At 71.7% G+C, this 54,436-nt stretch carries 59 protein-coding genes (1 of these 59 running past the window's edge); 38 read left to right on the top strand and 21 right to left on the bottom strand.

Annotation, left to right across the window (positions count from 1 at the left end; genetic code table 11):
* The 14 genes from sufB to ACFQQL_RS17510 form a co-directional block, all read left to right on the top strand.
* On the top strand, window positions 1-1,247 hold the 3' portion of the coding sequence (gene sufB, locus ACFQQL_RS17575) for a Fe-S cluster assembly protein SufB (RefSeq protein WP_382396460.1). Its footprint begins 205 nt before the window's first position; the window shows 1,247 of its 1,452 coding nt (coding positions 206-1,452); the start codon falls outside the window, past its left edge; its stop codon occupies window positions 1,245-1,247.
* 26 nt (window positions 1,248-1,273) lie between these two features.
* Entirely contained in the window at window positions 1,274-2,512 is a 1,239-nt protein-coding gene (gene sufD / locus ACFQQL_RS17570) for a Fe-S cluster assembly protein SufD (RefSeq protein WP_382396459.1), read from the top strand.
* On the top strand, window positions 2,509-2,847 hold the full coding sequence (locus ACFQQL_RS17565) for a non-heme iron oxygenase ferredoxin subunit (protein ID WP_382396458.1): 339 nt from the start codon (window positions 2,509-2,511) through the stop codon (window positions 2,845-2,847). The genes sufD and ACFQQL_RS17565 overlap by 4 nt, the downstream gene beginning before the upstream one ends.
* A 47-nt stretch (window positions 2,848-2,894) precedes the next feature.
* Window positions 2,895-3,653, top strand: coding sequence for a Fe-S cluster assembly ATPase SufC (gene sufC, locus ACFQQL_RS17560; protein WP_382396457.1), 759 nt, complete (start codon window positions 2,895-2,897; stop codon window positions 3,651-3,653).
* A gap of 14 nt (window positions 3,654-3,667) precedes the next feature.
* Window positions 3,668-4,990: a SufS family cysteine desulfurase gene (locus tag ACFQQL_RS17555; protein ID WP_382396456.1), complete on the top strand. Its 1,323-nt coding sequence runs from the start codon at window positions 3,668-3,670 to the stop codon at window positions 4,988-4,990.
* A gap of 3 nt (window positions 4,991-4,993) precedes the next feature.
* Entirely contained in the window at window positions 4,994-5,476 is a 483-nt protein-coding gene (gene sufU, locus ACFQQL_RS17550) for a Fe-S cluster assembly sulfur transfer protein SufU (RefSeq protein ID WP_382396455.1), read from the top strand.
* Entirely contained in the window at window positions 5,473-5,805 is a 333-nt protein-coding gene (locus ACFQQL_RS17545) for a metal-sulfur cluster assembly factor (RefSeq protein WP_382396454.1), read from the top strand. Before sufU ends, ACFQQL_RS17545 begins: the two co-directional genes overlap by 4 nt.
* A gap of 70 nt (window positions 5,806-5,875) precedes the next feature.
* Complete coding sequence (locus ACFQQL_RS17540) at window positions 5,876-6,454, top strand: DUF6928 family protein (RefSeq protein WP_382396453.1); 579 nt, start codon at window positions 5,876-5,878, stop codon at window positions 6,452-6,454.
* Between the two features lie 7 nt (window positions 6,455-6,461).
* Window positions 6,462-7,577: an alpha/beta hydrolase gene (locus ACFQQL_RS17535; RefSeq protein ID WP_382396452.1), complete on the top strand. Its 1,116-nt coding sequence runs from the start codon at window positions 6,462-6,464 to the stop codon at window positions 7,575-7,577.
* Window positions 7,578-7,694: 117 nt separating this feature from the next.
* A complete protein-coding gene (locus tag ACFQQL_RS17530) occupies window positions 7,695-8,783 on the top strand; it encodes a LacI family DNA-binding transcriptional regulator (protein ID WP_382396451.1) in 1,089 nt (362 codons plus the stop codon).
* A 50-nt stretch (window positions 8,784-8,833) separates the two neighbouring features.
* A complete protein-coding gene (locus tag ACFQQL_RS17525) occupies window positions 8,834-10,159 on the top strand; it encodes an ABC transporter substrate-binding protein (protein WP_382396450.1) in 1,326 nt (441 codons plus the stop codon).
* On the top strand, window positions 10,156-11,106 hold the full coding sequence (locus ACFQQL_RS17520; protein ID WP_382396449.1) for a carbohydrate ABC transporter permease: 951 nt from the start codon (window positions 10,156-10,158) through the stop codon (window positions 11,104-11,106). The genes ACFQQL_RS17525 and ACFQQL_RS17520 overlap by 4 nt, the downstream gene beginning before the upstream one ends.
* A complete protein-coding gene (locus ACFQQL_RS17515) occupies window positions 11,093-12,025 on the top strand; it encodes a carbohydrate ABC transporter permease (protein ID WP_382396448.1) in 933 nt (310 codons plus the stop codon). The genes ACFQQL_RS17520 and ACFQQL_RS17515 overlap by 14 nt, the downstream gene beginning before the upstream one ends.
* A 102-nt stretch (window positions 12,026-12,127) precedes the next feature.
* Window positions 12,128-13,735, top strand: a complete 1,608-nt coding sequence (locus tag ACFQQL_RS17510) for an FAD-dependent oxidoreductase (RefSeq protein ID WP_465254074.1) — start codon at window positions 12,128-12,130, stop codon at window positions 13,733-13,735.
* Between the two features lie 37 nt (window positions 13,736-13,772).
* On the opposite strand, the gene ACFQQL_RS17505 is transcribed toward ACFQQL_RS17510, so the two are convergent.
* On the bottom strand, window positions 13,773-14,759 hold the full coding sequence (locus ACFQQL_RS17505) for an ABC transporter substrate-binding protein (RefSeq protein ID WP_382396446.1): 987 nt from the start codon (window positions 14,757-14,759) through the stop codon (window positions 13,773-13,775).
* A gap of 25 nt (window positions 14,760-14,784) precedes the next feature.
* Window positions 14,785-15,801 (bottom strand): amidohydrolase family protein, encoded by a 1,017-nt coding sequence (locus ACFQQL_RS17500; protein ID WP_382396445.1) that lies wholly within the window; start codon window positions 15,799-15,801, stop codon window positions 14,785-14,787.
* A gap of 209 nt (window positions 15,802-16,010) precedes the next feature.
* On the opposite strand from ACFQQL_RS17500, the gene ACFQQL_RS17495 reads away from it, so the two are divergent.
* On the top strand, window positions 16,011-17,624 hold the full coding sequence (locus ACFQQL_RS17495; protein WP_382396444.1) for an ABC-F family ATP-binding cassette domain-containing protein: 1,614 nt from the start codon (window positions 16,011-16,013) through the stop codon (window positions 17,622-17,624).
* On the opposite strand, the gene ACFQQL_RS17490 is transcribed toward ACFQQL_RS17495, so the two are convergent.
* The 3 genes from ACFQQL_RS17490 to ACFQQL_RS17480 are packed head-to-tail and all read right to left on the bottom strand — an operon-like array spanning window position 17,611 to window position 19,027.
* A complete protein-coding gene (locus ACFQQL_RS17490) occupies window positions 17,611-18,462 on the bottom strand; it encodes an SURF1 family cytochrome oxidase biogenesis protein (RefSeq protein WP_382396443.1) in 852 nt (283 codons plus the stop codon). The two genes, ACFQQL_RS17495 and ACFQQL_RS17490, sit on opposite strands and share 14 nt — an antisense overlap.
* Window positions 18,459-18,689: a hypothetical protein gene (locus tag ACFQQL_RS17485; protein ID WP_382396442.1), complete on the bottom strand. Its 231-nt coding sequence runs from the start codon at window positions 18,687-18,689 to the stop codon at window positions 18,459-18,461. The genes ACFQQL_RS17490 and ACFQQL_RS17485 overlap by 4 nt, the downstream gene beginning before the upstream one ends.
* Entirely contained in the window at window positions 18,686-19,027 is a 342-nt protein-coding gene (locus ACFQQL_RS17480) for a DUF3099 domain-containing protein (RefSeq protein ID WP_382396441.1), read from the bottom strand. Before ACFQQL_RS17480 ends, ACFQQL_RS17485 begins: the two co-directional genes overlap by 4 nt.
* Before the next feature lie 143 nt (window positions 19,028-19,170).
* Between ACFQQL_RS17480 and fabG the strand changes: the two genes are divergently transcribed.
* From fabG to ACFQQL_RS17460, 4 genes are all read left to right on the top strand, one after another.
* A complete protein-coding gene (fabG, locus tag ACFQQL_RS17475; RefSeq protein ID WP_382396440.1) occupies window positions 19,171-19,899 on the top strand; it encodes a 3-oxoacyl-ACP reductase FabG in 729 nt (242 codons plus the stop codon).
* Between the two features lie 49 nt (window positions 19,900-19,948).
* Window positions 19,949-20,716 carry an enoyl-ACP reductase FabI gene (gene fabI / locus ACFQQL_RS17470; protein ID WP_382396439.1) on the top strand — a complete coding sequence of 256 codons (768 nt, stop codon included), beginning with the start codon at window positions 19,949-19,951 and terminating at the stop codon, window positions 20,714-20,716.
* Window positions 20,716-21,225, top strand: coding sequence for a SixA phosphatase family protein (locus ACFQQL_RS17465; protein WP_382396438.1), 510 nt, complete (start codon window positions 20,716-20,718; stop codon window positions 21,223-21,225). Before fabI ends, ACFQQL_RS17465 begins: the two co-directional genes overlap by 1 nt.
* A 68-nt stretch (window positions 21,226-21,293) precedes the next feature.
* Window positions 21,294-21,464, top strand: coding sequence for a hypothetical protein (locus ACFQQL_RS17460; protein WP_382396437.1), 171 nt, complete (start codon window positions 21,294-21,296; stop codon window positions 21,462-21,464).
* A 12-nt stretch (window positions 21,465-21,476) separates the two neighbouring features.
* On the opposite strand, the gene serB is transcribed toward ACFQQL_RS17460, so the two are convergent.
* Together serB and ACFQQL_RS17450 are read right to left on the bottom strand one after the other, a co-directional pair.
* On the bottom strand, window positions 21,477-22,184 hold the full coding sequence (gene serB / locus ACFQQL_RS17455; RefSeq protein WP_465254073.1) for a phosphoserine phosphatase SerB: 708 nt from the start codon (window positions 22,182-22,184) through the stop codon (window positions 21,477-21,479).
* A 173-nt stretch (window positions 22,185-22,357) separates the two neighbouring features.
* The gene (locus ACFQQL_RS17450) at window positions 22,358-23,602 is read right to left on the bottom strand and encodes a glucose-1-phosphate adenylyltransferase (protein WP_382396435.1); all 1,245 of its coding nucleotides are present in this window, start codon (window positions 23,600-23,602) and stop codon (window positions 22,358-22,360) included.
* A gap of 87 nt (window positions 23,603-23,689) precedes the next feature.
* On the opposite strand from ACFQQL_RS17450, the gene glgA reads away from it, so the two are divergent.
* Together glgA and ACFQQL_RS17440 are read left to right on the top strand one after the other, a co-directional pair.
* Entirely contained in the window at window positions 23,690-24,904 is a 1,215-nt protein-coding gene (gene glgA, locus ACFQQL_RS17445) for a glycogen synthase (protein ID WP_382396434.1), read from the top strand.
* Between the two features lie 143 nt (window positions 24,905-25,047).
* Window positions 25,048-26,181, top strand: coding sequence for a DUF4185 domain-containing protein (locus tag ACFQQL_RS17440; RefSeq protein WP_382396433.1), 1,134 nt, complete (start codon window positions 25,048-25,050; stop codon window positions 26,179-26,181).
* Here the strand turns inward: ACFQQL_RS17440 and ACFQQL_RS17435 are convergent.
* A complete protein-coding gene (locus tag ACFQQL_RS17435) occupies window positions 26,178-26,981 on the bottom strand; it encodes a hypothetical protein (protein WP_382396432.1) in 804 nt (267 codons plus the stop codon). The two genes, ACFQQL_RS17440 and ACFQQL_RS17435, sit on opposite strands and share 4 nt — an antisense overlap.
* 69 nt (window positions 26,982-27,050) lie before the next feature.
* Between ACFQQL_RS17435 and ACFQQL_RS17430 the strand changes: the two genes are divergently transcribed.
* The 7 genes from ACFQQL_RS17430 (at window position 27,051) to ACFQQL_RS17400 (ending at window position 34,946) form a co-directional block, all read left to right on the top strand.
* Complete coding sequence (locus ACFQQL_RS17430) at window positions 27,051-27,845, top strand: ABC transporter ATP-binding protein (RefSeq protein WP_382396431.1); 795 nt, start codon at window positions 27,051-27,053, stop codon at window positions 27,843-27,845.
* Between the two features lie 119 nt (window positions 27,846-27,964).
* Window positions 27,965-28,441: an NfeD family protein gene (locus ACFQQL_RS17425; RefSeq protein ID WP_382396430.1), complete on the top strand. Its 477-nt coding sequence runs from the start codon at window positions 27,965-27,967 to the stop codon at window positions 28,439-28,441.
* A gap of 19 nt (window positions 28,442-28,460) precedes the next feature.
* Window positions 28,461-28,988: an SPFH domain-containing protein gene (locus ACFQQL_RS17420; RefSeq protein WP_382396429.1), complete on the top strand. Its 528-nt coding sequence runs from the start codon at window positions 28,461-28,463 to the stop codon at window positions 28,986-28,988.
* A gap of 56 nt (window positions 28,989-29,044) precedes the next feature.
* A complete protein-coding gene (locus tag ACFQQL_RS17415; protein WP_382396428.1) occupies window positions 29,045-30,319 on the top strand; it encodes an SPFH domain-containing protein in 1,275 nt (424 codons plus the stop codon).
* Between the two features lie 79 nt (window positions 30,320-30,398).
* Complete coding sequence (locus ACFQQL_RS17410; protein WP_382396427.1) at window positions 30,399-32,144, top strand: ABC transporter ATP-binding protein; 1,746 nt, start codon at window positions 30,399-30,401, stop codon at window positions 32,142-32,144.
* Window positions 32,141-34,051 carry an ABC transporter ATP-binding protein gene (locus tag ACFQQL_RS17405; protein ID WP_382396426.1) on the top strand — a complete coding sequence of 637 codons (1,911 nt, stop codon included), beginning with the start codon at window positions 32,141-32,143 and terminating at the stop codon, window positions 34,049-34,051. The genes ACFQQL_RS17410 and ACFQQL_RS17405 overlap by 4 nt, the downstream gene beginning before the upstream one ends.
* Window positions 34,052-34,079: 28 nt before the next feature.
* Window positions 34,080-34,946: a TrmH family RNA methyltransferase gene (locus ACFQQL_RS17400; protein ID WP_382396425.1), complete on the top strand. Its 867-nt coding sequence runs from the start codon at window positions 34,080-34,082 to the stop codon at window positions 34,944-34,946.
* Window positions 34,947-35,082: 136 nt separating this feature from the next.
* Here ACFQQL_RS17400 and ACFQQL_RS17395 read toward each other — a convergent pair whose 3' ends face one another.
* Window positions 35,083-35,490, bottom strand: coding sequence for a DUF1761 domain-containing protein (locus tag ACFQQL_RS17395; protein ID WP_382396424.1), 408 nt, complete (start codon window positions 35,488-35,490; stop codon window positions 35,083-35,085).
* 81 nt (window positions 35,491-35,571) lie between these two features.
* Here ACFQQL_RS17395 and ACFQQL_RS17390 point away from each other — a divergent pair, with 81 nt between their 5' ends.
* The gene (locus ACFQQL_RS17390) at window positions 35,572-36,210 is read left to right on the top strand and encodes a winged helix-turn-helix transcriptional regulator (RefSeq protein WP_382396423.1); all 639 of its coding nucleotides are present in this window, start codon (window positions 35,572-35,574) and stop codon (window positions 36,208-36,210) included.
* A 214-nt stretch (window positions 36,211-36,424) separates the two neighbouring features.
* On the opposite strand, the gene ACFQQL_RS17385 is transcribed toward ACFQQL_RS17390, so the two are convergent.
* The 3 genes from ACFQQL_RS17385 to ACFQQL_RS17375 all read right to left on the bottom strand — a co-directional run bounded on the left by ACFQQL_RS17385 (window position 36,425) and on the right by ACFQQL_RS17375 (window position 38,615).
* Window positions 36,425-36,616: a hypothetical protein gene (locus ACFQQL_RS17385; protein ID WP_382396422.1), complete on the bottom strand. Its 192-nt coding sequence runs from the start codon at window positions 36,614-36,616 to the stop codon at window positions 36,425-36,427.
* Between the two features lie 74 nt (window positions 36,617-36,690).
* Window positions 36,691-37,338, bottom strand: a complete 648-nt coding sequence (locus ACFQQL_RS17380) for a response regulator (protein ID WP_382396421.1) — start codon at window positions 37,336-37,338, stop codon at window positions 36,691-36,693.
* Window positions 37,335-38,615 (bottom strand): sensor histidine kinase, encoded by a 1,281-nt coding sequence (locus ACFQQL_RS17375; RefSeq protein ID WP_382396420.1) that lies wholly within the window; start codon window positions 38,613-38,615, stop codon window positions 37,335-37,337. The genes ACFQQL_RS17380 and ACFQQL_RS17375 overlap by 4 nt, the downstream gene beginning before the upstream one ends.
* A 117-nt stretch (window positions 38,616-38,732) precedes the next feature.
* Between ACFQQL_RS17375 and ACFQQL_RS17370 the strand changes: the two genes are divergently transcribed.
* Complete coding sequence (locus tag ACFQQL_RS17370; protein WP_382396419.1) at window positions 38,733-39,476, top strand: GAP family protein; 744 nt, start codon at window positions 38,733-38,735, stop codon at window positions 39,474-39,476.
* An 11-nt stretch (window positions 39,477-39,487) separates the two neighbouring features.
* On the opposite strand, the gene ACFQQL_RS17365 is transcribed toward ACFQQL_RS17370, so the two are convergent.
* The gene (locus ACFQQL_RS17365; RefSeq protein WP_382396418.1) at window positions 39,488-40,528 is read right to left on the bottom strand and encodes a hypothetical protein; all 1,041 of its coding nucleotides are present in this window, start codon (window positions 40,526-40,528) and stop codon (window positions 39,488-39,490) included.
* A gap of 47 nt (window positions 40,529-40,575) precedes the next feature.
* Here ACFQQL_RS17365 and ACFQQL_RS17360 point away from each other — a divergent pair, with 47 nt between their 5' ends.
* Both ACFQQL_RS17360 and ACFQQL_RS17355 read left to right on the top strand, forming a co-directional pair.
* Window positions 40,576-41,022 carry an MmcQ/YjbR family DNA-binding protein gene (locus ACFQQL_RS17360; RefSeq protein ID WP_382396417.1) on the top strand — a complete coding sequence of 149 codons (447 nt, stop codon included), beginning with the start codon at window positions 40,576-40,578 and terminating at the stop codon, window positions 41,020-41,022.
* Between the two features lie 91 nt (window positions 41,023-41,113).
* A complete protein-coding gene (locus tag ACFQQL_RS17355) occupies window positions 41,114-41,401 on the top strand; it encodes a DUF2277 domain-containing protein (RefSeq protein WP_382396416.1) in 288 nt (95 codons plus the stop codon).
* Between the two features lie 91 nt (window positions 41,402-41,492).
* Here ACFQQL_RS17355 and ACFQQL_RS17350 read toward each other — a convergent pair whose 3' ends face one another.
* From ACFQQL_RS17350 to ACFQQL_RS17340, 3 genes are read right to left on the bottom strand one after another with little or no spacing between them, the layout of a single operon-like run.
* Window positions 41,493-41,954: a tRNA (cytidine(34)-2'-O)-methyltransferase gene (locus ACFQQL_RS17350; protein WP_382396415.1), complete on the bottom strand. Its 462-nt coding sequence runs from the start codon at window positions 41,952-41,954 to the stop codon at window positions 41,493-41,495.
* Between the two features lie 52 nt (window positions 41,955-42,006).
* Window positions 42,007-42,549: a ferritin gene (locus ACFQQL_RS17345; protein WP_382396414.1), complete on the bottom strand. Its 543-nt coding sequence runs from the start codon at window positions 42,547-42,549 to the stop codon at window positions 42,007-42,009.
* Window positions 42,550-42,587: 38 nt separating this feature from the next.
* Window positions 42,588-43,760 carry an AAA family ATPase gene (locus ACFQQL_RS17340; protein WP_382396413.1) on the bottom strand — a complete coding sequence of 391 codons (1,173 nt, stop codon included), beginning with the start codon at window positions 43,758-43,760 and terminating at the stop codon, window positions 42,588-42,590.
* Window positions 43,761-43,882: 122 nt separating this feature from the next.
* On the opposite strand from ACFQQL_RS17340, the gene ACFQQL_RS17335 reads away from it, so the two are divergent.
* Entirely contained in the window at window positions 43,883-44,479 is a 597-nt protein-coding gene (locus ACFQQL_RS17335; protein ID WP_382396412.1) for a dihydrofolate reductase family protein, read from the top strand.
* A gap of 10 nt (window positions 44,480-44,489) precedes the next feature.
* Here ACFQQL_RS17335 and ACFQQL_RS17330 read toward each other — a convergent pair whose 3' ends face one another.
* Together ACFQQL_RS17330 and ACFQQL_RS17325 are read right to left on the bottom strand one after the other, a co-directional pair.
* Window positions 44,490-45,050: a YbaK/EbsC family protein gene (locus ACFQQL_RS17330; RefSeq protein WP_382396497.1), complete on the bottom strand. Its 561-nt coding sequence runs from the start codon at window positions 45,048-45,050 to the stop codon at window positions 44,490-44,492.
* 65 nt (window positions 45,051-45,115) lie between these two features.
* Window positions 45,116-45,643 carry a YbhB/YbcL family Raf kinase inhibitor-like protein gene (locus ACFQQL_RS17325; RefSeq protein WP_382396411.1) on the bottom strand — a complete coding sequence of 176 codons (528 nt, stop codon included), beginning with the start codon at window positions 45,641-45,643 and terminating at the stop codon, window positions 45,116-45,118.
* A gap of 229 nt (window positions 45,644-45,872) precedes the next feature.
* Between ACFQQL_RS17325 and ACFQQL_RS17320 the strand changes: the two genes are divergently transcribed.
* Genes ACFQQL_RS17320 through ACFQQL_RS17300 form a run of 5 tightly spaced genes read left to right on the top strand, consistent with a single transcriptional unit; the run spans window position 45,873 to window position 51,260 of the window.
* Window positions 45,873-46,748, top strand: coding sequence for a hypothetical protein (locus tag ACFQQL_RS17320; protein WP_382396410.1), 876 nt, complete (start codon window positions 45,873-45,875; stop codon window positions 46,746-46,748).
* Between the two features lies 1 nt (window position 46,749).
* On the top strand, window positions 46,750-48,378 hold the full coding sequence (locus tag ACFQQL_RS17315; protein ID WP_382396409.1) for a Y-family DNA polymerase: 1,629 nt from the start codon (window positions 46,750-46,752) through the stop codon (window positions 48,376-48,378).
* Window positions 48,379-48,425: 47 nt separating this feature from the next.
* Window positions 48,426-49,235, top strand: a complete 810-nt coding sequence (locus ACFQQL_RS17310; RefSeq protein WP_382396408.1) for an MBL fold metallo-hydrolase — start codon at window positions 48,426-48,428, stop codon at window positions 49,233-49,235.
* 47 nt (window positions 49,236-49,282) lie between these two features.
* Window positions 49,283-50,353, top strand: coding sequence for a hypothetical protein (locus ACFQQL_RS17305; RefSeq protein WP_382396407.1), 1,071 nt, complete (start codon window positions 49,283-49,285; stop codon window positions 50,351-50,353).
* A 22-nt stretch (window positions 50,354-50,375) separates the two neighbouring features.
* Window positions 50,376-51,260: a phosphotransferase enzyme family protein gene (locus ACFQQL_RS17300; protein ID WP_382396406.1), complete on the top strand. Its 885-nt coding sequence runs from the start codon at window positions 50,376-50,378 to the stop codon at window positions 51,258-51,260.
* Between the two features lie 134 nt (window positions 51,261-51,394).
* Here ACFQQL_RS17300 and ACFQQL_RS17295 read toward each other — a convergent pair whose 3' ends face one another.
* The 3 genes from ACFQQL_RS17295 to ACFQQL_RS17285 form a co-directional block, all read right to left on the bottom strand.
* Window positions 51,395-52,228 (bottom strand): alpha/beta fold hydrolase, encoded by an 834-nt coding sequence (locus tag ACFQQL_RS17295; protein ID WP_382396405.1) that lies wholly within the window; start codon window positions 52,226-52,228, stop codon window positions 51,395-51,397.
* A gap of 87 nt (window positions 52,229-52,315) precedes the next feature.
* Entirely contained in the window at window positions 52,316-53,401 is a 1,086-nt protein-coding gene (locus tag ACFQQL_RS17290; RefSeq protein WP_382396496.1) for a nucleotide disphospho-sugar-binding domain-containing protein, read from the bottom strand.
* A gap of 142 nt (window positions 53,402-53,543) precedes the next feature.
* Window positions 53,544-54,137 (bottom strand): PadR family transcriptional regulator, encoded by a 594-nt coding sequence (locus ACFQQL_RS17285; RefSeq protein WP_382396404.1) that lies wholly within the window; start codon window positions 54,135-54,137, stop codon window positions 53,544-53,546.
* Window positions 54,138-54,436 lie beyond the last annotated feature (299 nt).

Here is a 54,436-nt window from a genome sequence, read left to right as displayed (position 1 = left end):
TCAAGGCGCTGAAGCTCTTCGAGAAGAAGCCCATGCCCACCTGGGGCGCGGACCTGTCGGACATCGACTTCGACACGATCAAGTACTTCGTCCGGTCCACCGAGAAGCAGGCCGCCTCGTGGGACGACCTGCCCGAGGACATCAAGAACACCTACGACCGGCTCGGCATCCCCGAGGCGGAGAAGCAGCGCCTGGTGGCCGGCGTGGCCGCGCAGTACGAGTCGGAGGTCGTCTACCACCAGATCCGCGAGGACCTGGAGAAGCAGGGCGTCGTCTTCCTCGACACGGACACCGGGCTGCGCGAGCACCCGGAGATCTTCGAGGAGTACTTCGGCACGGTCATCCCCTCCGGTGACAACAAGTTCGCCTCGCTGAACACCGCGGTCTGGTCCGGCGGCTCGTTCGTGTACGTCCCCAAGGGCGTGCACGTCGAGATCCCGCTGCAGGCCTACTTCCGCATCAACACCGAGAACATGGGCCAGTTCGAGCGGACCCTGATCATCGCGGACGAGGGCTCCTACGTGCACTACGTCGAGGGCTGCACCGCGCCGATCTACAAGACCGACTCGCTGCACTCCGCCGTCGTGGAGATCGTCGTGAAGAAGGACGCGCGCGTCCGCTACACGACCATCCAGAACTGGTCGAACAACGTCTACAACCTCGTCACCAAGCGCGCCACGGTCGAGTCCGGCGGCACCATGGAGTGGATCGACGGCAACATCGGCTCCAAGGTGACGATGAAGTACCCGGCGGTCTACCTCATGGGGGAGCACGCCCGCGGCGAGACCCTGTCGATCGCGTTCGCCGGCGAGGGCCAGCACCAGGACACCGGCTCCAAGATGGTGCACCTGGCGCCGCACACCTCGTCCTCGATCGTCTCCAAGTCCGTCGCCCGCGGCGGCGGACGGGCCTCCTACCGGGGACTCGTGCAGGTCCTCGAGGGCGCCGGCCACAGCAAGTCGAACGTCCTGTGCGACGCGCTGCTCGTGGACCAGGTCTCGCGCTCCGACACCTACCCGTACGTCGACGTCCGCGTCGACGACGTCGAGATGGGCCACGAGGCCACGGTCTCGAAGGTGAGCGAGGACCAGCTGTTCTACCTCATGTCCCGAGGGATGGAGGAGACCGAGGCCATGGCGATGATCGTCCGCGGCTTCGTCGAGCCCATCGCCCGTGAGCTCCCGATGGAGTATGCCCTGGAGCTCAACCGCCTGATCGAGCTGCAGATGGAAGGGGCCGTGGGTTAGTGACGAACACAGCCACCACGACCGATATGACCGACACCGCGGAGCACACCGCGCAGAACCTCACCACCGACCACTCCCGAGCCGCCGCCGACGGCGCGGACAGCCACGGCGTGGGCACTCCCGCGGGCTCGCGGGCCGACCGGGGCACCTCCTTCGCCCTGGCCGACTTCCCGCTGCCCACGGGGCGCGAGGAGGACTGGCGCTTCACGCCGGTGCACCGTCTGCAGAAGATCTTCGCGGGCGACCTGACCGGCAGCGGCCCGGTGGTGAGCGTCGAGCACGACGACGCGGTGCGGGTCGAGACGGTCGGTCGCGACGACAGCCGGCTCGGCACCGTCGGCGCCCCGGGCGACCGGTCCTCCGCCGCGGCCTGGGAGTCCTTCCGCGAGGCGCTCGTGGTCACCGTCCCGAAGGGGCACACCGAGGGCCGGCACACCACGGTCACCGTCTCCGGCGAGGACGGTGCGGCCGCGGAGCCGGCCGGCCAGCACGTCCTGGTGATCGCCGAGGAGCTCAGCGAGTCCCTCGTGGTCCTCGACCACCGCGGCGCGGCGCACCTGTCGCAGACGGTGGAGGTCGACGTCCGGGACGGCGCCCACCTCACCGTGGTCTCGGTCCAGGACTGGGACGACGGCGCGGTCCACCTGGCCGCCCACCGTGCGAAGCTCGGTCGGGACGCACGCCTGAAGCACATCGTCGTCACGCTCGGCGGCGACGTCGTCCGCGTCACGCCGGACGCGGCCTTCACCGCGCCCGGCGGTGACGTGGAGATGCTCGGCCTGTACTTCACCGACTCCGGCCAGCACCAGGAGCACCGGCTCTTCGTGGACCACGCGGTGGAGAGCTGCAAGTCCCGCGTGACGTACAAGGGTGCGCTCCAGGGCGCCAGCGCGCACTCCGTGTGGGTCGGCGACGTGCTGATCCGCAAGGAGGCCGAGGGCACCGACACGTACGAGCTCAACCGGAACCTCGTCCTCACCGAGGGCGCCCGGGCGGACTCCGTGCCGAACCTGGAGATCGAGACCGGCGAGATCGAGGGGGCCGGCCACGCCTCTGCGACCGGCCGGTTCGACGACGAGCAGCTGTTCTACCTGCGCTCGCGCGGCATCCCGGAGGCCGACGCCCGCCGGCTGGTGGTGCGGGGCTTCTTCGCCGAGCTCATCAACCAGATCGGCGTCCCGCTCGTCCAGGAGCGGCTGATGGCGGCGATCGAGGAGGAGCTGGACAAGACGATGCACCAGGAGCGGGAGGCAGTCACCCGATGAAGGAGCACGTCGCCGACGTCGGCGACCTCGAGCCCGGTGAGGCGCTGGCCCTCGAGCTCGACGGCCCCGACGGCTCGCCGGTCCCCGTCGCGCTGGTGCGGGACGAGGACGGCGAGTTCCACGCCATCTCGGACATCTGCTCGCACGGGCAGGTGAACCTCTCCGACGGCGAGGTCGACGGCTCGACCCTCGAGTGCTGGCTGCACGGGTCGACCTTCGACCTGCGCACCGGCCGCCCCACGGGCCTGCCGGCCACCCAGCCGGTGCCGGTCTACCCGGTGACCGTCGAGGGGGACCGGGTGCTCGTCGACCTCGACGTGACCGTGAACGCCTGATCGCCACCACCACAGACTTCGACAGCAGAGAAGAGAAGAAACCACAGATGTCCACTCTCGAGATCAAGAACCTCCACGTCTCGGTCGAGACGAACGAGGGTCCCAAGCCCATCCTGCGCGGTGTCGACCTGCGGGTCGCCTCCGGCGAGATCCACGCCATCATGGGCCCGAACGGGTCCGGCAAGTCGACCATGGCGTACGCCATCGCCGGCCACCCGAAGTACACGATCACCGACGGCGAGGTGCTGCTCGACGGCGAGAACATCGCCGACATGACGGCGGACGAGCGCGCCCGCGCGGGCATGTTCCTCGCCATGCAGTACCCGGTCGAGGTCCCCGGCGTGACCGTCTCGAACTTCCTCCGCACCGCCAAGACCGCGCTGACCGGCGAGGCGCCCGCGCTGCGCCAGTGGGTCGGCGACGTCAAGGACGCCATGACGAAGCTCCGCATGGACCCCGACTTCGCGCAGCGCGACGTCAACCATGGGTTCTCCGGTGGCGAGAAGAAGCGGCACGAGATCCTGCAGATGGAGCTTCTCAAGCCGAAGTTCGCGGTCCTCGACGAGACCGACTCCGGCCTGGACGTCGACGCTCTGCGGGTCGTCTCCGAGGGCGTGAACCGGGTCCACGAGGAGACCGGCCTCGGCGTGCTGCTCATCACGCACTACACGCGGATCCTCAACTACATCAAGCCCGACCACGTGCACGTGTTCGTCGAGGGCCGGGTCGCCGAGCAGGGCGGCCCCGAGCTCGCGGACCAGCTCGAGGCCGAGGGCTACGACAAGTACCTCACCGCCCGGGTCTGAGAGGCCAGCACGCCATGAGCGCCGCACCCGAGGCGACCGCCGTCGCCGGCTCCGCCCGCTCCTTGAGCGCGGCGGAGCTGGCGGCCGTGCGCGCGGACTTCCCGATCCTCGGGCGCACGGTCCGCGGCGACCGGCCGCTCGTCTACCTCGACACGGCGGCCACCTCCCAGAAGCCACGGTGCGTCCTGGAGGCGGAGCAGGAGTTCTACGAGCGCACCAACGCCGCCGTGCACCGGGGCGCCCACCAGCTCGCCGAGGAGGCCACCGAGGCGTACGAGGCGGCCCGGGCGGCCGTCGCCGCGTTCGTCGGTGCGGGCACGGACGAGGTCGTGTGGACCAAGAACGCGACCGAGGCGCTGAACCTCGTCACCTACGCGATCTCGAACGCCTCGCTCGGGCGCGGTGGGCCGGATGCCCGGGAGCGCCTCGCGCTGGGCCCGGGCGACGAGATCGTCGTCACCGAGGCCGAGCACCACGCGAACCTCGTGCCGTGGCAGGAGCTCGCGGCCCGCACCGGTGCCACCCTGCGGTGGATCGGCGTGGGCGACGACGGCCGGCTGGACCCGGGCACCTACGGTGTGGTCACCGAGCGCACCCGGGTGTTGGCCCTGACGCACGCCTCGAACGTCACCGGCGCGGTCAGCCCCGTCGAGGAGCTGGTAGCGACGGCCCACGACGCCGGGGCACTGGTGGTGCTGGACGCCTGCCAGTCCGCCGCCCACCTGCCCCTGGACCTCGGGGCCCTCGGCGTCGACTTCGCGGCGTTCTCCGGGCACAAGATGCTCGGTCCCACCGGCGTCGGCGTGCTGTACGGCCGCCGTGATCTGCTCGCCGCGATGCCGCCGGTCCTCACCGGCGGGTCCATGGTGGAGGTCGTCACCATGGAGTCCACGACCTACATGCCGCCGCCGCAGCGGTTCGAGGCGGGCACGCAGATGGTCGCCCAGACCGTGGGCCTGCACGCGGCGGTCGACTACCTCGCCGAGCTCGGCATGGACGCGCTGGCGGCGCACGAGGCCGAGCTGACCCGGCTCCTGCTCGAGGGCATCGCCTCGGTGCCGGGGGTGCGGGTGCTCGGCCCCACCGAGCCGGCGAGCCGGCTCGCCGTCGTCGCCTTCGACGTCGAGGGGGTCCACCCGCACGACGTCGGGCAGGTCCTCGACGACGCCGGCATCGCCGTGCGCGTCGGGCACCACTGCGCCCAGCCGGTCCACCGTCGTCTCGGGGTGCACGCCTCGGCCCGCGCCTCGGCGGGGGTGTACACGACGGCGGAGGAGATCGAGGCTTTCGTGGAGGCACTGGGCTCCGTGCGTCCCTTCTTCGGGCTGGCGAGGTGAGCCGTGGCTGAGGCGATCGAGCAGCTCTACCAGCAGGTCATCCTCGACCACTCGCGGGAGCGGCACGGCGTGGGAGAGATCGACCCGTTCGACGGTGAGTCCTTCCAGGTCAACCCCACCTGCGGCGACGAGGTCCGGCTGCGGGTGCGCCTCGACCACGCCGCGGACCGCTCTCCGGTGCTCAGCGAGGTCGGCTGGGTCGGCCAGGGGTGCTCGATCTCCCAGGCGTCGCTGTCGATCCTGCACGACCTGGTCACCGGCCGGTCCGTGACCGAGGTCGAGGAGCTGGGGGAGCGGTTCCGAGAGCTCATGCGCGCCCGCGGCGCGCTCGAGGAGGACCAGCAGGACACCCTCGAGGACGCCGCGGCGTTCGTGGGTGTCGCCAGATACCCTGCCCGCATCAAGTGCGCGCTGCTCGGGTGGATGGCGCTGCGCGACGCACTCGCGCACGCGCTGACCGCCGAGCCGAAGGAGACAGACTCATGAGCGAGACCACCAACCCCTCGCCGACCACGGCCGCGGACGTCGAGGAGGCGATGCGCGACGTCATCGACCCGGAGCTCGGCATCAACGTCGTCGACCTCGGGCTCGTCTACGGCATCACGGTCGACCAGAACAACGAGGCCGTCATCGACATGACGCTGACCTCCGCCGCCTGCCCGCTGACCGACGTCATCGAGGACCAGGCCGCGCAGGCCCTCGAGGGGCTCGTCGCCGGGCAGCGCATCAACTGGGTCTGGATGCCGCCGTGGGGTCCGGAGAAGATCACCCCGGTCGGCCGCGAGCAGCTGCGCGCCATCGGCTTCAACATTTGAGCTCGCGGACCGGAGCCGGTCCGCCGCAGGCTCGGTGACGGGCCGGCCTCCATCGCCTACGGTGGACGGCATGAGCCTGTCGATCGTGTGTGCACTCTCGCCCGGTGCCCCCGGCGAGGACATGGTTCGTCACCCGGCAGGCGGCCCGGAGGCCGCCCAGGAGGCGATGTCGCGCCTGTACCCCGGCCGACGGTACGTGCTCTCGGGTCCGGCCGACCCGGAGGCAGAGTTCGTCGCGGTGCAGACGTACGGCCCGACCGTGCTCCTGGTGGGCGACGACGGCTACAAGGCCACGCTCCCGGACGGCTGGGGTCGTTTCGTCTACTCGTACGAGTCCACGGCGATGGCGGCCGAGTTCGAGATCGACACCCCCACGCTGCAGCGCACGGTGGCGATGTCTCCAGGGGTGGTGGAGATGACCACGGGAGAGCCGCTGCCCTTCGAGGCACCGTTCGTGCAGGACGGCGCCGCCGCGGGGGACGCCGACACCGAGGGCCTGGGGATCGCGGCCGCGCGGTGGATGTTCGGCTACGAGGTGACCAGCGCGGACCCCGTGGACTGGATCGCGTTCGAGGGCACGCCCACGCAGGTGCTGCGGGTCACCTCACCCAACGGAGACCTGCACATCCTGCAACCCGCCGCCGTCTGATGTCCTCGTGACGTCCTGGGCCCGGCTCGCGCTGCTGCGTGCCGCCGGCCTGCCCCTCCGGCTCCTCGGGCGCCTTCCCGCGCCAGTGCTGCGGCTGGTGGCCGGACCGCCGCGCGTCGTCGCCGGGCGGACGCTCGCCGTGGACGTCCAGGCCGCGCAGCGCCTGCTCGGCACCGCCCCGGAGCGGCCCCCGGGAGCCCCTGTCGACGCGGCCGGCATGCGGCGACGGACCGCGGTCCAGGCGGCACTGGTGGGTGCGCGTCCGCGGGTGCACCGGGTGGTCGAGCTGGTCCTCCCGCGCCCCGACGGCACGCTCGCCGCGCGCGCGTACCGGCCCGCGCCGGGACGCGCCCCCGGGGTGGTGGTCTACCTGCACGGCGGCGGGTGGGTCACGGGCGACCTGGAGACGCACGACGGCGTCTGCCGGGTCCTGGCGCTGGAGACCGGGTTCGACGTGGTGGCGGTCGACTACCGCCGTGCCCCCGAGCACCGGTATCCGGCGGCCGTGACCGACGCCGTCGCCGCGTTCCGCGCCGTGCGGGACCACCCGGCCGCCCAGGGCCGGCCGGTCGCGGTCGCGGGCGACAGCGCGGGCGGCTGCCTGTCCGCCGTCGTGGCACGCCGCACCCGCGACGACACCCGCGCGGGCGGCGCACCCGGCTCGGGCGCACCCGCCGCCCAGCTCCTGCTGTACCCGGGCACGGACATGACCCGGCACCGACCCTCGTACGCCTTGTTCGGCACCGGCTACCAGCTCGGTGCCGCGGACGTCGACGTCTACCGCGACCTGTACCTGGGTGCGGAGCCACCCGGCGCGGCCGGCCCGCCCCCGGAGGCCGCCGAGCCGGACGCCTCGCCGCTGCTGGCGGAAGACGCCGACCTGGCGGGAGTCGCACCCGCGCACGTCGTGGTCGCCGGCTTCGACGTCATGCACGACGAGGGCGTCGCCTACGCCGAGCGTCTGCGCACGCTCGGCGTGCCGACGCGGCTCGTCGTCGAAGAAGGCCTGGTGCACGCCTTCGGCAACGCCGCCGGCGCCCTCCCCACGGCGGCCCGGGCCCTGCGGAGCGCCGCGCGGGGGCTCCGGGAGGCGGTTGCCGACACCGCTCCCGAGCTTCGCTGAGATTCAGTGGCCGAACCGCCTGTGCGGATCGCCCAGGGGTGTCAGGATGGCCATGAAATTGCGGTGAACTAGCGCGATACAGGATGTGCGTTCATGAAACGAGTGACGATTCGCGACGTGGCGGCCCACGCCGGTGTGTCCGTCGGCACCGCCTCGCGAGTGCTCAACGACGAGGCCTCCGTCGCGGCCGACATGCGCGAGCGCGTCCTGCTCGCCGTCGAGGAGACCGGGTACCGGCGCCTGCGCGCCCGCACCGTCGGTGCGGAGACCGAGATCGCATTCCTTGCGGTTCTGCGGGACGTCGATGAGGCGCGGCCCGAGCTCGACTACTTCTGGGCCGGGATCCTCAAGGGTGCGGAGGTGCACGCCCGCCGCTCGGGCGCGCGGATCTCCTACCGGGCGCTGCACGGTCTGGACCACGACCGAAGCGTCGCCGAGCAGCTGGGAGGGTCGGCCCCTGAGCATGCGCTGCTGGTCGGCCCGGCACCCGACGCGAGCATCCGCGAGCTCCGTGACATGGGCGTGTCCTTGGTCCTGGTCGACAACGCCATCGAGGGCGAGCCGATCGTCTCCGTGAACTCCGACAACTTCGGCGGCAGCCTCTTGGTCATGGAGCACCTGCTCGGCCTCGGCCATCGGCGTATCGCCTACGTCGGTGGACCGCCTCGCTCCGGTGCACCGGACGCGGATGCCATCCACTCGATCAGCCTGCGCACGCTCGGGTACAGGCACGCGCTGGAACGCCGCGGCATCTCCGTCGATCCGGCGCTGGTCGCCCGGTGCGACCTGAGCGTGGACGGCGCCGCCACGGCGGTCGAGCGACTCCTGGACGACGGAGCGCAGTTCTCGGCGGTCTTCTGCGCGAACGATCCTGCGGCGGCCGGCGCCATACGCGCCCTGCGACGGCGTGGGCTCAGCGTGCCGGGTCACGTCTCCGTCGCCGGCTACGACGACCAGTTCGGTGATCACGTCGAGCCACGGCTCACCACGGTCCGCGTCGACCGGACCGCCCTCGGGGCGACGGCCGTCGACGCGCTGCTGGCGGTCGCCCGCGCCGCCCATCCGCTTCCGCCCGCCACCCGTGTCGTACCCGTCGAGTTCGTCCGGGGCGCCTCGACGAGCGCACCTGTCGCGCTCGCTCCGGTAGCCGGGGCGCCAGAGGTGGACGGGACCACCGACGCCGGAACCGTCGGCGACAGTTCCTGACCCATGGCGGCCGCACCTGGCGGCCTTCCATCACTCACAAGGGAGTCGTGATGTCTGGATCAATGACGAGGCGGGCCGTTCGGCTCGCAGCGGCCGTGGTGGGCACGGTCGGCCTCACCGCGGTGGCGGCGTGCTCGGGAGAAGGTGAAGCCACCGAGCCCTCGGCCGGGACGCCGTCCGAGCCCGTCGACCTACGGATGACGACGTGGAGCAGCAACGAAGAGCATCAGGCGATCTTCACCGAGATCGCCGACGCCTACATCGCCGAGAACCCCGACCTCGTGAGCTCCATCGAGTTCGACGGGATCGTCGAACCCGGCCAGTACGTCCCGACGGTCACCACCCAGATCGCCGGCGGCGAGTCGCCCGACCTCATGTGGGCGTCCGAGGCCTACGCCGCCGAGTTCGTGCAGAGCGGGGTCTTCGCGGACCTCGGTCCCGTCCTGTCCGAGACCGAGGGCTACGACGTCGAGGACCTCGTGCCCGGCGCGATGGAGCTGTGGAGCGAGGGGGAGTCGATCTACGCCTACCCCTTCTCGACAAGCCCGTTCGGCATCTACGTGAATCTCGATCTGATCGAGGCCGCGGGCCAGCCCGATCCTCGCGAGCTCATGTCCACCGGGGACTGGACGTACGACAAGCTGGTCGAGGTCGCCGCGGCGACCAGTGCGAGTGAAGACGTCGCCGGGCTCCATTTCTCCGCCGAGGACCCGTACGCCACGCCCATCGACTCGATGGGGCCGATCGCCCTCGCCTGGGGAGCACGACCGTGGAGCGAGGACGGCACCCGCTGCGAGTTCACCAGTCCCGAGAGCGCGGCGTTCTACGACTGGTTCCACACCCAGGTGTTCGACACGAACGCGATACCTGGTCCCGGTGAGACCGCGGACTTCACGTCGGGTCAGTCGGCCTTCATGATGGGCCAGCTCAGTCTCTCTGCCGGGTTCGCGGACGCGTTCGCCTGGGACTTCCTGCCGCTTCCCGCCGGCCCCGCCGGAACCGTTCCGGTGATCGGCCAGGGCGCCGTCGGCGTCGTCGCGAACAGTGCGCACCCGGAGATCGCTGCGCACTTCCTCGCCTATTTCACCAACCCGGAGAATGCGGCGAAGCTCGCTCAGTTCTTCCCGCCGCCGCGTGCTTCCCTGCTCGAGGTCGGGACGCTCTCGGAGGCCGCCCCTGCGCTCAACGAGGAGCAGATCCAAGGGACCGTGATCGACCAGACGCTCGAAGCCACGACCAAGCCCGGCCACGCGAACCTGAGCCGGATGGTGGACACGATCCGCGCCGCCATGGATCCGATGTGGACGCCGGACGCGGACGTCGAGGCGGTGCTCACGGATGTGTGCTCGCAGATCGAGCCGAGCCTCGGCCAATGACCGCGACTGACAGCGTCGTGGCGGGGGACACCTCGTCCGCCACGACGCCACCGCGCGGCGCCGGCTCACACCGGCGCGCTCGGTGGGAAGCCGCCGTGGGGATCGCGTTCGCGTCCCCCGCGGTCCTCGGGGTGCTCGCCTTCGGACTCGTGCCGTTCGGGTTCGTCATCTGGTTCGCGCTGCACGACTGGAACCCGCTCGTCGGCATCTTCACCTGGTCGGGGCTGGACAACTTCGCGAGGTTGCTCGGCGACGAGGTCGTGTGGGGATCGCTCGGAACGACCTTCGCGTTCACCGGTCTGCTCATGGTCATGAACATCTCCCTGGCGATGGTCCTCGCCGTGCTCATCAACCAGAGGTTGCGCGGAATCACGGCGTTCCGCGCCTTCTTCTTCTCGCCAGTGGTGGTGGCCGCCGTCGCGTGGGTCCTGATCTGGGAGTACCTCGTCGCCGCCAACGGGGGGATCAACGGCTTCCTCCTCGGCCTGGGCGTCGAGGGGCCGAACTGGCTGCGCGATCCTCGAACGGCGTTGCTGACCGTCGTCGTCATCCAGGTGTTCAAGGGGGTCGGCATGAACATGATCCTGTTCCTCGCCGCCTTGCAGGGAGTGCCGTCGGAGCTCAAGGAGGCTGCCCGGATCGACGGGGCCGGCGCGTGGCGCTCGTTCTGGCGCGTCACCATCCCGCTCATCACGCCAACGATCCTGCTCGTATCGATCATCACGATGATCGCGGCGCTGGACGTGTTCGTCCCCATCCAGGTGCTCACCGAAGGAGGCCCGGGCCGGTCGACGACCGTGATCTCCTACCTGCTGTACCAGACGGCGTTCCGGCAGAACGACTTCGGCTACGCCTCCGCGATCGGTGTGCTCCTCTTCCTCGTCACGCTGGGGCTCACCGCTCTGCAGTGGTGGTCGCGGCGGAGGTGGGCCCATGACGAAGTCTGACGGCCTGGTGCTGGCCGAGCGGCGTTCGGTGGCGGCCACCGGCCGGACGGAGCGGGCGCCGCGTCCGGCACCCCGGCGCAGGGCTGTGCGGCCGGTGCTCGTGAAGGCCGCGCTGTACGTGCTGCTCGCGATCATGTCGACCCCGTTCGTCTACCCGACGATCTGGATGGTGTTCGCCGCCTTCAAGCCGGTGAACGAGATCTTCGCGGTCCCGCCGACCCTGTTCCCGCAACAATGGACGCTCGACGGCGTCTCCCAGATCTTCACGGTCGTGCCGTTCGCGCGTCAGTACCTCAACTCGCTCTACATCGCGGTGATCGTCACCGCCGTGTCGATCGTCGTCTGCGCGTTGGCCGGCTATGCCTTTGCGCGCATCCGGTTCCCGTTCCGCTCCGGGCTCTTCCTCCTCCTCATCTCGGCACTGATGATCCCCGGGGAGGTCACGATCATCCCGATCTTCCGATGGGTCGCCGAGCTCGGGTTGATGGACACCCACTGGCCGCTCATCGTCGTGCCGATCTTCGGACCGCAGTGCGTGGTCGGGGTCTTCATCTTCCGCCAGTTCTTCCTGTCCTTGCCGGACGAGCTGGAGGAGGCCGGTCGGCTCGACGGCCTGGGCCGTCTGGGGATCTTCTGCCGGATCGCGCTCCCGCTCGCCGGTCCTGCGATCGCCGCGGTCGGGATCATGAAGTTCCTCAGCTCGTTCAACATGTACTTCGAGCCGCTCATCTTCTTGCGCAGCCAGGAGATGTTCACGGTCGGGCTGGGCCTCACCCAGTACCGGGACAGCTATGGCGAGCCCATGTACAGCACCCAGATCGGCGCGACCGCGCTGACGATCATCCCGGTGCTCGTCGTGTTCCTCTTCGCCCAGCGTCAGTTCGTCGAGGGGCTGAGCCGTAGCGGGATCAAGGGATGACGGCGGCATCCAGCGGCTCGGACCGCCGCCGAGGTGCCGCCTCCGGGCCTCGTCAGCCGGCAGGGCCGTGGTCGTTCAAGGGACAGGGAGACCAGCGTGGAGATACAGACTGACATCGCCGTCATCGGTGGTGGCCTCGGGGGCGTGTCCGCCGCGCTCGCGGCACTCGAGTCGGGGCAGCGCGTCGTGATGACGGAGCCGACTCGCTGGCTGGGCGGGCAGCTGACGAGCCAGCTCGTCCCCACCGACGAGCACCTGTTCATCGAGAAGGACGGGGCGAACCGCTCCTACCGGGCGTTCCGTGACGGGCTGCGCGGCCTCTACCGCACGCGGTTCCCGCTGACCGACGCCGCGCGCGACGATCCGCATCTCAACCCCGGCGCCGCCTGGGTCAGCCCCATCAGCGTCGACCCGCGGGTGGCCGTGACGCTCATCGAGGAGCTGCTGCTGCCGTACGTCAGCGCGGGTCGTCTCACGGTGCTCCGGGAGACGGCTCCCCAGGTGGTCGAGACGGACGGCGACCGGGTCACCGGTGTCCGCGTGGTGTCCGCCGACGGGGCCTCCACGGACATCTCTGCGGCCTACGTCCTCGACGCCACCGAGCTCGGCGACGTGCTCGAGCTCGGCGGGATCGAGTTCGTCGCCGGTCGTGAGTCGCAGCAGATGACCGGTGAGCCCAGCGCGGCCGAGACGGCCGATCCCACGGACATGCAGTGCGTGACGTGGTGCTTCGCGATGGAGCACCTCGCGGGTGAGGATCACACGATCGACCGGCCGGCCGACTACGAGCACTACCGGGACTGGCACCCGCACCAGCTCGACGGGAGACGCCTGATGGGCTGGGAGGACGGTCTCGACCCCTCGGGACGTCCCCGGCGCGTGTGGCAGATGACCCCCAACCCGGACGACGACCCGTCCGCCGTGGACCCCGACCATCGCAACATGGGCCCGACTCCCGAGCTGTGGACGTATCGGCGGGTCGCGGCACGGCGACAGTTCCGGGACGGGTTCTACCCCAGCGACATCACGATCGTGAACTGGCCGATGAACGACTACGCCGGCGGTGCCCTGTTCGGCGTCCCGGACGCGGCCGAGCACTGGGTGCGGGCGAAGGAGCTCAGCCGATCGCTGCTGTACTGGCTCCAGACCGACGCGCCGCGGCCGGACGGCGGGACGGGCTGGCCCGGGCTCCGGCTGCGCGCGGACGTCGCCGGTACCGATGACGGGTTCGCCATGCACCCGTACATCCGGGAGTCGCGGCGCATCGTCGCACGGAAGACGGTCGTCGAGCAGGAGGTCTCCCTCACTCTGCGGGGTGAGCGCGGAGCAGCCAGATACCCGGACACGGTCGGCGTCGGCCACTACTTCTGGATCGACCGGCACGCCTCGACCGTGAGCGGTCGTCATCCGGGCGACCGACCTCAGCCGTTCGAGATCCCTCTCGGGGCGCTCGTGCCGCAGCGTGTCCGCAACCTGCTGCCCGCCTGCAAGAACATCGGCACCACGCAGATCACGAACGGGTGCTATCGGCTGCATCCCGTCGAGTGGTCGGTCGGCGAGGCGGCCGGCACACTCGCGGCCTTCTGCCTCGAGCGCGGGACCGAGCCGCACGCGGTCCACGCCGAGCCGGCGTTGCTCGAGGAGTTCCAGTCCTTGCTCGCTCGTCGCGGCGTCCAGCTTCGGTGGCCTGCGGATCTCCGGTGGGGCTAGCCGAGACGGGCTTCGCCCGAGCGGGCCCGCGCCCGCCTCACTCCTCGTACAGCAGCGTGCTCAGGTCGACCTCGCTGTCCAGGATCCCGTAGGTCACCAGGCTCTCGTTGATGAGGGCCAGCGACTCCTCGTCGTTCGTGCCGTGCCACACCGGCAGCGAGAGGTCCGCGGCGATCTGCGGGTCGAAGTCGCCCAGCTCGGGCAACGCGTCCCGGAACGCCTGCGGGTCCTCGGCGATCGCGTCCGCCGTGGCCTGCACACCGGCCTGGAAGTCCGAGACGAGCTCGGGGTCGGTCTCGGTTGTCTCCTGCGTCATCACGTACGCGCCGATCTGCAGCCCGGGCCGCAGCGCGGTGTAGGGACGGGCGACGGCCGTCATGCCGTCCGAGACGGCGGTGGTGAGGAACGGCTCGATGAGCACCGCGGCGTCGACGTCGCCGCGCTCCAGGGCGGGCTGCATGTCGGGGAACGGCAGCTCGACGAGCTCGACGTCCTCCAGGCTGAGGCCCTCGGCCTCCAGCACGTTGCCGATGACGACCTCGTTGATGTTCTCGAGCGTGTTGACCCCGATCCGGGCGCCGGAGAGGTCCTGCGGCCCGGCGATGTCGCTGTCCGCGGGAACCACCAGGCCGGAGAAGTCCTCCTCGCTGTCCTGCGCCGCGGACGTGCCCGCGGCGACGATCGACAGCGGCAGTCCTTGGCTACCGGCGAGGAGCAGCGAGACCACGTTGGAGCCGGCCGCCTCGATCTCTCCGCTCATCAGCGCCGGGACAGCCGCGGACCCACCCATCTGGGTGCTGACCTCGACGTCGAGGCCCTGCTCCTCGAAGTAGCCCTCCTGGACGCCGTAGGTCAGGAACAGCGACGGCATGCCGTTCGTCTCGGCGACGGTGATCGCACGCGGGCCGCCGCCCTCGCCCTCACCGCCACCGCCGGTGCCCTCGCCGCCGGACCCGCCGCCGCAGGCGGCCAGGGCGAGCGCCGCGCAGGCCGTCAGGGCGATCGTGCTCGTGCGTCGTCGCATGTCTGTGCTCCTCACAGTCCGATCCTCACAGTCCGAAGAGGGCCGTGGCGTTGCCGCGGTAGACGGCCTCTCGCTCGGCGTCGCTGAGGTCGACGTCGTGCTCGAGGTTGGCGATGGTGGCGCGGATGTAGCCCGGGCCCTTCTCGGGGTCGTACGGGCTGTCGGAGGCGAACAGCACCCGGTCGGTGCCGAAGAACCGGATCGAGGTGCCGAGCGCGTCACCGGCGCCGAACATCGCGGTGTCGACGTAGAACTGCTGGAAGTAGTCGATCGGCCGCCTCGTCAGCGGGTAGCCGGTGATGTCCTCCCGCTGCTCCGGCGGGGTACGCGCGCCGAGCTGGTCCCAGCCCGGCCCGACCCGCCCGGCGAAGTGGGGGATCATCGCCCCGGCGTGGTGCATGAGGATCTTGATGCCGGGCCACTTCTCGAACGCGCCGGAGAAGACCATCCGGGCCATGAAGGTCGCCAGGTCGTACTCCCAGCCGAGCGTCCACCAGATCTCGAACTTCGAGCGCTCCTCGGTGGGGTAGTCCGCCCAGGAGGAGTTCCGGTTGGGGTGGACCTGGATGACCTTCTCGCGGGAGGCCACGTACTCCCAGAAGACGTCGAGGCGCGGGTCGTCCATCGGCCGGCCGTGCACGTGGCAGTAGACCTGCACCCCGACGGCACCGAGCTCGTCGAAGGCGTACCGCGCCTCCTCAGTCGCGCGCTCCGGGTCGTCCAGCGAGACCGCGGCGCAGAACCCGGCGAACCGGTCCGGGTGGTCCGCCACCAGCTGGGCCAGACCGTCGTTCGCGATCCTCGCCATCTCCGCGGTGCGCTCGGGCGGGCCCACATCCTCGACCGCGGGGGCGGTGAGGTTGATGATCTGACGGTAGTCGCCGAACTCGTCCATCTGCCGGAAGCGGACGTCCAGGTCCGTCAGCGCGGGGATGTTCCGCGTCCGCTCCTGCAGGTTCTTCAACGCCGGGCTGTCGTCGATGGCGAAGAACCGCTCCGCGTACGCGGGCGGGATGAGATGGCAGAACGCGTCGATCTTCACTGACCACTCCCTGTCGGCATCGACTCACGGTCGCGGGCACGCTAGCAGCGGCGGTCTCAGCCCACGGATGACGTCCCGCATGGCGGAAGCGGCGGGGGTGCGTGAGGAAAATCGCCGCGGTCCGGCCGGTCAGCGGGCCTAGAATCGTCCGGGCGCCCGCCCCCGACGGCGGCCGAGACGCGCCCCGAGTCGTCACGTTCTGAGGTTCCATGATCACCGCCCACGACATCTCCGTGCGCATCGGCGCCCGCGAGCTGCTGCACGAGGCGAGCCTGCGGATCGACTCCGGGATGCGGATCGGGCTGGTCGGTCGCAACGGCGCCGGCAAGACCACGCTGACGAAGCTGCTGTCCGGGCAGGAGGAGACGGCGTCGGTCATCCAGCACAGCGGCCGGATCGTCCGCACGGGCGAGATCGGATACCTCCCGCAGGACCCGCGCACCGGTGACCTGCAGGTCACCGCCCGCGACCGGGTGCTCTCCGCCCGTGACATCGATCAGATCCTGCGCCGCATCCGCAAGGCCGAGGAGGCCATGTCGACCGCGGAGGGCGAGAAGCAGCAGAAGGCGATGGAGCGGTACGTCAGGCTCGACGCCGAGTTCACCGCGCAGGGTGGGTGGGCCGCCGAGGCGGAGGCGGCGACCATCACCTCCCACCTGGGCCTGCCGCAGCGCGTCCTCGACCAGCCGCTGGAGACGCTCTCCGGAGGGCAGCGGCGCCGCGTCGAGCTCGCCCGGATCCTGTTCTCCGGCAGCGAGACCCTCCTGCTGGACGAGCCGACCAACCACCTGGACCACGACTCGATCGTGTGGCTCCGGGAGTACCTGCGCAGCTACTTGGGCGGGCTGGTGATCATCTCCCACGACGTCGAGCTGCTCCGCGAGGTCGTCAACCACGTCTGGTACCTGGACGCGAACCGGTCGGTGCTCGACGTGTACACCATGGGCTGGGACGCCTACGTCAAGCAGCGGGAGACCGACGAGCGGCGCCGACGTCGGGAACGCGCCAACGCCGAGAAGAAGGCCGGCGCGCTCATGGCGCAGGCCGACAAGATGCGCGCCAAGGCCACCAAGGCGGTCGCCGCGCAGAACATGGCCCGCCGCGCCGAGCGTCTGCTCGCCGGCCTCGAGGAGGAGCGCCGCTCCGACAAGGTCGCCGCCCTCCGCTTCCCGGACCCGGCCCCGTGCGGGCGCACCCCGCTGACGGCGCACGGCCTGAGCAAGTCCTACGGGTCGCTCGAGGTGTTCACCGACGTCGACCTCGCCGTCGACCGCGGCTCGCGCGTCGTCGTCCTCGGCCTGAACGGTGCCGGCAAGACCACGCTGCTGCGGCTGCTGGGCGGGATCGAGGAGCCCGACACCGGCGAGGTGGTGCCCGGGCACGGCCTGAAGATCGGCTATTACGCCCAGGAGCACGAGACGCTCGACCTCGACCGCACGGTCGTGGAGAACCTGCGCAGCGCGGCTCCGGACCTGGACGACACCGGCGTGCGGTCCGTGCTCGGGTCATTCCTGTTCTCCGGCGAGGATGCCGACAAGCCCGCGAAGGTCCTCTCCGGCGGGGAGAAGACGCGCCTGGCGCTCGCGGTGCTCGTGGTCTCCGCGGCGAACGTGCTGCTGCTGGACGAGCCGACCAACAACCTCGACCCGGCCAGCCGCGAGGAGATCCTCGCCGCCCTGCGCTCCTTCCAGGGCGCGGTCGTGCTCGTCACGCACGACGAGGGCGCCGTCCAGGCACTCGACCCGGAGCGGGTGCTGCTGCTGCCCGACGCGGACGAGGACCTGTGGAACGAGCACTACATGGAGCTCGTCACCCTCGCCTGAGCTGGGCGTCGATGAGGGCGTCCTCTTCCTCCTCGGCGCTCGGACGCCGTCGACCGGACGGCGCCGGCTCGCCCTCGGCCGCCTCGCGCCGGGCCAGCACCACCAGGGCCACCGGGGCGCCCACGGCGAAGAGCCACCACTGGATCGCGTAGGACAGGTTGACGCCCCAGCGCGACTCGGGCCGGTCGTAGCCGCCCAACGGCTCGGCCGCCTCGAACTGCCCGCCCGGGGCAGGCAGCTCCCGGGTTGCGGCCACGTACCCCTCCAGCACGACGGCGTCCGCGCCCAGGTCCGGGACGCCGGCCGCGGCGAGCACACCGTCCGGGTCGAGCGTGTACACCTGCCCCGGGGGCGGGTCCCGGTCGATCGGCTCCTCGGCCTGGCGCAGCCGCGCGGTCAGGGCGATCCCGGCGCGCGGGGCCTGCGGGACCGCGCCGGCGTCGACGGTCTCGGTCGGCAGCCACCCGCGGTCCACGACCACCACGAGCGGTCCCTGCGGGGTGTCGGCGACGAACGGCGTCACCAGGTGCGCGGCGGGGGTGCCGTCCTCCGGGCGGTTCCGCAGCAGGAGGGTGGCGTCCGGGACGTACCGGCCGGTGACCTGGACGCGGCGCCACTCATCCTGGGGCCGCACCATCGGGTCCGTGCCCAGCACGTCCGGCAGCGGCGCCGCGGGCGCGTCGAACGCCGCCTCGACCTGCCGCGCCTGGGCCAGCTCGTCCTCGAACCGGCTCCACTGCCACAGCCCGAGGAGCACGCACAGGGCCGCGAAGGCCAGCGCCGCGGCCCCCAGCCCCAGCCAGCGCGGCGTCCTGAGGAACCCCAGACGGCCGCTCACCCGTGCGTCTCGTCCAGCTCGTCGACGGCGATGACGTCACGCAGGAGGGACCGGTCCCCGAGGAAGCGGGAGAGGTGCTCGCGATGGTCCTCGCAGGCGAGCCAGACCTTGCGCCGTGCGGCGGTGTGCAGGCGAGGGTTGTTCCACAGCAGAGCGTGCACCGCGTCGGCAGAACAACCCTTCGCGCTGCACCGCAGGTCCTCGTCCTGCGCGGGGAACAGGCTCACCGTAGGTACTCCGAGGTCGGGTCGTACCCGAGCTGCCGCTCCGGCGGCAGGCCCGGCTCCGGGGGCACCATGCTCTGCGGGACCTCCGTCTTCTCCCGCCCGGCGTTGGCGAGGATCACCGCCACGGCCGGGAGGATCACGGCCGCGGCCACACAGGCCACCTTCCACCAGCCCGGGACGACGAGCATCAGCAGGAAGCACGCCGTGCGCAGGCCCATGGAGAACAGGTAGCGCACGGTGCGGTCGTGCACGTCCTGGGACAGCGGGCGCGGGGCGGAGGTGATCGAGACGACCTCGTTCCGCCCCCTTCGTCCGCCTGGGTGGCGGGTGATCCTCACCTTCCCCAGGCTACGCCGCCACCAGGTCTCCTCGCGTCCGCACATCGCAGCTCCCTCCGGCGGGCGGGCGCCCCGGCCGTTTTCGACCGCGCACACACCGCTCGGCTACGGTTTCCCCTCAGTAACCTGACGACGAAGGGGAGATGTCCGTGACAGACCGGACCGACGGCGCTCGCACCGTGCTGGTCACCGGCGCGAACCGGGGGATCGGCCGCGCGATCGCGGAGCGATTCGTGGCCGCGGGCGACACCGTCGCCACCCTCTATCGGTCCGGCGACCTGCCGGACGGCGTGCACGGCGTCGTCGCCGATGTGCGGGACACCGCGGCCGTCGACGCGGCGTTCAGCGAGATCGAGGAGCAGCACGGGCCGGTCGAGGTCGTCGTCGCGAACGCCGGCGTCACCCGCGACCAGCTCCTCATGCGGATGAGCGACGAGGACTTCGAGACCGTCCTGGACACCAATCTCGCCGGCGCGTTCCGTGTCGCGCGCCGAGCCGCCAAGGGCATGATCCGCGCACGACGGGGGCGGATCGTGCTGATCTCCTCCGTCGTCGGGCTGTACGGGGGGCCGGGCCAGGTGAACTACTCGGCCTCGAAGGCCGGCCTGGTCGGCATGGCACGCTCCATCACCCGCGAGCTGGGGGGACGGGGCATCACCGCGAACGTCGTCGCCCCCGGGTTCATCGACACGGCCATGACCCAGGCCCTGCCGGAGAAGCAGCAGGAGACCTACCTCGCGGCGATCCCCGCCGGCCGCTTCGGCGCGGTCCAGGACGTCGCCGCCGCCGTGGAGTTCCTCGCCTCACCCGGGGCGGCGTACATCTCCGGAGCCGTCATCCCGGTCGACGGCGGCCTCGGCATGGGGCACTGACACCTCCGCCGCAAGCACCCCAGCCAGAGCGATCGCGAGAAGGAGACCGATGGGACTGCTCGAAGGCAAGAAGATCCTCGTGACGGGGGTCCTGAAGGACAACTCGATCGCGTTCCACGTGGCCCGGCTCGCCCAGGAGCAGGGGGCCGAGGTGGTGCTCACCTCATTCGGCCGGCAGTTCCGGCTCACCGAGGTCACCGCACGCCGCCTGCCGCAGCCGGCGCCGGTGGTCCAGCTGGACGTGCAGAGCGACGACGACCTGGCAGCCCTCGCGGAGCGTGTCGGTGAGCACGTCGACCGGCTCGACGCGGTCGTCCACTCGATCGGCTTCGCACCACAGTCGGTGATGGGCGGGAACTTCCTCGCGGGGGAGTGGCCGGACGTCGCCACCGGGCTGCACGTCTCGGCCTACTCCCTCAAGGCGCTCGCGGTTGCGGCCAAGCCGCTCATGGCCGAGGGGTCGGCGATCGTCGGCCTGACGTTCGACGCGAGCTTCGCGTGGCCCGTCTACGACTGGATGGGCGTGGCCAAGGCCGCGTTCGAGTCGACGGCGCGCTATCTCGCTCGTGACCTCGGGCCGGACGGCATCCGGGTCAACCTCGTCTCGGCCGGCCCGGTGAAGACCACGGCCGCCACCTCGATCCCGGGGTTCGAGCAGGTCGAGGGCGGGTGGGGCGAGCGTGCCCCGCTCGGCTGGGACGTCGGCGACGCCGAGCCCACCGCACGCGCCGTCGTGGCGCTGTGCTCTGACTGGTTCCCGCGGACGACGGCCGAGATCGTCCACGTGGACGGCGGCGTCCACGCCATGGGGGTGTGATGGCGGTGGCCGGGCCCAGGACGCTCGTCCTGCTGCGGCACGCCAAGGCCGAGCCCGCGGGTGACAGCGGCGACGTGCGCCGCCCACTGACCGCGCGCGGGAGGCGCCAGGCGGCCGCCGTCGGCCCGCAGCTCGCCGCTCTCGGCGGCGTCGACCTCGCGCTGGTCTCCTCGGCGCTGCGGACCACGGAGACCTACGAGCTGCTGGCGCACCACCTCTCCGTGCACAGCCACGAGGTCCGCGACGAGCTGTACCAGGCCGGCCCGGGAGACCTTCTCGAGCTGCTGCGTGAGGTGGACGGCGACGTCCGCTCGGTGCTCGTCGTCGGGCACGAACCGACCATGTCCGGCACCGCGTTCGTGCTGCACGACACCCGCGACGACCTGGCCAGCCAGGTCAGCCTCGGCATCCCGACCGCGACCGCGTGCGTGCTCGACGTGCCGCATCCGTGGGCGCAGCTCGACCGGTCGGGGGCGCACCTGCGGCAGATCGTCCGGCCGGGCGAGTAGCCCCGCCGCAGCCCTGGCGGTCGGCGCCCGAGAGGCGCACAATCGACAGTGCCGAGGAGGAGGTCGCCATGTGCTACGACCGGTATGACATGGAGCTCTGGGCCCGGCGCGAGCGCGAGCACACCGCCCGCGAGGCCGGCACGACGACGCCGGCGCGCCCCGCACCGGACCGCACCGAGCAGGCACCGGCACAGGTGCCGCCGGAGATGTTCCTGGAGCAGCTCGAACCGAGCCGCTGAGCGCGCCCGTCGCTACCGTCCGAGCAGCCCCAGCACGGCGTCGAGACGGGGGAAGCCGAGCGCGGCGTCGGCCTGCTCGACGACGACCGGCTTCGCGCAGAACGCCACGCCCAGCCCGGCCGCACCGAGCATCGCCAGATCGTTCGCGCCGTCACCGATCGCCACCACGCGTTCCAGCGGCACGCCGTCGGCCGCGGCCCACCGCCGCAGGTGGTGCTCCTTCGCGTCGCGGTCCACGACCGGTCCCACCGTGCGCCCGGTCAGGCGCCCGCCGGAGACCTCGAGCCGGTTCGCCACCACGTGCTCGACGCCCAGTCCGGCCGCCAGCGGCTCGACGATCTCCGCGAAACCGCCCGAGACCACGCCGAACGTGCCACCGGCGGCGTGCACCGCCGCGACCAGCTCCCGCGCACCCGCCGTCAGCTCGACCGCCTCCCGCACGTCCGAGAGCACGGCGGCGTCCAGCCCCGCCAGGGTGGCCACCCGTTCCCGGAGGCTCGCAGCGAAGTCGAGCTCGCCGCGCATCGCCCGCTCGGTGACCGCCGCCACCTGGTCCCGGGTGCCGGCGTGCTCCGCCAGGAGCTCGATCACCTCGGCCGTGATGAGCGTGGAGTCGACGTCGCTGACCACGAGCCCGGGCCCCTCGGCGGCCAGGGCCCCGCCGGTGACCGCGACGTCGACGCCGAGCGCCGTCGCCGGACCGCGCAGCTCGGCGAGCATCGCGTCCGCCGCCACGCGGTCCGCCGTCGGGCCCGTCAGCGCGACGCCGTACCAGCCGTCCCGCGACGTGTCGGCCACACGAACGGCGCCCGCGGTCCGGGCGACGACGTCGGAGGCGTGGGCGAGCAGCGACTCGGGGACCGGACGCGGCGAGATGAGGCCGACCCGGAGCGTCACCTAGAGACCGTCCAACCCTTGGGGACCACCGTGATGCCGCCAGGGGTCACCGTCAGGCCGCGTGCGACGTCGTGCTCCTTGTCCACCCCGACCCTCGCCCCGGGCTGTACCTGCACGTTCTTGTCGAGGATCGCGCGCTCGACGACGGCGTTGCGGCCCACGTCCACGCCGTCGAAGAGCACCGAGTCGCGCACCGAGGACCACGAGTTCACCCGCGTGCCGGGGGAGACCACCGAGTCCACGACCTCGCCGCCGGAGACGATCACCCCGGGCGAGACCAGCGAGTCCATGGCGTGACCGATCCGCTCGCGGTGCGCGTAGACGAACTTCGCGGGCGGCAGGCCGGTGTACCCGGTGAACAGCGGCCACGAGTCGTTGTAGAGGTTGAAGACCGGGTAGACGGAGATGAGGTCCTGGTTCGCCTCGAAGTAGGCGTCCACGGTCCCGACGTCACGCCAGTAGTTCCGGTCCCGGTCGGTGGAGCCCGGCACGTCGTTGAACGTGAAGTCGTACAGGCCCGCGGCCCCGTCCGCCACGAAACGCGGCACGATCGACCCGCCCATGTCGTGGGCCGAGGACTCGTCCTGCGCGTCCGCGGTGACCGCCTCCACCAGGGCGTCGGCGTCGAGGACGTAGTTGCCCATGGAGGCCAGGACCTCCTCGGGCGAGTCGGCCAAGGGCACGGCTTCCCTGGGCTTCTCCAGGAACCGGCCGATCTTCTGCGGGTTCACCGCGTCCGCCTCGATGACGCCGAACTGGTCGGCGAGGGACAGCGGCTGCCGGATCCCGGCGACGGTGAGCGGGAAGCCGCTGTCGATGTGCTGCTCCACCATCTGGGAGAAGTCCATCCGGTAGATGTTGTCCGCGCCGACGATGACCACGATGTCCGGCTTCTCGTCGTCGATGAGGTTGAGCGACTGGTAGATCGCGTCGGCGCTGCCGAGGTACCAGTTCTTCCCCACCCGTTGCTGGGCCGGCACGGGGGTGACGTAGTTGCCGAGCAGCGTGGACATGCGCCAGGTGACCGAGATGTGCCGGTCGAGGCTGTGCGACTTGTACTGGGTCAGCACGACGACCCGCAGGTAGCCGGAGTTGACGATGTTCGACAGGGCGAAGTCGATGAGGCGGTAGATCCCGCCGAACGGGACCGCGGGCTTGGCCCGGTCTGCGGTGAGCGGCATGAGCCGCTTGCCCTCGCCGCCGGCCAGTACGATCGCGAGCACTCTCGGGGACGCCCTCATGTGGCAGACCTTAGAGGTGTCCACCCGCCCGCCACCACGGCATGCTGGTGGCCGGATCGCCGAGACCGACGAGACGGGAGTGCCAGCATGCGGGTCGACCTCCTCACCAGGGAGTACCCACCCCACGTCTACGGCGGGGCCGGGGTGCACGTGACGGAGCTGGCGCGCGAGCTGCGGCGCCACGTCGACGTGCGGGTCCACGCCTTCGACGGACCGCGCGAGCAGACCGGAGACGTCGCCGTCACCGGCTACCGGGAGCTGCACGAGCTCGAGGGCGCCAACGCCGCGCTGCGGACGTTCGGGGTCGACCTGGCCATCGCGGCGGACCTCGACGGGACCGACCTCGTGCACTCCCACACCTGGTACGCGAATCTCGCCGGCACTCTCGGCGGCCTGCTGCACGACGTGCCGCACGTGCTGACCGCCCACTCGCTGGAGCCGCTGCGCCCGTGGAAGGCGGAGCAGCTCGGCGGCGGCTACGCGCTGTCCGGCTGGGCCGAGCGGACCGCGTACGAGCAGGCGGCCGCCGTCGTGGCGGTCTCGGCCGGCATGCAGGCGGACATCCTGCGGTCCTACCCGCAGGTGGACCCGGCCAAGGTGCACGTGGTGCACAACGGGATCGACCTGGACGGCTGGCAGCGGCCGACGACGGGGGAGGAGATGGAGGCCGCGGCGGCCACAGTGTCCCGGCTCGGCATCGACCCCGACCGGCCGACGGTCGTCTTCGTCGGCCGGATCACGCGTCAGAAGGGCCTTCCGCACCTGCTGCGCGCCGCCGAGCACCTGCCGCCGGAGGTTCAGCTCGTGCTGTGCGCCGGCGCGCCGGACACGCCCGAGATCGCCGCCGAGGTCACCACCCTGGTCGAGGACCTGGAGACGCGGCGTGGCGGGGTGGTGTGGATCTCCGAGATGCTGCCCCGGCCCGAGCTGATCGCCGTGCTGGCCGCCAGCACCGTGTTCGTCTGCCCGTCCGTGTACGAGCCGCTGGGCATCGTCAACCTCGAGGCGATGGCGGTCGGGCTGCCGGTCGTCGCCTCGGCGACCGGCGGGATCCCCGAGGTCGTCGACCACGGCGTGACGGGCACCCTCGTGCCGCTCGAGCAGGCCGACGACGGAACCGGCACGCCGCTGGACCCCGAGACCTTCGAACGGGACCTCGCGGCGGCGCTCACCGCCGTCGCGACCGACCCCTCCCGTGCGGCCCGCATGGGGGCGGCCGGGCGCCGTCGTGCCGAGGACTACTTCTCCTGGGAGGCCGTCGCCGAGCGGACGCTCGCGGTCTACCGCCAGGTTCTCGGGTGAGCGACGTACCACGGGCCTGAGGCACCTTCCATCCGGAGCGATGTGCCCGAGGGGGGTTCCGTCATGGCGGGGTGAGTTGGTACGAAGGGCAGTAATCGATTGCACCGAACGACTGCACGGAACACCTGTCGAGAGGAAGCACGATGCACCGCCAGCCCGCGGACCACGCCGAGCCGACCACCCCGACACCCCCCACGGGGCGGCGAGCCCTGTCCCGCCGAACCGTCCTGCACGGCACCCTCGGGGCCGTCGCCGGCGCGGGACTCGCCACCGCCTACGGACCGGCCACCAGTGCCGCGGCCGCACCGACCGTCACCAAGATCAAGGACCTCATCGGCACGCAGACACCGGTGCAGTTCGGCATCGGAGCCACCGACCTCGGCATCCCTGCGCAGTGCCCGGACGGGCGCACGATCTACGTCTTCGGGGACACCTGGGCCGACCACGTCGGCGGTGCGAACTGGCGCTCGCCGGTCGCCCTGTGGTCCGGGACCACCGACCTCGCCGCCGGCGTGACCTTCGACGCCGCGGTCGGCGGTGACGTCGCCGCCCAGCTCTGGCATTACGAGCACGACGGCTACATCCAGACCGTGATCCCCTCCGACGTCATCACCATCGGCGGGACCATGTACCTGCACGCCATCGTCAACGGGCCGGAGTTCGGCATGGTCCGCTGGACGGAGGTCTGGCGGTCCGACGACTCGGGCGCCACGTGGCAGCACACCGGTCTGAACCTGCCGGCCGACAAGGACGGCGGCCATTTCCAGTGCATCACCTGGGGGCGGGGCAACGACGGCTACGTCTACGCCTTCGGCACCGGTTTCCAGCGGGACAAGGGCATCGTCCTGAACCGGATCCGGGAGACCGAGCTCGGCAACGCGGCCGCCTACGAGCCGTGGGTCTGGGACGGCACCCGGTGGCGGTGGGGCTCGCCCGGGGAGAGCGCCGCCGTCATCCTCGGCGGCCGGTGGGGCGAGATGTGCCTGCGGCCGATCGACGGGAAGTGGCTGTTCACCGGCTTCAGCGAGGCCGACTACCGCATCGACGCCATGGTGCTGAACACCCCGACGGACGATCTGACCGTCGCGCCGCGGACGACACTCATCCACGGCGGTGAGTGGGGCCAGGAGGACGACACCCACGTCGCCCAGCTCTACGGCCCGTACATCATCCCGGGCTCCACGCTCGCCGACCTGCACATGACGGTGAGCCAGTGGAACACCACGACCAACGCGGTGTACCACTCGATGCAGTTCCGGGTGCAGGGCCTCGCCTAGCCCGCCAGACGGGTCGCGCTGGCCGCAGCGAGGGCGTGCCGGGCCGCCGTCGCCACCTCGGCGAGCGTCTGCGCGCGCGCACCCGCCTGCACGGCGGTGACGGCGGCGCCGTCGTCACCGGTGGCCAGCTCGACGATCGTGAGGACCCGCGCGGCACGTTCGAGGACATCCACCTGCCTCGGGTCCAGGTCCGTCGGGAGAAGCTCGTCGGGCAGGGTGGCGAGCGAGAGGTCGAGGATCTGGTCCGCGAGGTCGGGGCGGTCCCGGGCGACGTCGAGCTCCTCGAGCGCCTCCACCGCCTCGGTGAGAGCGAGCTGGATCTGCCGGCGCGCGTGCGAGAGGGAGTCGATACCGGCCAGCAGCAGGCTCGGGACGGGCAGCTGCTCGGTCAGGTCGTGGTCGACGTGCCACGTGACGATCGCCCCCGGCTCCAGCACGCTGCCGAAGACCTCGATCTCCGGAACGAGCACCGCGCACCGCTCGCCGGTCCCGTCCGGGCGCCGCAGGAGGACACCCTCGCCGGCCTCGAGCAGGTCCGCCGACCGGACCGCGGGGGCACCCATCGGGTCACCCGGGCGGGGCAGTACGGCACCGACCTCGCCGACCGGCGTCAGCTCGAGGAGGAGCTCTTCGAGTGTGGTCGCCCCGGTCAGCAGCGGGCCGCGCTCACGCACGCGGTGCACGTCGGGTCCGGCGACGGCCCGGGCGGCCCGGCGGGCCGTCTCCGGACCGTCCACGACCGGCACCCACAGCGCGAGCGTCACCGATGCGGGCAGTCTGAGGGTCGGGTGGCCGGACACGGTGACCAGGGTAGAGACCCGCCCCCGCGGAGGGCTCGGGCACCGCGTGTTCTGCCATAGGGTCGAGCCATGGGTGATGTGCTCGAGCTGAACGACGTCTCGGTCCGTCGCGGCGACAAGCTGCTCCTGGACCACGTCAGCTGGTCGGTGGACGAGGGCGACCGGTGGGTGGTGCTGGGACCCAACGGGGCGGGGAAGACCACCGTCATCCAGCTGGTGGCCGGCCGGCTGCACCCGACCTCCGGCACTGTCTCCATCATCGGTGAGCAGGTCGGACGCACGGACCTGTCCGAGCTGCGCCCCCTCGTGGGGCTCTCCTCCGCGGCCCTCGACCAGCGCCTGCCCCTCGGCGAGCGCGTCGCGGACGTCGTCGTCACGGCCTCCTACGGGATCACCGGCCGCTGGCGCGAGGAGTACGAGGAGCTCGACCTGGAGCGCGCCCGGTCCCTCCTCGACGTCTTCGGCGTGGGCCACCTGGCCGGGCGGACGTACGGCACCCTCAGCTCCGGGGAGCGCAAGCGCGTGCAGATCGCCCGCGCGCTCATGCCGGACCCGGAGGTCCTCCTCCTCGACGAGCCGGCCGCGGGCCTGGACCTCGGCGGCCGCGAGGAGCTGATGAGCGCGCTGTCCGAGCTCGCCGCCGACGGCCGGTCGCCCGTCATCGTCCTGGTGACCCATCACGTCGAGGAGATCCCCTCCGGGTTCACGCACGCCCTGCTCCTGCGCGACGGCGGGGTGGTGACCGCCGGGCCGATCGCCGACGTCATGACGCCGCAGCACCTCTCCCAGGCATTCGGGCTGGAGCTCGAGGTCGAGCGGCACCGGGACCGCTACAGCGCACGGGCCGCCGGCGGCGCGTCGTGACCTGTGGGCAGGGCCACAGCGAGCCCGCGGATCGGTAGGATCGGGCGGTAGGCCCGCATGGGCCGCGACCTGCGTCGTCGCAGGTCGCCACGGAGCAGGGACGGTATCGAGGAGGGGACATGGCCTGGCTGTGGTGGCTCGGTGCGGCCCTGATCCTCGGCGTCATCGAGATGCTGACGGTCGATCTCATCTTCCTGATGCTCGCCGGCGGAGCACTCGCCGGCGTCCTCGTCTCCCTCATCGGCGCGCCGTTCTGGGTCCAGCTCGTGGTCGTCGCCGTCGTCTCGGTCGTGCTGCTCTTCCTCGTGCGCCCGTGGGCCAAGGAGTTCCTCGAGCGGTCCTCGCCGGAGACCGTGACGAACGTGGCCGCGCACGTGGGCCGCGAGGCGACCGTGGTCTCGGACGTCACCGAGCGTGCCGGCCGGATCAAGCTCGCCGGCGAGGTGTGGTCGGCCCGTGCCGTCCAGCAGGGGGCGGTGCTCCCCGTGGACTCGACCGTCCGCGTCGTGCGCATCGACGGCGCCACGGCCGTCGTCGAGCCGGTTCCCGACCAGACCGTGACCGACCAGACCCCGTACCCCGGCTACGGCGTCTGAGCGAGGGAAGGACATGAGCATGGAGATCTGGCTGTCGCTCGGCCTCCTGCTGCTCGTCGTCGTCCTGCTGATCAGCGCGGTGAAGGTCGTGCCGGCGGCACGCACGCTCGTCGTCGAGCGGGGCGGCGCACGGCGCACGCTCACGCCGGGGGTGCATCTGCTCGTCCCGTTCCTCGACCGCGCCCGAGGGACGGTGGACATGCGGGAACAGGCCCTGCGACTCTCCGGCGTCCCGGTCGTGGCCCGCGACCGTCTCGTGGTGCGGGCCGACGGCGAGGTGATGTTCCGAGTCGTCGACCCGGTGGCCTTCACCCAGGGTGAGACCGACCACGGCGCGTTCCTCGAGCGGCTCGTCGTGGACGCGCTGCGCAGGTCCGGTGAGCCGATGGACTCGGAGGACCTGCGTGCCGCCCTCCAGGCGGTCGCGAGCGACGTGCGGTCCCGAGCCGGGGCCGAGAGTGCCCGCCGCGGGATCCAGATCGACAGCGTGCGGCTGCGCGAGCAGCAGCACACCGGGGTCGGCGAGGCCTCGCAGCCCCACCACTGACCAGCGCAGCACGAACCACAACGACCGACGCACATCTCGACAGACGAGGGAACATCATGGGAGACACCCTGGGGGGCACCGTCCTGACGATCATCGCGGTCGTCCTGCTCATCTTCGCGGCGGTGACGGTGTGGCGCGCCGTCCGGATCGTGCCGCAGGCCGTCGCGCTGATCGTCGAACGCCTGGGCAAGTACCAGGCGACGATGTACGCCGGCCTGCACCTGCTCATCCCCTTCGTGGACAAGGTGCGCTCGGGTGTCGACCTGCGTGAGCAGGTGGTCTCCTTCCCGCCGCAGCCGGTGATCACCTCCGACAACCTCACGGTCAACATCGACACCGTCATCTACTTCCAGGTCACCGACCCCAAGGCCGCCACCTACGAGATCGCGAACTACGTCACGGGTATCGAGCAGCTGACGGTCACCACCTTGCGTAACGTCATCGGCTCGATGGACCTCGAGCAGACGCTGACCAGCCGCGACCAGATCAACGGTCAGCTGCGCGGCGTGCTCGACGAGGCCACCGGCCGCTGGGGCATCCGCGTCAACCGGGTCGAGCTCAAGGCCATCGACCCGCCCGCCTCCGTGCAGGGCGCGATGGAGCAGCAGATGCGCGCCGAGCGCGACCGGCGTGCGGCGATCCTCACCGCCGAGGGTGTCAAGCAGTCGCAGATCCTCACCGCCGAGGGTGAGAAGCAGTCGGCCATTCTGCGGGCCGAGGGCCAGGCGCAGTCTGCGATCCTCAAGGCGCAGGGTGAGTCCCGCGCGATCCTGCAGGTCTTCGACGCCATCCACCGCGGCAAGCCCGACAGCCGGCTGCTGGCCTACCAGTACCTGCAGATGCTGCCGGAGATCGCCAACGGGAGCTCCTCCAAGATGTGGGTGGTGCCCACCGAGTTCACCGCGGCCCTCCAGGGCATCTCCCGCGGGTTCGGCGGTCCCTCCGTCGGCGGGAGCGGCGACGCCGACGACGAACCGCACCCGACGGTGGACTTCGGCGACGAGGACTCCGGCGTCGCGACGGCGCTGCAGGAGACCACGCTGCAGGACCCGGGTGAGGCGCTCGCCGAGGCACGTGGCGAGGCGGAGCAGGCGACGTCGGAGGCGTCGACCGCCGGCGAGCACAGCGGGGCGCGGCCGTCCCGGTCCGCCGAGGCCGGCCAGCGACCGACCGAGGCCCGTCCGCAGGGGCAGTCGCCGGCCGGGTCGAGTGGCCCGGCCGCGCCGACCGGCCGGCCCGACGACGGCGCACGCTTCGCCCCGCCGCCGAACAGGCCGCCGCAGCAGGGTGGGGAGCCGCCCCAGCAGGGCGGGCCGCCGCCCCAGCAGTAGGCGCGAGCGCCACGCCGCGGTTCGGAACTAGAGTGGCCGGGCCGCGTCGCGCGCGGCCACGGATCACGAAGAAGGCCTGATGCTCGTCTCGCTGCTGCGGCGCTTCCTGCGCCCCTACGGCGGTGCCGTGGTCGCCGTCGTCGTGCTGCAGCTGGTCCAGTCGCTCGCCGCGCTGACGCTGCCCAGCCTCAACGCCGACATCATCGACCACGGCGTGATCGTCGGCGACACCGGGTACATCCTGCGCATCGGCGTCGTGATGCTCGGCGTGTCCGTGGTCCAGGGCATCTGCGCGATCGCGGCCGTCTACTTCGGCTCACGCGCCGCCATGGCCGCGGGCCGGGACATCCGTGCGGCCGTATTCGGGAAGGTCCAGCGGTTCTCCGCGGCCGAGGTCGGCCGGTTCGGTGCGCCGTCGCTCATCACCCGCAGCACGAACGACGTCCAGCAGATCCAGATGGTGACGGCCATGACGTTCACCATCATGGTCATGGCCCCGATCAACATGATCGGTGGCGTGATCATGGCGCTGCGCCAGGACATCGGCCTCTCGGCCCTGCTGCTCGTGGTGGTGCCGGTCCTGCTGGTGGTCCTCGCGCTCGGGATCCGCCGGATGGGCCCGCTGTTCCGGCAGATGCAGCAGCGCATCGACCGGATCAACCTCGTCCTGCGCGAGCAGATCTCCGGCGTGCGGGTGGTGCGCTCGTTCAACCGGCAGCCGACCGAACGAGACCGGTTCGAGGGTGCCAACCAGGAGCTGTACGGCACGGCGCTGGGCGTCGGCCGCGTCATGGCGCTGCTCTTCCCGCTGGTCCAGCTCATCATCGGGGCCTCGTCCGTCGCAGTCGTCTGGTTCGGCGCCGGCCGGATCGACGCCGGTGACATGGATCCGGGCGCCCTGATCGCGTTCCTCAGCTACCTCCTGCAGATCCTCATGGCCGTGATGATGGCCGTGATGATGTTCATGATGGTGCCGCGCGCGGAGGTGGCCGCCGGGCGCGTCCGCGCCGTCCTGGACGTCGAGCCGGCGATTCTGGCGCCGGAGCGGCCGCGCAGCCTGCCGGAACCGGGCCGCGGTCGCGGGCTCACGGTGGAGCTCGACGGTGCCACCTTCGGCTACCCGGGCGCCGACGAGCCGGTGCTGCGGGACGTCACTCTCCGGCTGAGCCCGGGCACGACGACGGCAGTCATCGGCTCCACCGGCTCCGGCAAGTCCACGCTCGTCAACCTCGTCCCGCGGCTCATCGACGTCACCGCGGGCGCGGTGCGCGTCGGCGGGATCGATGTGCGCGAGCTCGACCCCGGCGAGCTGCGCGAACGCGTCGCCGTCGTCCCGCAGAAGGCGTACCTGTTCTCCGGCACCGTCGCCTCCACGTTGCGGCACGGTCGGCCGGACGCCACCGACGAGCAGCTGTGGCGGGCGTTGGAGCTCGCGCAGGCCCGCGACTTCGTCGAGGCGCTCGAGGCCGGCCTGGAGGCGCCCGTGGAGCAGGGCGGCTCGAACTTCTCCGGCGGCCAGAAGCAGCGGCTCGCCATCGCCCGTGCCCTGTTGCGCCCGGCGGACGTCTACCTCTTCGACGACTCCTTCTCGGCCCTGGACTTCGCCACGGACGCGCGGCTGCGCGCTGACCTGCCGGCGGCGACGGGCGGGGCGACGATCCTCGTGGTCGGGCAGCGCGTCGCCTCCATCAGGGACGCCGACCAGATCGTCGTGCTCGACGACGGCGCGGTGGTGGGGCTCGGGACGCACACCGAGCTGATGGAGACCTCCGAGACCTACCGCGAGATCGTCTACTCCCAGCTCAGCGCGGAGGAGGCGGCATGAGCATGGGGCCCGGGATCGCGCCGAACCAGCGGTCGAAGCAGTTCGGCCCGACCGTGCGACGCCTGGTCGGACATCTCCGCGGAGAGCGCCGGTGGCTCCTGGCCTGCGTCGTGCTCGGTGCCGGCGCGGTGTTCCTCCAGGTCCTCGCCCCCAAGCTGCTCGGTGATGCGACCAACGTGGTCTTCAACGGCTTCGTCGGGCAGATGCTCCAGGTCGGGACCACGCAGGCGGAGGCCGTGGAGGCGCTCCGTGCCGCCGGCCAGGGGCAGGTCGCGGACATGGTCTCCGGCATGGACGTCACGCCGGGTGTCGGCATCGACTTCGCGCTGCTCGGACGGATCCTGCTCGGGGTCCTCGCCGTCTACCTCGGCAGCGCGCTCCTGCTTTGGCTGCAGGGATTCGTCCTGGCGAGCGTCATCCAGCGGGTGGGCTACCGGCTGCGGCGGGACGTCCAGGCGAAGATCGACCGGCTGCCGCTCTCGCACCTGGACAGCAGGGCCCGTGGCGACACCCTCTCCCGTGTCACGAACGACATCGACAACCTCACCCAGACGCTTCAGCAGACGCTGTCGCAGGCGATCATCTCCGTGCTGACCGTCCTCGGCGTGCTCGGGATGATGGTGTACATCTCCTGGCAGCTCGCGCTGATCGCGCTGGTGACGGTGCCGTTGTCCGCCGTCGCGACGGCGCTGATCGCCAAGCGCGCCCAGCCCCACTTCGTCGGGCAGTGGCGGGCCACCGGAGACCTCAGCGGTCAGGTCGAGGAGGCGTTCACCGGGCACGAGGTCGTCACCGCCTTCAACAGCCAAGACGCCTTCGCGGAGGCGTTCACGAGGGAGAACGAGCGGCTCTACCGCGCCAGCTTCAAGGCCCAGTTCATCTCCGGCACGATCATGCCGGCGATGCAGGTCCTGGCGAACCTGAACTACGTTCTGGTCGCCGTCGTCGGTGGTCTGCGGGTCGCCTCCGGCGCCCTCACCCTCGGTGAGGTCCAGGCGTTCATCCAGTACTCCCGTCAGTTCAGCCAGCCGTTGGGCCAGCTGGCCTCGATGGCCAACCTCGCCCAGTCCGGCGTCGCCTCCGCCGAGCGGATCTTCGAGCTCATGGACGCGGAGGAGATGCGCCCGGACCCCGATCCGGGACGCCGCCCGGCGACGATCCGCGGCGAGGTGATCTTCGAGGACGTGAGCTTCCGGTACGCGCCGGACGTGCCGCTCATCGACGGGCTGACCCAGCGCGTGGAGCCGGGCCAGACGGTCGCCGTCGTCGGGCCGACTGGCGCCGGGAAGACCACCCTCGTCAACCTCGTCATGCGCTTCTACGAGATCGACGGCGGGCGGATCCTCCTCGACGGGGTGGACACCCGCGAGATGACCCGCGCGGACCTGCGCGAGCCCATCGGCATGGTGCTGCAGGACACCTGGCTCTTCCAGGGCACCATCGCCGAGAACATCGCCTTCGGGCGCGACGGCGCCACCGAGGCCGAGATCCGCGCCGCGGCCGAGGCGGCCGGCGTGGAGCGCTTCGCCCACTCGCTGCCGGACGGCTACGAGACCGTGATCGACGACGAAGGGGGCGGCGTCTCCGCGGGCGAGAAGCAGCTCATCACGATCGCCCGGGCGTTCCTCTCGGACCCCCAGATCCTCATCCTGGACGAGGCCACGAGCTCGGTCGACACCCGGACCGAGGTCCTGGTGCAGCAGGCCATGAACCGGCTCCGGCAGGGACGGACGAGCTTCGTCATCGCCCACCGGCTCTCGACCATCCGCGACGCCGACGTCATCCTCGTCATGGAGCGGGGCCGGATCGTCGAGCAGGGCACGCACGAGCAGCTGCTCGCGGCCGACGGCGCCTACGCCCGGTTGTACCGGGCGCAGTTCGCCGCACCAGTGGTCGAGGAGAGGTAGTGAGGTAGCGGGGTACCGTCGGTCCGCCATGCTCATCACGCTCACCACCGCCGCCGACGAACGGGTGGCCGACTACACCAACCTCACCGACGTCGCGCTGCGCTCGAAGCACGAGCCTGAGAAGGGTCTGTACATCGCCGAGAGCACCCAGGTGATCCGCCGGGCGGTCACGGCGGGCCACCGCCCGCGGTCCTTCCTCATGGCCGAGAAGTGGCTCGAGACGATGTCACCGGTGATCGAGTCCGCCTGCGGAGCCCCGGACGGCGGTGAGACGCCGGTCTTCGTGGCCGAGGAGCCGGTGCTGCGTGCCATCACCGGGTTCCATCTGCACCGTGGCGCGCTGGCCGCCATGCACCGACCGCCGCTGCACGGAGTGGCCGACCTGCTGGCCTCAGCACGTGGGGAAGCGGACGGGAAGCCCGAGCCTGCCTCAGAGACGCGGCGACGATCGCGGATCGCGGTGCTCGAGGGCTTGGTGGACCATACGAACGTCGGCGCGTGCTTCAGGTCAGCCGCGGCGATGGGGGTCGACGCGATCCTGGTGACCCCGACGTGTGCCGACCCGCTCTACCGACGCAGCGTGCGTGTCTCCATGGGTGCGGTCTTCCAGGTCCCATGGACGCGCACCGAGAGCTGGCCGGCAAACGCGCAGCAACTCAAGGATGCCGGATATGTGGTCGCCGGGCTGACGCTCGGCGAAGGGGCGATCAGCCTAGACGACCTGGTGGCCGAGAAGCACGAGGACCTGGCGCTGGTCCTCGGCAGCGAGGGGCATGGCCTGATGGCCAAGACGGACCGCGTGCTCGACCGTCGGGTGACGATCCCGATGATGCACGGCGTCGACTCGCTCAACGTCGCGGCCGCATCGGCCGTCGCGTTCTACGCGACGCGGTAGGTAGCCAGCCGGCGCGTACGGTTTCAGACCTGACGCCCGACCAGGCCGAGAATCTCTCACGAACGATTCATGCGTCGAGGCATTGGCCAGGCGATCAACGGCAAGGCGATCAACGCCGATACGCCTGCGCACGGGGCTACAGCAGCCCGATCACGAGTGACATCGCCAGAAACATGGCGAGCTGGTAGCCGGCGTTGATGATGGTCAGCTTCGCGGGCTTCAGCTCGAAGGCGTTGTGTTGCAAGAGCGTGGTGGCCGACAGAGTCAGCCACGCGGCGGAGCCGACCAGCAGTGCCAGCCCTGCGGAGTCGTCGCCGGTAGCCTCCGACACGATCGAGATTCCCGCAGCGAGGCCGACGGCGGTCACGAGGTTCGCGATGGCCAACTGGGTCATGTTCCTCGTGCGTGCCGGTCGCGAGCGTTCCGGCGTCACGCCCGTCAGCCGCTCCCAGGCGTTCGCGATGGGGCCCTTCTGGTACCAGATGAACGCCACGACCATGCCCGCTACGAACGCGATCGCGGCACCGAACCAGCTGATCTCCATTGCGCAGCCCTTTCTTGCCCCGATTCAATTCAGGGCCGTGCGATGTGTGGCTTCCTGAGTGTGCGGTTGATATTATCAACCATGGTTGAGAACGTAAAAACCTCAGTCGGGCGCTCCTACGGTCAGTTCTGCGGTCTGGCACGGGCCCTCGACGTCGTGGGAGATCGCTGGAATCTCCTGATCGTGCGCGAGCTGCTGCCCGGGCCGCTGCGGTACAGCGAGTTGAAGTCGTCCCTCCCTGGCGTGGCGAGCAACCTCCTGGCCGAGCGCCTCCGGACGCTGGAGTCAGCCGGAGTGGTCGAACGTCGACTGGGAGACACGGGAGTCCTCTACGGACTGACACCCTGGGGCGAAGAGCTCAGGGAGCCGATGGAGGGGCTCGGACGGTGGGGCGCTCCGCTGCTGGCGGCGGGGCGGGGTGACGACGCGTTCCGGCCGCGATGGCTGACGCTCGCCCTGCCAGCCATGCTCCGAGGCAGGACCGCAGTGCCTCCCGTGGAGATCGGCTTCGAGGTGGAGGACCTGCTCATCGTTCTTCGTATCGACGGGGACGGTCCGAGTGCAGGAATCGGAACCGACGAGCGGCCGCGGACCGTCCTGAAGGCCGCGCCGGACACGGTCGTCTCCCTCGTAACCGGTGCCCTTTCCGTGGACCAGGCCGTCGCATCCGGAGACCTTCTCGGAGATGCGGACGTCCTCCGCCTGGCTGTTGCGGGGTAGGACGTTGATGACACGCCGGGTGCTCGGGTGAAGGGGGGAGGGCAGGTCTTCCGCGGCAAGGATGTGTAGCACCAAGCGACCCATCAACGCGTAGGACTCGCCGATCGACGGATCTTGAGTGGGAAGTATCGCGGTACGCCAACCGGTCGATGCCTCTCGGCTAGCTGAGTGGTGGAGGCGTGAGGTAGACGACTCCTACCCCTCGGTCTGTCCCTCAAACCACAGCTGCAACGCTGTAGCGGTTGTCGCCTGCCGTATGCCTAGACCAAACGAGCACGTCCGCGAGATCGGAGGAATCGAACTCGTGGGTTGTGATCTCTCCGTTTGTCCGGTGGATCGCGACGCGATAGGCGGCCGCAGTCGCTTCCCACTGCGTGTCGCGCTCGTCAACGATGCGTCCGTCCATAACGAAAGCCTATGCACCTCTGACGCGCACGTGACTGGCTCGTCAGTGATGTGCCGACTGGTCGATCTCGTGCACTAGAGCCCCGCGTCGCGGGCGACGACGGCGGCGCGCATCCGGGTGGGCAGGTTCAGTTTCGCCAGCACCCGGGAGACGTGGGTCTTGGCCGTCGCCTCGGAGATGCCGAGCTCCTCGGCGAGCTGCGCGTTCGACAGGCCGCGACCGAGCCCGGCGAGCACCTCACGTTCGCGGGTGGTCAGCTCCTCGAGGGACGGCGGCGGCGACGGCGGACCCTCGCGGCGCCGCTCCCGGAACCGTTCGAGGACCCGGGCGGTCACCTCGGGGGCGAGCACGCCGTCGCCGCTGGCCACCCGGCGCACGGCCGCGACCAGGTCCTCCGGCTCGACCGACTTGATCAGGTAGCCCGCCGCACCGGCCTCCAGAGCGCCGTCGACGTACTCGTCGATGTCGAACGTCGTCAGCACCAGGACCGCCGCGAGCCGTCCCTCGACGATCTCCGCGGTCGCCTGGACGCCGTCCACACCCGGCATGCGCATGTCCATGAGGACCACGTCCGGCCGCAACGAGCGGGCCTGCACGACGGCGGACCGGCCGTCCGCGGCCTCGCCCACCACCGTGATCCCGTCGTCGGCGGCCAGCACGGCCCCCAGCCCGGCGCGCACGGCGGCGTGGTCGTCGGCGATGACCACCCGGATCGGGCTCACGACGGCACCACCGGGGACCGGTGGCGAGGCACGGTCGCACGGACGACCCACGTCCCGTCGTCGGACGGTCCGGCGTCGCACCGGCCGCCGACCGCGGCGGCCTGCTCGGTCATGATGACGGTGCCGAGGCCGCCGGACGTGTCCTGCGGGCTCGAGGGATCCGCAGCCGGGCGTTCGTCCGGCAGTGGGTTGCTTGCCGTCAGCAGGACGCCCTCGTCCTCGGCGCGGACGGTGAGGCGGAGCGGGGCACCGGGTGCGTGCCGGGCGGCGTTCACCACGGCCTCCCGCGCGATCCGCATGAGGACGTGCGAGGTCGCCGTGGTGAGGTCCTCCCGCGGCGCGTCCACCTCGAGCTCGAGCGCGACGCCGAGCCGTTCGGCATCGCCACGCAGGATGCCGGTCTCCTCGATCCCCGGCGGGACCTTGAGCGGCAGGTCGCCGGGATCCTCGGCGTTGAGGACGTCGATGAGCTGGCGGAGCTCGGCGAGGGCCTCCAGGCTCGACTCGCGCACCGCCCGCATCGCCGACGCGGTGTCGCCCGACGCGCGCGAGGTGGCCGCCGACTGCAGCGCGATCGCCGAGAGGTGGGCCGCCACGGCGTCATGCAGGTCTCGGGCGAGCGTCGCGCGCTCGGACCGGACGGCCCGCTCCCTCTCCGCCGTCGCCGCGCGCAGCACGGCGTCCGCCCGTTGACGTTCCGCCGCCGCACGGGCCTTCTCGGCCTGGATCAGCTCCTCGCGCTGCCGGCTGGCCGTGCCGATGAACAGTGGCGAGCCGAGCAGGGCCACCAGGGAGAGCACCACCTGGATCCGGTCGTCCGCGTCTCCCCGGCTCGAGGCCACGAGGACCGCTCCGGCGACGGTGCACCCAACCAGGATCGTGCGCCGCTCCCACGGCCTGCCCACGAGCGCGGCGGCGTAGAGGGCGTCGAAGAGCGCGATGAGCAGCGCGAGGTTGAGCCCGGCGCCGACGAGGGCTGTCTCGCCCACCAGCGCGGCCCCGCAGCCGACGCACGCCACCACCGGCCACCGCCGCTTGGCCAGCAGGGACGACGCGGCCACCACGGCCGCCAGCAGCGGCACCAGAGGGCCTCCCTCGGGGGCCGGGCCGCGCCCGAAGCCGGTGACCGCCACCATGACGCCGATGAGCAGGATGCCCAGGGCCATGACGACGTCGCCGCGCACCGAACGGTAGGGCAGGCTCGGCAGCACCCAGTCGTCGATCGCGACGGGGACGTGTTCCTCCGCCGCGGCCCGCTGCTGTCCCGGCCGTGCCATGACGCGATCCCAGCACACTCGGCGCGGACGCGGGTAGGTCGAAGGATGTACGCGCCGGTCCACCGGGTCCGCCGTCCGCCGGACGTGTGCCCGCGCGTCCCGCGCGAGGGTGGTGGCATGGAGATCGCGACCCTCGGGATGCTGGCGCTGCTCGCACTCGCAGACTCGACGAGCTTCGGCACGCTGCTCATCCCGATCTGGCTGTTGCTGGCCGCCGGACGTCCGCGGCCCGGCCGCCTGCTCGTCTACCTCGGGACCGTGGGCGTCTTCTACTTCGTGGTGGGCCTGGTGCTGTCGGCCGGTGCGCGGCTGTTCCTGGCCGACGTCCAGGCGTGGCTCGCCACCGACGCCGGTGCCATGGTCCTCGTGGTCGTCGGCGCCGCGCTCATCGCGGTCAGCTTTCCGATGGACCGGCGTCGCAAGGCCGCCGGGGAGGGCTCCGGCGGGCGTCTCATGCGGTGGCGCGAGCGCGTCATGAGCGCCGAGCACGGGTCGGCGCGACCACTGATGGCGCTGGCCCTGACCGCGACCACGATCGAGGTCGCCACCCTGCTGCCGTACCTCATCGCGATCGGGATCATGACGGACGCCGACCTCGCGCCGGTCACGCACGTGGGCCTCATGGCGGCCTACTGCCTGCTCATGCTGGCCCCGGCACTCGTGCTGCTCGGCCTCAGGATGGTTGCGCATCGCCTTGTCGAGCCGCTTCTGGTGCGGGTGAACGCCTGGTTGATGAAGTCGGCGGGCGACTGGATGCCGTGGATCGTCGCCATCCTCGGATTCCTGATCCTCCGCGAGGGCCTCGGGCAGTTCGGCGGGGTGAGCGAGTTCCTGGACCAGCTGGGCGGCTCGGGAGGCTGACGGGGCCCTCGTCAGGCGCGCGTGAACGTCAACCGACCCGTGGCGAGGTAGAACGGCGACGGTGGCGGCGGCCGCCGGCCCCGCCGCAGACGGGACAGGCTCGTCCGCCACCAGGACGTCCGCGCGTAGGTCCCGGTGGCGAAGACGTGCATCGTGTCCTCGCCGTCCAGGACGACCGCCGGGCCGCACAGGCCGGCGGCGTACCACGGCGTCGGCGAGGCATCGGTGTCGAGGAGCCGGTCGATGCCGCCCCACGCGGCACGGCCGCCCGGCAGGTCGCCCGCCTCGGTCAGCCACAGGCCCTGTGCGGGGTACGGCTCGGTGCCGTGGAGGTTGGTCCCACGGGCCAGCACCATCCGCCAGCCCGCCGGTGTCCGCACCACCGTGTTGTCGAAGTACCCCTCGGCGGTCGAGGAGAACGTCTCGGCGGGCTCCCACCGCAGTCCGTCGTCGCTCTCGGTGTACCGCAGCTCGTAGTCCGGCCGCTCGCCGGGCTCGACCTCGCCCGGCGCAGAGAGGTACCACATCCGCCAGCGGCCGTCGGTGCACAGCACGTAGGGCTCGAACGCGCTCGGCCGCCGGGCGTCCCCCTCCAGGACCGGGTGGTCGTACCGTCGCCACGTCTCGGCGTCCCGCACGAGAGCGCCGATCGCGTACCGGTTGCGGCCGAGGCCGGTGCGCCCCGCCGGCTGTCCGGCGTAGTAGATCCGTTCCACCGGCTCGCCGGCCACGGTCCCGGCGACCCGGTTCGGGGTGTGCATCCCGCCGCCGTCCCAGCTGCGTCGGCGCGGCGGGCTCCCGATGGTCACGGCATGTCCCCGCCGGTCGGTGACGAACGCCCAGCCGTCCTCGACGACCGGGGCCCCCACGGGGAGCCGGGCGAGCACGATGCGGACGGTCAGCCGGGTCGTGAACGCCCCGAGGAGCATCTGCCACCGGCCGTCGGCGTGGAACACGTCGGGATCGCTCACGCCCAGGACGCCGCGGCAGATCCGTGCCTCGGCAAGCATGTCGAACAGGGGACGCTGGTCGACCAGCCGCCAGGAGGTCACCTCCGGCAATCTACCGACCCGGACTCGGCGCCATCTACGCTGGCCGGGTGCCGCACCCGATCATGTTCGACGACGACGATCCCTACCTCGCCCGGCTGCGTACCGTCGCCCTCGCGTTCCCGGAGGCCGAGGAGTTCGTCTCCCACGGTCGCCCGAACTTCCGGGCCGGCAAGGTGTTCGCCGTGTACGGCTCGGGCACCAAGGGCCCGGCCGCGACCCGGGTGATGTACGACCACGGCCTGGTGCTGCTGCCGGACGAGGACGACCGCCGGGCGCTCGCCGAGGACCCGCGGACGTTCGTGCCCGCCTATTACGGTCCCTCGGGCTGGATCGGCCTCGACCTGGCGTCCGGCGGGACCGCCGCGGAGGATGTGGACTGGCAGGAGATCGCGGAATTGCTGGACAGCTCCTACCGGCAGATCGCCGGCCCGCGGCGGGTCGCCCGCCTCGACGACGACGGCGGACCGGCAGCACAAGGGGCGCGCCCTGCCTGACGCGCGAACGCCGACAGCTTCCGCTGGTCGGGCGGACGGCCTCCTGCGCCTCACCCTTCATCTCCGCGCGGGCGCGTGGGAGGCTGAGCGCATGTGCCGCAACATCCGAACCCTGCACAACTTCGCCCCCGCCGCGACGTCGGAGGAGATCGAGGCCGCAGCCCTGCAGTACGTGCGGAAGGTCTCCGGGATGAACAAGCCGTCGAAGGCCAACCAGGAGGCCTTCGACCGCGCCGTCCACGAGGTCGCGCACATCACGCACCACCTGCTCGAGGACCTGGTCACCACCGCACCGCCGAAGGACCGCGAGGTCGAGGCCGAGAAGGCCCGGGCCCGGGCCGCCAAGCGGTACGGCACCCAGGAGCAGGCCGCGTCGTAGCGGCGGCGTGTCGTAGCGGCGGCGTGGCCGTGTGGCGGCGCCGGGGGAGAGGCTCTGGCCGCCGTCGTCACCGTTTCGGCGTGACGTCTCGCTACGCCCCGCCGGCGTAGCCGTGCTGGCGCCACGCCTCGTAGACCGCGACGGCGGCCGAGTTGGCGAGGTTCAACGACCGGACGGCCGGCACCATCGGGATGCGCAGACGGTCCGTCAGGCGGTCGTCGGTGAGGACCTCGTCCGGCAGGCCCGTCGGCTCAGGGCCGAAGAGGAGGGCGTCACCCGGCTCGTACCGGACGTCGGCGAAGCTCCGGGTCGCCTTGCCGGTGAACGCGAAGACCCGCCCCGGCAGGGCCGCGAGGGCGGCGTCGAGATCGCGGTGGACGGCGACGTCCGCCAGGTCGTGGTAGTCCAGGCCGGCCCGTCGCAGGTGCGCGTCGGTCAGCTCGAAGCCGAGCGGTTCGACGAGGTGGAGCGTGGTCCCCGTGCACGCGGCCAGGCGGATCGCGTTGCCCGTGTTCGGCGGGATCCGGGGCTCGTAGAAGACGACGTGGAACACGCGGTCACCCTACGGCCGCCGGCGGTGCTCGGCGCCGGGCCCTACGTGCGCTCTACAGTGCGCCGCCGGCCGCCGCGGGCGCCCCGTCGGGGGCGCCCTCGTCACCGATCTGCTCGCGGGCCACGAAGTTCTCCAGGTCGAAGAGGTTCTCGCCGGCGCGCTGAGCCACGGTGAGCAGGGTGGTCGCCGAGGCGACCTCCTCGACCTGCTCCTCCAGGAACCAGAGCATGAACTGCTCACCGAGCACGTCGTTCTCCTCCCGGGCGGCCCGGAAGATCGCCTCGACCTGCCCGGTCACCTGCTGCTCCTGGTCCAGCGCGAGCTGCAGCGGCTCGGTCACCCGGGTGAAGTCGTTCCGCACGGTGGAGCCGCCGGGGATCTCCACGTCGAGACCGCGGTCGAGCATGTACTGCACGATCATCATCGCGTGGTTCCGCTCCTCGAGCGCCTGGCGGTAGAAGTGACGCGCCAGCTGCGGCAGGTCCTGCCCGTCGAACCACACCGCGATGGCGACGTACTGCTGATGCGCGTCGAACTCGTGGCCGATCTGCTCGCGCAGCAGCCGCAGGAACTGCGACTCACTCGCCGTGCTCATGACGCCACGGTACTCGGCCGCGGAGGCGGACGGTCGGCCTACGGCCAGCGCCATGCTGGCCGGTCCAGCGGTCCCTCCTGGCCCGCCACCGTCGTCTCGCCGTCGAGCTTCTCCAGCTCGATCTGCACGACGCGCTCCCCGACTCCGTCCCCGTCCGCCGGTTCTGCCTCCGTCCCGTCCGCGTCCACCGCCCGGGCCAACGCCTCGGAGTGGGTGACCACGACCACCTGGGTCTGCGCGGCCGCGCCGACCGCCAGCCGCGCCAGGGCCGGCAGCATCGAGACGTGCATGGACTGCTCGGGCTCGTTGAGCACCACCAGCTGCGGCGGGCGCGGGGTGAGCAGCGCGGCCGCCACCATGAGGAAACGGAGCGTCCCGTCGGAGAGCTCGGCGGCCCGCAACGGGCGCAGCAGGCCCGGCTGGTGGAGCAGCACCTCGAACATCCCGTCCTCGGCCCGGATCTCGAGCCGTGCGTCGAAGGCGTCGGCGATCGCCCGCTCGAGCGCGTCGTGGCGCCCCATGTCGGCGATGGTGGCCAGCGCGGCGGCGAGGTCCGCTCCGTCGTCGGCGAGCGCGGAGGTGCGCGAGCCGGCCCGTGGCACGCGGGCGGGCGTCTCCGGGTCCGTGCGCAGGTGGTCGTACAGGCGCCACGAGCGCAGCTCCTCCCGCAGTCGGAGGATCTCCGGCGTGCGCACGGGATCGGCGAGCAGGTCGAGCATCGACTCGTGCACGCGGGCCTGGGAGGTCAGCGTCTCCCAGCCGTCCTCGCCGCGGGTGCGCACGAGCGGTCCCTTCCGGTGCGTGAGCATGCTCCCGGCGCGCAGCAGGGGACCGGCCCAGACGACCTCCTCCTTGATCTCGGGGTCCCGCACGAACGGCCCGGAGACGGGCGGCGCCGGGAGGCCGAGCGAGACGAGGTAGCCGGTGTCCTCGCCGGCGACGCCCAGCTCGACCCGCACCGGGCGCTTCCGGAGGGTGCCCTCGCCGGTCCCGCCGGACTCCCGGCCCGCCCACAGGGCGGAGGACAGCCCGCCCTCCTGCGCGAGCGCGGCCGGGGCGCCCACCCCCGCCGTCGCGGCGAGGAGGCGGAGCGCCCGGTAGAGGTTCGACTTCCCGGAACCGTTGGCCCCGGTGACCACCGTCAGCCGGCCGAGGGGGAGGACGACGTCTCTCAGCGAGCGGTACCCGCGGACGGCGAGCGTGGTCAGCACGCAAGAAACGCTATCGCGATGCGAGGACATGTTGTCAACCGATGGGTTGACAACCGTACGGAGGGCTGGTTCAGTGGTTATCAACCGAAAGGTTGACAACAACTACGGACAAGGAGCTCGACATGACTCGCGTGATCATGCAGGCCGTCGTCTCGGTGGACGGCTTCATCGCCCGGCCGGACGACATGCCGGGGCCGCTGTTCGACTGGTACGGCAACGGCGACGTCGAGCTCACCGCCAACGACGCCGGCTGGACCTTCCACGTCTCGCAGGCCTCGCACGACTACGTCCAGCCGTTCTGGGACGCCGTGTCCGTCACGGTGATCGGCCGTCGCCTGTTCGACATGACGAACGGGTGGAACGGTGTCCCGGGGGCGGGTGACCATCTCGTCGTCGTCACGCACCGTCCGCTTCCGCAGGAGTGGCTCGCGCAGCACCCGGACGCACCGTTCCACACCGCCGGCACCGTCGAGTCCGGCATCGCACGCGCCGCGGAGCTGGCCGGTGACGGCCTCGTGTGCGTGTGCGCGGGCGACGTCGGTGGCCAGGCCTTCACTGCCGGGCTCGTCGACGAGGTCTTCATGGACGTCGCCCCGGTGGTCCTGGGCGAGGGCAAGCGGTTCTTCGGCGACCACGCCGACGCCGTCCTGCTCCAGGACCCGGCCGAGGCGGTCCAGGGCGAGCGCGTGCTGCACCTGCGTTACCGCGTGCGCCGCTGAAGCCGCTCGCTCAGCCGGTCGGTCTGGCCAGTCCGTCGACGACCTCCGCGCCGGGCAGGGCCTGCAGGACCTCGCCCGGCATCAGCAGCTTCGAGCGGCGCACGCCGGACCCCACGATCGACGGGCCGGACCGCACGCGGGAGTCGAGCAGCAGGCGCCAGTCGGACGGGACCCCGACGGGCGTGATGCCGCCGTACTCCATGCCCGACGCCTCGACGGCACGCTCGGTCGGCCAGAAGGACGCCTTGCGCACGTCGAGGAGCTTGCGGACGGTCGTGTTGACGTCCGTGCGGGTGGTGGCCCGCACCACGCACGCGGCCACCCGTTCCTGTCCCTCGCGCCTGCCGGCCACCAGCACGCAGTTCGACGACGCCTCGAGCGGCAGCTCGTACGCCTCGGTCATCGCGGCCGTGTCCGCCAGCTCCGGGTCGATCTCCGTGACGTAGACGTACTTCGAGACGTCGGGGTCGAGGGCCTCGAGGCAGGCCAGCACGGGAGCGGCCAGCAGGTCGGTCCGCCGCCGGTACGGGACCCAGGTCAGCGTGCCGTACCTGGTCGCGTCGGTGAGCAGCGGGTCGGCCGGGTCGCCGAGGCTCTCGCCGGTCGGCGTCGGCTCGGGGACGGCCTCTTCCTGGCTCACCGCTGGTAGGTGGCCACGAGGGTCGCGCGAGCCACCGTGTGGAAGAGGGTCATGAAGGCGCACTTGGTGGGGGAGTCGTCCTCGCCCAGCTCGAGGGTCTCGGTGTCGAGCGCGTGGACGGCGAAGTAGTACCGGTGCGGTCGGTCGCCCTCGGGAGGTGCCGAGCCGACGTACGCGTGCGTGCCGCCGTCGTTGCGCAGGTGGAACGCCGCGCCGGGCAGCATGAGGTCGGACTCGCCCTCGCCCTGGGCGAGCGAGGTGACGTCCGCGGACAGGTCCACCACCGTCCAGTGCCAGAACCCCGACGGCGTCGGCGCGTCCGGGTCGAAGCAGGTCACGACGAACCCCTTGGTCTCCTCCGGGAAGCCGGACCACGACAGCTGCGGCGAGGTGTTCGCCCCGTCCTGCGTGTGCGCCACGGGCAGCGGCGCGCCGTCGGTGATGTCCGTCGAGGTCAGCGCGAACGACGGCACGGTCGGGAGCTTCTCGTACGGGTCCTGGGCGAGGGGGCGGTCGAGGTTCACGGCAGTCCTTCCGTCGTCGGTTGGTGCTGCCCCCAACCTACGGCTCTCGGCGGTGCGCTGGCACGTCGCCGCCGGCGTCGTGGCGTCGAGTGGTGTCGCACACCCACGTGCGGCCGGTCGCGTGGATGTGGGTGGGCGGGTCCAGGATCGAGTCCTTCGGGAGCCGGGCGAGAGCCGGTTGACAGCGGCGGCGTCCGGACGAACACTGGACATCTCGAACATACGTTCTATGCGGAGGGAGGGTGGCGTGCTCACCGCGGTACCGCACGACGTCGCCTCCCGACCGGGCCGAGAGGCGTCACCTGACGCCCGGCTCACCGCAGCGCGCGCCGCACTGGCCAGGGCGGAGACCGCCGCGGGGCTGCGGACCCGGCTTGCCGGTCCCGGGCTGAGCACCTCCCCGACCCTCACCCCGCCCGAGGGGGAGGACGGCGGCCGGCAGGTCACCGGGGCCGAGCCCGACCCCCTCACCCCGGGCGCCGACGATCGCGCCCTGCCCGTCCCGCCGGCGCTGGCGCCCCTGTTCCCCTTCGGTGCGATGGCTCGTGGCTCCGTGATCCAGGTGTCCGGGTCCACCTCGGTGCTCCTCGCCGTGGCCGCAGCCGCGGCCACGGACGGTGGGTGGAGCGCGCTCGCAGCCATGCCGCACATCGGCTGGCGCGCCGCCCACGCCGCCGGGCTCGCCCTGGACCGCGTCGCCGTCGTGCCCGCTCCCGGGCCGGACGCATCCACCGTCGTCGGGGCGCTCGCCGACGGGTTCGACGTGCTCGTGATCGGTCGATGTCCCGCGCTCGGCGAGCGGGACCGACGGTCGCTGGTGAGCCGGGTGCGTGCCCGGGGTGCCGTCCTGCTGAGCAGTCACGAGTGGCCTGGCGCGCATCTCGCGCTCCGCACCACCCGCGGCGGCTGGGACGGGCTCGGACAGGGCTGGGGGCACCTCGCCCAGCAGCGGCTCACGGTGCGTTCCACCGGCCGTGGCGGCGCCTCCGGGACGCGGGAGGTCCGGGTGCGCGTGGGAACCGGTGGACTGCTGCCCGAGCCCGGCGCGGCCCCGGTGGCCGCCCCCGGGCCCGAGCCGGCGCCACGGCTGCTGCGGGCGGTGTGACATGGCGCCCGAGCTGTCCGAGTCGGTGCGCCGGGCGGTGCTGTGGGTGCCGGACTGGCCGGTCGTGGCCGCCGTCGCCGAAGGGCTTCTCGATCCCGAGGTCCCGGCCGCCGTGCACGCCGGCCGCGGCGTGCTCGTCGCCTCGGCCTCCGCCCGCGCCGCGGGGGTCCGTCGTGGCATGCGGCGGCGCAGCGCCCAGCAGATCTGCCCCGAGCTCGTGCTGCTGGCCGCCGACGAGGTCCGCGACGCCCGTGCGTTCGAGCCGCTCGTCCAGGCCGTGGAGACGGTGGTGGCAGAGGTCGAGGTGGTGCGGCCGGGCATGGTCGTCTTCCTCGCCCGCGGGCCGGCCCGGCACGTCGGGTCCGAGGGGGCGCTCGCCGAGGCCCTCGTGGGCGTGGTGGCCGAGGAGACCGGGGCCGAGTGCCTGGTCGGGGTGGCCGACGGGCTGCTCACCGCGATGCTCGCCGCGCGGGCCGGCGTCGTCGTCCCGTCCGAGGAGTCCACCGTCTTCCTCGCCGGGCAGGAGATCGGCTGCCTCACCCTGGCCGCCGGGACCCGCCGGGCAGCTGCGGAGACGGCCGACCTGGTCGATCTGCTGCGCCGCCTTGGGATCCGGACGCTCGGGACCTACGCCGCCCTCGAGAGCGGCGACGTCGCAGCCCGGTTCGGCAGCCACGGGCTGACCATGCACCGGCTCGCCAGAGGGTTGGACACCGTGCCGCCGTCGGCGCGCCGGGTCGAGGACGACGTGCTCGCGGCGGCCGATCTCGACCCGCCCGCCGACCGCTCCGACGTCGCCGCCTTCGCCGCACGTGCGCTCGCCGAGCAGCTCGCGAGCAGGATGCTGCGGCGTGGCGTGGTCTGCGCACGGCTGCGGGTGGCGGCCCGGACCGAGGACGGTACCGAGCTGGTCCGGACCTGGACCATCGATGGTGCGCCGTCTGCCGCGGAGCTGACCGACCGGGTGCGCTGGCAGCTCGAGGGGTGGCTGTCCGGCCGCAGCGGCCGTCCACCCTCCGCCCCGTTGACCCATCTCGAGCTGGTGGCGCAGGAGGTCAGCCCGGCCGGCGCGGTGCAGGACGGGCTGTGGGGCCGTGCCCGGCGTGGCGAGGCCCAGGCAGGCCGGGCGGCGTTGCGGGTCCAGGGGCTGCTCGGCGCGGAGGGGGTGCTCGTCCCGGTGCTCCAGGGCGGTCGCGACCCGCGTGCCGCCGCCCGGCTCGTGGCCTGGGGTGACGACCCCACCCCGCTGCGTCGCACCGACGCTCCCTGGCCCGGGCAGGTGCCGACTCCGTGGCCGGCGACCGTGCCCAGGGAGCCGGTCCCCGTACGCCTGCTCGACGCAGAGGGCGGGCTCGTCCGCATCGACGCGCGGGGAACGACCAGTGCCGCCCCGCGCCGTGTGGTGGTCCCGCCCGCGGGTCGTGCGCAGACCGGGACGGCTGCCACCCCGGTGGTACGGGCGGGGGAGTATCCGTTGCTCGCCTGGGCCGGACCCTGGCACGGCGCCGAGCGATGGTGGACGGACCAGGGGCGGCGCCGCGCCTACGTGCAGGTGGTCCCCGAGGGGGTGCCTGCCATGCTCCTGGCGCTGGAGCGCGGAAGCTGGCAGCTCGAGGGGATCTACGACTGAGCCCGAACGGGCTGCACTGGGCGGGCAGGCCCGCCACGATAGGCGGCATGACCTGGATCTGTCGCACCTGCGCAGTCGAGCACGCCGAGCCCCTCCCGGACGTCTGCGCCATCTGCGCGGACGAGCGGCAGTGGGTCCCCGCGCAGGGGCAGGTGTGGACGACCCTGGAGGAGGTCCGCCGTGAGCACCGCGTCGTGGTCGACGAGGTCGAACCCGGTCTGCACGGGCTCGCCGTGGAGCCCCAGATCGGGATCGGGCAGACGGCGCTGCTCGCCACGACGGAGGCGGGCAACGTGCTGTGGGACCCCGTCGGCCTCCTGGACGTCGCCGCCGTCGCCGCAGTCCGCGGTCTCGGTCCGGTCGCCGCCATCGCCGCCAGCCACCCGCACATGTTCGGCGTCCAGGTCGAGTGGAGCCGTGCGCTCGGTGAGGTCCCCGTCCTGGTCAACGAGGCCGACGCGCGATGGGTGGCACGCCCCGACCCGATGATCGCGACGTGGGGCGAGCGGGCGGAGCCGGTCCCGGGTGTCGTGCTCCACCGGGTGGGCGGGCACTTCCCGGGCAGCGCCGTGGCCACCTGGACGGGCGCCGACGGCCGCGGGGTCCTGCTCAGCGGTGACACCGTCGCACCCAACCCGGACCGCGCCACGGTCGGGTTCATGCGCAGCTACCCCAACAAGATCCCGCTCTCCGCCACGGTCGTGCAGCGGGTTGCGGCGAGCCTGGAGAGGCTGGACTTCGACCGGATCTACGGCAACTTCCGCGGCGCCGTCCCGGCCCGCGCGAAGGAGGCTGTGCGCTACAGCGCCGACCGGCACATCGCGTGGGTGCGCGGTGACCACGACGGCGAGACCTGACCCTCCTTGCCAGCGCGGCACCCTCGTCGTGTGCGACCGTGTGAGCCATGCCGAGGCGAGTCCACCTCCACGTCGGGGCCCCGAAGTCGGGCACGACCTACCTCCAGTCGCGTCTGCACGCGAACCGGCGCGAGCTGCACCGGCACGGGATCAGCTACCCCCACGGTCCGTTGGGTGACCAACGTGTGCACTACTGGGCCGCCCTGGAGGCGACCGAGACCGACCACGGGGTGGCCCCGGAGCGGGTGCGGGGGGCGTGGTCGCGTCTGCTGCGGCAGGTCCGCGCCGCTCGCGGCGACGTGCTCCTCAGCCACGAGGTGCTCGCCAAGGCCACCGAAGCGCAGGCCGGGAGGGTCCTGAAGGATCTGGAGTCGACCGGCGCGCAGATCCACCTCGTCTTCACCGTGCGCGACCTCGCCCGGGAGCTGTCCGGCGCATGGCAGGAGACCCTGAAGTTCGGCGGACGGCGTCCCTTCGCCCGGTTCCTGGCCAGCGCCCGCGAGGGCAACTCGGCGTTCATGGAGGGCTTCGACCCGATCCGGGTGCTCACGGTGTGGGGTGAGCGGTTGCCCGCCGAGCAGATCCACGTCGTGACCGCGCCGCCTGCGGGCGGTCCGCCCGACCTGTTGTGGCACAGGTTCCTGGAAGCGATCGACGTGCGCCCCGAGTGGGTCCCGCACGAGGCGGTCCGCGCGAACGAGTCGGTCGGCATCGCGGAGGCCCACCTGCTGCGCCGGATCAATCGCCGGCTCGGCGAGGAGGCCCGCCGTGGGGGACGGTACTCACCACTGATCGACGGCCTGGTGGTGGGTCGCGCGCTCGGGCCGAGGACGTCGGAGCGCATCACGCTCGGACCCGCGGACCACCCGTGGGTGCTCGAGCGCAGCCAGGCGTGGGTCGACTGGCTGCGGGACCGCGGCGTGGAGGTCCACGGCGACCTGGAGGACCTGCTCCCTGCAGCGCCGGCCGACGACTGGACCGACCCGGACGAGCCCATGCCCGGGCAGGTCGCCTCGGCGGCGGTGGACGTGATCGCGGCTCTGCTCGACGAGCTGCACGACAGGCCGGTGACGCCGGTGCAGCGGGCGAGGCACGTCTGGGCCCGCCTGCGCCGCTGAGCGGCGGTCGGATGCTGTGCGGATGAGCGACCTCGCGGCCCTGCTGCGGCACCACTGGGGCATGGCGGGCGCCGCCGTGGGGCGGCTCGGGGGTGGGATGAACTCCGAGACGTGGACGGTCGAGCACGACGGCGCGAGGTACGTCGCCAAGTCGGTCCCCGCGCACGATCGCGACGGCCTCGTCCGGGGATGCGCCGTCGCCGCGGCGCTGGCCGAGGCGGGCCTGGTGACTGGCCGCCCGGTGCCCACCGTGGACGGCGGGTTCGTCCCGCCCGAGACGGCGACGGCGTTGCTGGAGCATGTCCCGGGCCGGGAGCTGGCGGGGGCGACGGAATGGGAGCAGCGGGAGATCGCGCACACCCTGGGGCGGGTGCACAGGGTCGGTGGTCCCACGGTTGGGCGTGGGACGAGCGGGTTCTTCACGTGGCTCACGCCGCAGGCGCCGGGGGTGGGTGATCGTCCCTGGCTCGCGCGGGCGGTCAGGGCGGTGCGTGCCGAGACGGACCAGGCGGTGCTCACCTGGTCGGTCCTGCACACGGATCCTGCCCCGGAGGCGTTCCGGCGCGATCCCGCGACGGGTGTGACCGGCCTGATCGACTGGACAGGTGCCCAGCGCGGGCCGGTGCTCTACGACGTGGCCTCGGCCGTGATGTACCTCGGCGGGCCGGATCGCGCCGCCTCCTTCCTCGAGAGCTACCGCGAGCTTGGCCTCCTCGGGACGGACGAGTGGCGCCGGCTGGATGATCTGCGCCGCTTCCGCTGGATCGTCCAGGCGGTCTACTTCACCGGCCGCCTGGTGAGCAACGACCTGACGGGCGTCTCCGACCAGGCGGACAACGAGCGCGGCCTGCAGGATGCGCGGCGAGGGCTCGCCGAGCTCGGCGTCGAGAGCACCGGCGACGTCTGACGGGCCTGCCCGAGGGCGCTCCCGCGGAAGCGCCGCGCGAAACCGGTCGGCGAGCTGAGTGTCATGCGTCGCCGATGGGCGGTGCAGGCACGTCCATGCCTCATCGGTCTTCCCGCAACACCTCGCGAGCCCCCTCAGTGTTCGCTACTGAAGAACCGTAGCAAGGGCGGGCCGACGGTCTGTGGGTCGACGACGTGATCCGGCCCCTCGAGGGTCTCCCGTTGAGCGTGGGGCAGTAGGTCTGCAAGCTCGTCGGCTGCGCGGTCGAAGAAGTCCGAGGGCAGGCCTGCCATGTAGGGGACCGTGATCGGTCCTCCGGTGGTGACCAGGACCGGTTGGGTGACCGTTGCCAGTCGATCGGCCGGCAATTGGTAGCGGTTGAGGAAGACGCTGTCGTGGACCAGCGTTGGCGCGAGAGCGACTGAATCCGCCCAGTGCGCCGTCTGCTTGCCTGCAGCTTTCCTGGCCGCGATGTTGTCGTCGGAGGCGCCGGTCATGCGCATGAACAGTTCGAGGACCTCCTCGTCTCGCCCGGCGTCGAAGGCGCGTTGGGTGTCCGCGACGTACTCCTCGAATCTCGAGCGCAGGTCGTCTCCGACTGCATATGGCACCTCCCACACGGCGATCGTGTCGATGGCAGACCCTGCCGCGGCGGCCTCCAGCGCCAACGCACCGCCAGAGGACGCCCCGAACACGTGCGCCGAGCCACCAGCCTCCGCGATCAACGCATCCAGGTCCTCGATCTCCCGCTCGACGGCGTAGGGCTCGGTGAAGCCGCTCGCGCCGCGTCCCCGACGGGCATAGTTGTACACCGTGAAGTGCTCGGCGAGAGCAGGGACCAAGGGAGCGTTCTCGGCTCCGTCGTCCTGCGCGCCGCCGACCAGGACGACAGCCGGGCCGCTTCCCTTCCGGTCGTAGGCGATGGTTGTGCCATCGTTTGATGTCACGCGAAAGGCCATCTCGTTCATCTCACATCTCCGTTCGAGAGGTGTGTCTCAGCGCCTGAGCAGCGTGCACCCGGATGCCGGGCAGCAGGAACTACAGGTACCCCTGAGTCAGGTGAGGCCGGCGATTTTCGGCACGAGGTCGACGGGCCTCGGCAGCGTCGCGATCTCGTCGGCCACCTCGGAGGCGGCCCGGCCCAGCCCCGGATCGGTGAGCAGGCGGTCGATCAGCTCCGCGTCCACCTGATCCGGCTCCGAACGCAGACCGAGCCCGCGCCGCGCCACGGCGTCCGCGTTCATGTACTGGTCGGCGCCGTGCGGCAGCACGAGCTGCGTGACCCCGGCGTCGATCGCGGTCAGCGTCGAGCCGGCCCCGCCGTGGTGCACCAGCGCCGCGCAGGTCGGCAGCAGCGCGGACAGCGGCACCCACCCGGCCGCCCGCACGTTGTCCGGCAATACTCCCAGTGGCGACGGGTCCGCGTCGCCGAGGGCGAGTACGAACTCGACGTCCAGATGCCGTGCCACGTCGACGAGTTTGGTCAACGACGTGAGCGCGCCGACCTGGGTCAGCACCGTGCCGAGTGTCACCGCGACGCGCGGGCGCGCGGGCCGTTCGAGCACCCACTCGGGCAGCACGCCGCCTCCGTTGTACGGCACGTACCGCATCGGCCAGCCGCGGACCGGCCGGTCGACCATGCTCGGCGGCGCCACGTCGATCGACTCGCGCACCTCGGGAAACCCTTGCACGCCATGCCGTTCGCGTTCCTCGACCATCTTCTTGAAGATCGCCTCGGTCATCGACGCCTCGTCGGCGAACCCGAAGCCGTGCGACACGGCCGGCACGCCGAGCTTCGCGGCGACCAGCGGCCCGGTGCCCTCCATCGACGAGTACACGACCACGTCCGGCCGCCACGATTCGGCCGCCGACACGGTCAGGTCCACCGACACGCCGGACAACTTGGCGAAGAGCGCGCCGACGAACTCCACCCCCTTCTCGGTGTCGACGTCCGTGCTGTAGTCGAGCTCCTCGGGTTGCTCCCTGGCCGCCTGCTGGAACACCGCGCCGATGTCGACACCCGGCGCGGTGTCCACGACGTGCAGGCCGGCGTTCGCGGCCTCCTTGCCGCCCGCGGTCGCCATCAGCACCTCGTGGCCGGCGGCACGCAGCGCATGTGCTAGGGAGATCGTCGGGAACACATGGCCAAGACCGGGGGAGGTCGCGAAGAGTGCGCGCACGATTCCGATTTCCTTCTCTCGGTGTTGCGAACGGCTTGATGAAGCTAGTCAAGTTTGATTACGCGACCACAGTGCACCAGGAGGGACGTCTAGTCAAGTTTGACTAGGAGTCCATCGTGAGGTGATCGGGGACCGTTCGCCACGAACCCGGCTCATCGGCCATGGTGTAGGCGCCCTCAGACAGTCGTTTGCTCAGGCTCTTCGCCCACTCCAGTTCGGTGCGTGCGTGTCCCGCCCACAGTTCGGCCTGATCGCGGACGTGCTCGGGGGTGTCCGGATTGGGGTGCTCCCGCCACTTGGCCTGCTCTACGAGCTCCGCTTCCAGGCGTGCGACCCGCTCGTTGACGTGCGCGATGGCATCTGCCCTGGTCAGCATGGGCAACATGGCGATGGACGCGTTGAGCATGGTGGGGTCATGGGTGCGCCGCAGACCGTCGCGGACCAGTTCGACCATCTCGTCACGTCCCCGAGCTGTCGCGCGGTACAGAACGCGCTCCGGCCCGGAGTTGCCCGGCTCGGCGTGTTCGGTGAGGAGGCCATCAGCCGCCGCCTTCTTCAGTGCGTGATAGATCGAGCCGGGCTTGATCTTGGCCCAAATCTCCGCACGCCAGCTCTGCAGTTCGGACCGCACCTGGTAGCCATGCGCGCCGCCGGAGAGGTGCACGACACCGAGTACCAGGAGCTTCGTCGCCGACATGCGCCCACCTCCGCTCAATCTGCTCGTACTCGCTCCGCGCTGCTCAACAAGGTCAAATCGCCTCGGCAGCCAGCGCAAGCGCTGCCTGCGCTCGGTTCGCTCACTTGTCGGCTCGAGCATATGAGCATCCCGTACGGACCGCGGTGAGCACGCCGAACCCGATGCGTGGCTGACAGTGCCGGAGGCGGCGACATTGCGCGATCTGGTGTTCGCCGGTGCGGCGCTGCACGACGTTGTCGAGCGGGCAGACACCGAGGTGGCGGGCGATACCGTGCGGCTCGCCCCGGGCCCGGCAGTGA

It is taken from the genome of Georgenia alba (genome assembly GCF_042665525.1).
Lineage (GTDB): Bacteria > Actinomycetota > Actinomycetes > Actinomycetales > Actinomycetaceae > Allobogoriella > Allobogoriella alba.
This window is presented reverse-complemented; position numbering and strand designations above follow the sequence as displayed.

Excerpts from the sequence above, each read along its gene's own strand:
- ACFQQL_RS17375 (WP_382396420.1), bottom strand. The coding sequence starts at position 38,615 with ATGGCACGGCCGGGACAGCAGCGGGCCGCGGCGGAGGAACACGTCCCC.
- glgA (WP_382396434.1), top strand. The coding sequence starts at position 23,690 with ATGCGGGTCGACCTCCTCACCAGGGAGTACCCACCCCACGTCTACGGC.
- ACFQQL_RS17390 (WP_382396423.1), top strand. The coding sequence starts at position 35,572 with ATGGTTGAGAACGTAAAAACCTCAGTCGGGCGCTCCTACGGTCAGTTC.
- ACFQQL_RS17465 (WP_382396438.1), top strand. The coding sequence starts at position 20,716 with ATGGCGGTGGCCGGGCCCAGGACGCTCGTCCTGCTGCGGCACGCCAAG.
- sufC (WP_382396457.1), top strand. The coding sequence starts at position 2,895 with ATGTCCACTCTCGAGATCAAGAACCTCCACGTCTCGGTCGAGACGAAC.
- sufD (WP_382396459.1), top strand. The coding sequence starts at position 1,274 with ATGACCGACACCGCGGAGCACACCGCGCAGAACCTCACCACCGACCAC.
- ACFQQL_RS17355 (WP_382396416.1), top strand. The coding sequence starts at position 41,114 with ATGTGCCGCAACATCCGAACCCTGCACAACTTCGCCCCCGCCGCGACG.
- ACFQQL_RS17545 (WP_382396454.1), top strand. The coding sequence starts at position 5,473 with ATGAGCGAGACCACCAACCCCTCGCCGACCACGGCCGCGGACGTCGAG.
- ACFQQL_RS17565 (WP_382396458.1), top strand. The coding sequence starts at position 2,509 with ATGAAGGAGCACGTCGCCGACGTCGGCGACCTCGAGCCCGGTGAGGCG.
- ACFQQL_RS17370 (WP_382396419.1), top strand. The coding sequence starts at position 38,733 with ATGGAGATCGCGACCCTCGGGATGCTGGCGCTGCTCGCACTCGCAGAC.
- ACFQQL_RS17300 (WP_382396406.1), top strand. The coding sequence starts at position 50,376 with ATGAGCGACCTCGCGGCCCTGCTGCGGCACCACTGGGGCATGGCGGGC.
- ACFQQL_RS17320 (WP_382396410.1), top strand. The coding sequence starts at position 45,873 with ATGCGGAGGGAGGGTGGCGTGCTCACCGCGGTACCGCACGACGTCGCC.
- ACFQQL_RS17540 (WP_382396453.1), top strand. The coding sequence starts at position 5,876 with ATGAGCCTGTCGATCGTGTGTGCACTCTCGCCCGGTGCCCCCGGCGAG.
- ACFQQL_RS17460 (WP_382396437.1), top strand. The coding sequence starts at position 21,294 with ATGTGCTACGACCGGTATGACATGGAGCTCTGGGCCCGGCGCGAGCGC.
- ACFQQL_RS17555 (WP_382396456.1), top strand. The coding sequence starts at position 3,668 with ATGAGCGCCGCACCCGAGGCGACCGCCGTCGCCGGCTCCGCCCGCTCC.
- ACFQQL_RS17440 (WP_382396433.1), top strand. The coding sequence starts at position 25,048 with ATGCACCGCCAGCCCGCGGACCACGCCGAGCCGACCACCCCGACACCC.
- ACFQQL_RS17450 (WP_382396435.1), bottom strand. The coding sequence starts at position 23,602 with ATGAGGGCGTCCCCGAGAGTGCTCGCGATCGTACTGGCCGGCGGCGAG.
- ACFQQL_RS17310 (WP_382396408.1), top strand. The coding sequence starts at position 48,426 with ATGACCTGGATCTGTCGCACCTGCGCAGTCGAGCACGCCGAGCCCCTC.
- ACFQQL_RS17345 (WP_382396414.1), bottom strand. The coding sequence starts at position 42,549 with ATGAGCACGGCGAGTGAGTCGCAGTTCCTGCGGCTGCTGCGCGAGCAG.
- ACFQQL_RS17335 (WP_382396412.1), top strand. The coding sequence starts at position 43,883 with ATGACTCGCGTGATCATGCAGGCCGTCGTCTCGGTGGACGGCTTCATC.
- ACFQQL_RS17305 (WP_382396407.1), top strand. The coding sequence starts at position 49,283 with ATGCCGAGGCGAGTCCACCTCCACGTCGGGGCCCCGAAGTCGGGCACG.
- serB (WP_465254073.1), bottom strand. The coding sequence starts at position 22,184 with ATGCTCGCCGAGCTGCGCGGTCCGGCGACGGCGCTCGGCGTCGACGTC.
- ACFQQL_RS17425 (WP_382396430.1), top strand. The coding sequence starts at position 27,965 with ATGGCCTGGCTGTGGTGGCTCGGTGCGGCCCTGATCCTCGGCGTCATC.
- ACFQQL_RS17520 (WP_382396449.1), top strand. The coding sequence starts at position 10,156 with ATGACCGCGACTGACAGCGTCGTGGCGGGGGACACCTCGTCCGCCACG.
- ACFQQL_RS17385 (WP_382396422.1), bottom strand. The coding sequence starts at position 36,616 with ATGGACGGACGCATCGTTGACGAGCGCGACACGCAGTGGGAAGCGACT.
- ACFQQL_RS17400 (WP_382396425.1), top strand. The coding sequence starts at position 34,080 with ATGCTCATCACGCTCACCACCGCCGCCGACGAACGGGTGGCCGACTAC.
- ACFQQL_RS17410 (WP_382396427.1), top strand. The coding sequence starts at position 30,399 with ATGCTCGTCTCGCTGCTGCGGCGCTTCCTGCGCCCCTACGGCGGTGCC.
- ACFQQL_RS17285 (WP_382396404.1), bottom strand. The coding sequence starts at position 54,137 with ATGTCGGCGACGAAGCTCCTGGTACTCGGTGTCGTGCACCTCTCCGGC.
- ACFQQL_RS17405 (WP_382396426.1), top strand. The coding sequence starts at position 32,141 with ATGAGCATGGGGCCCGGGATCGCGCCGAACCAGCGGTCGAAGCAGTTC.
- fabI (WP_382396439.1), top strand. The coding sequence starts at position 19,949 with ATGGGACTGCTCGAAGGCAAGAAGATCCTCGTGACGGGGGTCCTGAAG.
- fabG (WP_382396440.1), top strand. The coding sequence starts at position 19,171 with ATGTCCGTGACAGACCGGACCGACGGCGCTCGCACCGTGCTGGTCACC.
- ACFQQL_RS17430 (WP_382396431.1), top strand. The coding sequence starts at position 27,051 with ATGGGTGATGTGCTCGAGCTGAACGACGTCTCGGTCCGTCGCGGCGAC.
- ACFQQL_RS17295 (WP_382396405.1), bottom strand. The coding sequence starts at position 52,228 with ATGAACGAGATGGCCTTTCGCGTGACATCAAACGATGGCACAACCATC.
- ACFQQL_RS17315 (WP_382396409.1), top strand. The coding sequence starts at position 46,750 with ATGGCGCCCGAGCTGTCCGAGTCGGTGCGCCGGGCGGTGCTGTGGGTG.
- ACFQQL_RS17495 (WP_382396444.1), top strand. The coding sequence starts at position 16,011 with ATGATCACCGCCCACGACATCTCCGTGCGCATCGGCGCCCGCGAGCTG.
- ACFQQL_RS17525 (WP_382396450.1), top strand. The coding sequence starts at position 8,834 with ATGTCTGGATCAATGACGAGGCGGGCCGTTCGGCTCGCAGCGGCCGTG.
- ACFQQL_RS17415 (WP_382396428.1), top strand. The coding sequence starts at position 29,045 with ATGGGAGACACCCTGGGGGGCACCGTCCTGACGATCATCGCGGTCGTC.
- ACFQQL_RS17420 (WP_382396429.1), top strand. The coding sequence starts at position 28,461 with ATGGAGATCTGGCTGTCGCTCGGCCTCCTGCTGCTCGTCGTCGTCCTG.
- ACFQQL_RS17395 (WP_382396424.1), bottom strand. The coding sequence starts at position 35,490 with ATGGAGATCAGCTGGTTCGGTGCCGCGATCGCGTTCGTAGCGGGCATG.
- ACFQQL_RS17515 (WP_382396448.1), top strand. The coding sequence starts at position 11,093 with ATGACGAAGTCTGACGGCCTGGTGCTGGCCGAGCGGCGTTCGGTGGCG.
- ACFQQL_RS17505 (WP_382396446.1), bottom strand. The coding sequence starts at position 14,759 with ATGCGACGACGCACGAGCACGATCGCCCTGACGGCCTGCGCGGCGCTC.